59 protein-coding genes and 1 pseudogene are annotated in these 57,671 nt (G+C 44.8%); 20 read left to right on the forward strand and 40 right to left on the reverse strand.

Annotation, left to right across the window (positions count from 1 at the left end; genetic code table 11):
* Nucleotides 1–40: 40 nt before the first annotated feature.
* The 5 genes from CEG13_RS08980 to CEG13_RS09000 all read right to left on the reverse strand — a co-directional run bounded on the left by CEG13_RS08980 (nt 41) and on the right by CEG13_RS09000 (nt 3,285).
* Nucleotides 41–655: a M20/M25/M40 family metallo-hydrolase gene (locus CEG13_RS08980; RefSeq protein WP_239984606.1), complete on the reverse strand. Its 615-nt coding sequence runs from the start codon at nt 653–655 to the stop codon at nt 41–43.
* 117 nt (nt 656–772) lie between these two features.
* Nucleotides 773–1,153, reverse strand: coding sequence for an OsmC family protein (locus CEG13_RS08985; protein ID WP_100011548.1), 381 nt, complete (start codon nt 1,151–1,153; stop codon nt 773–775).
* Nucleotides 1,154–1,184: 31 nt separating this feature from the next.
* Nucleotides 1,185–1,604: an arsenate reductase (thioredoxin) gene (gene arsC / locus CEG13_RS08990; protein ID WP_100011549.1), complete on the reverse strand. Its 420-nt coding sequence runs from the start codon at nt 1,602–1,604 to the stop codon at nt 1,185–1,187.
* 15 nt (nt 1,605–1,619) lie between these two features.
* On the reverse strand, nt 1,620–2,915 hold the full coding sequence (locus CEG13_RS08995) for an arsenic transporter (protein WP_100011550.1): 1,296 nt from the start codon (nt 2,913–2,915) through the stop codon (nt 1,620–1,622).
* Nucleotides 2,916–2,940: 25 nt separating this feature from the next.
* Entirely contained in the window at nt 2,941–3,285 is a 345-nt protein-coding gene (locus CEG13_RS09000) for an ArsR/SmtB family transcription factor (RefSeq protein ID WP_100011551.1), read from the reverse strand.
* Between the two features lie 162 nt (nt 3,286–3,447).
* Here CEG13_RS09000 and CEG13_RS09005 point away from each other — a divergent pair, with 162 nt between their 5' ends.
* Nucleotides 3,448–3,654, forward strand: coding sequence for an H-type small acid-soluble spore protein (locus CEG13_RS09005; RefSeq protein ID WP_100011552.1), 207 nt, complete (start codon nt 3,448–3,450; stop codon nt 3,652–3,654).
* Between the two features lie 51 nt (nt 3,655–3,705).
* On the opposite strand, the gene CEG13_RS09010 is transcribed toward CEG13_RS09005, so the two are convergent.
* Nucleotides 3,706–4,419: a hypothetical protein gene (locus CEG13_RS09010; RefSeq protein ID WP_100011553.1), complete on the reverse strand. Its 714-nt coding sequence runs from the start codon at nt 4,417–4,419 to the stop codon at nt 3,706–3,708.
* 364 nt (nt 4,420–4,783) lie between these two features.
* Here CEG13_RS09010 and CEG13_RS09015 point away from each other — a divergent pair, with 364 nt between their 5' ends.
* Nucleotides 4,784–6,010, forward strand: coding sequence for a dicarboxylate/amino acid:cation symporter (locus tag CEG13_RS09015; protein ID WP_100011554.1), 1,227 nt, complete (start codon nt 4,784–4,786; stop codon nt 6,008–6,010).
* Between the two features lie 81 nt (nt 6,011–6,091).
* Here the strand turns inward: CEG13_RS09015 and CEG13_RS09020 are convergent, their stop codons facing one another.
* The 5 genes from CEG13_RS09020 to CEG13_RS09045 form a co-directional block, all read right to left on the reverse strand.
* A complete protein-coding gene (locus CEG13_RS09020) occupies nt 6,092–6,391 on the reverse strand; it encodes a hypothetical protein (RefSeq protein WP_100011555.1) in 300 nt (99 codons plus the stop codon).
* A gap of 46 nt (nt 6,392–6,437) precedes the next feature.
* Nucleotides 6,438–6,854, reverse strand: coding sequence for a transcriptional regulator Spx (gene spx / locus CEG13_RS09025; RefSeq protein WP_100011556.1), 417 nt, complete (start codon nt 6,852–6,854; stop codon nt 6,438–6,440).
* A 75-nt stretch (nt 6,855–6,929) separates the two neighbouring features.
* Entirely contained in the window at nt 6,930–7,541 is a 612-nt protein-coding gene (locus CEG13_RS09030) for a TetR/AcrR family transcriptional regulator (protein ID WP_100011557.1), read from the reverse strand.
* A 260-nt stretch (nt 7,542–7,801) separates the two neighbouring features.
* Nucleotides 7,802–8,395: a YpjP family protein gene (locus tag CEG13_RS09035; RefSeq protein ID WP_100011558.1), complete on the reverse strand. Its 594-nt coding sequence runs from the start codon at nt 8,393–8,395 to the stop codon at nt 7,802–7,804.
* Between the two features lie 425 nt (nt 8,396–8,820).
* Entirely contained in the window at nt 8,821–10,227 is a 1,407-nt protein-coding gene (locus CEG13_RS09045; RefSeq protein WP_420843797.1) for a SpoVR family protein, read from the reverse strand.
* Between the two features lie 202 nt (nt 10,228–10,429).
* Between CEG13_RS09045 and ymzB the strand changes: the two genes are divergently transcribed.
* Nucleotides 10,430–10,780: a protein YmzB gene (gene ymzB, locus CEG13_RS09050; protein WP_100011560.1), complete on the forward strand. Its 351-nt coding sequence runs from the start codon at nt 10,430–10,432 to the stop codon at nt 10,778–10,780.
* Here ymzB and yhbH read toward each other — a convergent pair.
* Nucleotides 10,777–11,934 carry a sporulation protein YhbH gene (gene yhbH / locus CEG13_RS09055; protein WP_100011561.1) on the reverse strand — a complete coding sequence of 386 codons (1,158 nt, stop codon included), beginning with the start codon at nt 11,932–11,934 and terminating at the stop codon, nt 10,777–10,779. The genes ymzB and yhbH overlap by 4 nt on opposite strands.
* 691 nt (nt 11,935–12,625) lie before the next feature.
* Nucleotides 12,626–13,321 (reverse strand): hypothetical protein, encoded by a 696-nt coding sequence (locus CEG13_RS09060; protein WP_100011562.1) that lies wholly within the window; start codon nt 13,319–13,321, stop codon nt 12,626–12,628.
* Nucleotides 13,322–13,598: 277 nt separating this feature from the next.
* On the opposite strand from CEG13_RS09060, the gene CEG13_RS09065 reads away from it, so the two are divergent.
* Nucleotides 13,599–13,820, forward strand: a complete 222-nt coding sequence (locus CEG13_RS09065; protein WP_100011563.1) for a hypothetical protein — start codon at nt 13,599–13,601, stop codon at nt 13,818–13,820.
* Nucleotides 13,821–13,903: 83 nt separating this feature from the next.
* On the opposite strand, the gene CEG13_RS09070 is transcribed toward CEG13_RS09065, so the two are convergent.
* Both CEG13_RS09070 and CEG13_RS09075 read right to left on the reverse strand, forming a co-directional pair.
* On the reverse strand, nt 13,904–15,799 hold the full coding sequence (locus CEG13_RS09070) for a PrkA family serine protein kinase (protein ID WP_100011564.1): 1,896 nt from the start codon (nt 15,797–15,799) through the stop codon (nt 13,904–13,906).
* Nucleotides 15,800–16,025: 226 nt separating this feature from the next.
* Nucleotides 16,026–17,270, reverse strand: a complete 1,245-nt coding sequence (locus CEG13_RS09075) for a hemolysin family protein (protein ID WP_100011565.1) — start codon at nt 17,268–17,270, stop codon at nt 16,026–16,028.
* 180 nt (nt 17,271–17,450) lie between these two features.
* On the opposite strand from CEG13_RS09075, the gene CEG13_RS09080 reads away from it, so the two are divergent.
* The 3 genes from CEG13_RS09080 to CEG13_RS09090 all read left to right on the forward strand — a co-directional run bounded on the left by CEG13_RS09080 (nt 17,451) and on the right by CEG13_RS09090 (nt 19,640).
* On the forward strand, nt 17,451–17,693 hold the full coding sequence (locus CEG13_RS09080; protein WP_100011566.1) for an RNA polymerase sigma factor: 243 nt from the start codon (nt 17,451–17,453) through the stop codon (nt 17,691–17,693).
* Nucleotides 17,694–17,824: 131 nt separating this feature from the next.
* Nucleotides 17,825–18,613 carry a formate dehydrogenase accessory sulfurtransferase FdhD gene (fdhD, locus tag CEG13_RS09085; RefSeq protein ID WP_100011567.1) on the forward strand — a complete coding sequence of 263 codons (789 nt, stop codon included), beginning with the start codon at nt 17,825–17,827 and terminating at the stop codon, nt 18,611–18,613.
* A 130-nt stretch (nt 18,614–18,743) separates the two neighbouring features.
* Complete coding sequence (locus CEG13_RS09090) at nt 18,744–19,640, forward strand: GNAT family N-acetyltransferase (RefSeq protein WP_100011568.1); 897 nt, start codon at nt 18,744–18,746, stop codon at nt 19,638–19,640.
* A gap of 28 nt (nt 19,641–19,668) precedes the next feature.
* Here CEG13_RS09090 and CEG13_RS09095 read toward each other — a convergent pair whose 3' ends face one another.
* On the reverse strand, nt 19,669–20,385 hold the full coding sequence (locus CEG13_RS09095; protein WP_158234666.1) for a GNAT family N-acetyltransferase: 717 nt from the start codon (nt 20,383–20,385) through the stop codon (nt 19,669–19,671).
* 89 nt (nt 20,386–20,474) lie between these two features.
* Here CEG13_RS09095 and CEG13_RS09100 point away from each other — a divergent pair, with 89 nt between their 5' ends.
* Nucleotides 20,475–20,894, forward strand: coding sequence for an NUDIX hydrolase (locus CEG13_RS09100; RefSeq protein WP_100011570.1), 420 nt, complete (start codon nt 20,475–20,477; stop codon nt 20,892–20,894).
* Between the two features lie 171 nt (nt 20,895–21,065).
* Here CEG13_RS09100 and CEG13_RS09105 read toward each other — a convergent pair whose 3' ends face one another.
* The 7 genes from CEG13_RS09105 to CEG13_RS09135 all read right to left on the reverse strand — a co-directional run bounded on the left by CEG13_RS09105 (nt 21,066) and on the right by CEG13_RS09135 (nt 29,196).
* The gene (locus CEG13_RS09105; protein WP_100011571.1) at nt 21,066–22,922 is read right to left on the reverse strand and encodes an exo-beta-N-acetylmuramidase NamZ family protein; all 1,857 of its coding nucleotides are present in this window, start codon (nt 22,920–22,922) and stop codon (nt 21,066–21,068) included.
* Between the two features lie 76 nt (nt 22,923–22,998).
* Complete coding sequence (locus CEG13_RS09110) at nt 22,999–23,373, reverse strand: PTS lactose/cellobiose transporter subunit IIA (protein WP_100011572.1); 375 nt, start codon at nt 23,371–23,373, stop codon at nt 22,999–23,001.
* Entirely contained in the window at nt 23,363–24,118 is a 756-nt protein-coding gene (locus CEG13_RS09115) for a ChbG/HpnK family deacetylase (protein WP_100011573.1), read from the reverse strand. Before CEG13_RS09115 ends, CEG13_RS09110 begins: the two co-directional genes overlap by 11 nt.
* On the reverse strand, nt 24,115–25,410 hold the full coding sequence (celB, locus tag CEG13_RS09120) for a PTS cellobiose transporter subunit IIC (RefSeq protein WP_100011574.1): 1,296 nt from the start codon (nt 25,408–25,410) through the stop codon (nt 24,115–24,117). Before celB ends, CEG13_RS09115 begins: the two co-directional genes overlap by 4 nt.
* Nucleotides 25,411–25,725 (reverse strand): PTS sugar transporter subunit IIB, encoded by a 315-nt coding sequence (locus tag CEG13_RS09125; RefSeq protein ID WP_100011575.1) that lies wholly within the window; start codon nt 25,723–25,725, stop codon nt 25,411–25,413.
* Nucleotides 25,726–27,063, reverse strand: coding sequence for a 6-phospho-beta-glucosidase (locus tag CEG13_RS09130; RefSeq protein WP_100011576.1), 1,338 nt, complete (start codon nt 27,061–27,063; stop codon nt 25,726–25,728).
* Nucleotides 27,064–27,267: 204 nt separating this feature from the next.
* A complete protein-coding gene (locus CEG13_RS09135; protein WP_100011577.1) occupies nt 27,268–29,196 on the reverse strand; it encodes a BglG family transcription antiterminator in 1,929 nt (642 codons plus the stop codon).
* A gap of 218 nt (nt 29,197–29,414) precedes the next feature.
* On the opposite strand from CEG13_RS09135, the gene CEG13_RS18900 reads away from it, so the two are divergent.
* Nucleotides 29,415–29,561, forward strand: a complete 147-nt coding sequence (locus CEG13_RS18900; protein WP_192869535.1) for a hypothetical protein — start codon at nt 29,415–29,417, stop codon at nt 29,559–29,561.
* A 126-nt stretch (nt 29,562–29,687) separates the two neighbouring features.
* Here the strand turns inward: CEG13_RS18900 and CEG13_RS09140 are convergent, their stop codons facing one another.
* The 7 genes from CEG13_RS09140 to CEG13_RS09170 all read right to left on the reverse strand — a co-directional run bounded on the left by CEG13_RS09140 (nt 29,688) and on the right by CEG13_RS09170 (nt 37,303).
* Nucleotides 29,688–30,731, reverse strand: a complete 1,044-nt coding sequence (locus tag CEG13_RS09140; protein ID WP_100011578.1) for an ABC transporter permease — start codon at nt 30,729–30,731, stop codon at nt 29,688–29,690.
* A 2-nt stretch (nt 30,732–30,733) separates the two neighbouring features.
* Nucleotides 30,734–32,239 carry a sugar ABC transporter ATP-binding protein gene (locus tag CEG13_RS09145; RefSeq protein ID WP_100011579.1) on the reverse strand — a complete coding sequence of 502 codons (1,506 nt, stop codon included), beginning with the start codon at nt 32,237–32,239 and terminating at the stop codon, nt 30,734–30,736.
* A gap of 79 nt (nt 32,240–32,318) precedes the next feature.
* Complete coding sequence (locus tag CEG13_RS09150) at nt 32,319–33,314, reverse strand: ABC transporter substrate-binding protein (RefSeq protein WP_239984607.1); 996 nt, start codon at nt 33,312–33,314, stop codon at nt 32,319–32,321.
* 110 nt (nt 33,315–33,424) lie between these two features.
* Entirely contained in the window at nt 33,425–34,414 is a 990-nt protein-coding gene (locus CEG13_RS09155; protein ID WP_100011581.1) for a Gfo/Idh/MocA family protein, read from the reverse strand.
* Between the two features lie 13 nt (nt 34,415–34,427).
* Nucleotides 34,428–35,234, reverse strand: a complete 807-nt coding sequence (locus tag CEG13_RS09160) for a sugar phosphate isomerase/epimerase family protein (RefSeq protein ID WP_100011582.1) — start codon at nt 35,232–35,234, stop codon at nt 34,428–34,430.
* A 33-nt stretch (nt 35,235–35,267) separates the two neighbouring features.
* A complete protein-coding gene (locus CEG13_RS09165) occupies nt 35,268–36,293 on the reverse strand; it encodes a Gfo/Idh/MocA family protein (protein ID WP_100011583.1) in 1,026 nt (341 codons plus the stop codon).
* 20 nt (nt 36,294–36,313) lie between these two features.
* The gene (locus tag CEG13_RS09170; RefSeq protein ID WP_100011584.1) at nt 36,314–37,303 is read right to left on the reverse strand and encodes a LacI family DNA-binding transcriptional regulator; all 990 of its coding nucleotides are present in this window, start codon (nt 37,301–37,303) and stop codon (nt 36,314–36,316) included.
* A gap of 345 nt (nt 37,304–37,648) precedes the next feature.
* Between CEG13_RS09170 and CEG13_RS09175 the strand changes: the two genes are divergently transcribed.
* Nucleotides 37,649–38,935 (forward strand): serine hydrolase, encoded by a 1,287-nt coding sequence (locus tag CEG13_RS09175; RefSeq protein ID WP_100011585.1) that lies wholly within the window; start codon nt 37,649–37,651, stop codon nt 38,933–38,935.
* Here the strand turns inward: CEG13_RS09175 and CEG13_RS09180 are convergent.
* Nucleotides 38,917–39,108 (reverse strand): hypothetical protein, encoded by a 192-nt coding sequence (locus CEG13_RS09180; RefSeq protein WP_100011586.1) that lies wholly within the window; start codon nt 39,106–39,108, stop codon nt 38,917–38,919. The genes CEG13_RS09175 and CEG13_RS09180 overlap by 19 nt on opposite strands.
* On the reverse strand, nt 39,105–39,707 hold the full coding sequence (locus tag CEG13_RS09185; protein WP_239984608.1) for a TetR/AcrR family transcriptional regulator: 603 nt from the start codon (nt 39,705–39,707) through the stop codon (nt 39,105–39,107). Before CEG13_RS09185 ends, CEG13_RS09180 begins: the two co-directional genes overlap by 4 nt.
* Nucleotides 39,708–39,899: 192 nt before the next feature.
* On the opposite strand from CEG13_RS09185, the gene CEG13_RS09190 reads away from it, so the two are divergent.
* From CEG13_RS09190 to CEG13_RS09200, 3 genes and pseudogenes are all read left to right on the forward strand, one after another.
* Nucleotides 39,900–40,661, forward strand: coding sequence for an SDR family oxidoreductase (locus CEG13_RS09190; RefSeq protein ID WP_100011587.1), 762 nt, complete (start codon nt 39,900–39,902; stop codon nt 40,659–40,661).
* A gap of 32 nt (nt 40,662–40,693) precedes the next feature.
* Nucleotides 40,694–40,915: pseudogene (locus CEG13_RS09195) on the forward strand (formaldehyde dehydrogenase, glutathione-independent); the annotation flags it as partial.
* A gap of 122 nt (nt 40,916–41,037) precedes the next feature.
* On the forward strand, nt 41,038–41,952 hold the full coding sequence (locus CEG13_RS09200) for a Gfo/Idh/MocA family protein (protein ID WP_239984609.1): 915 nt from the start codon (nt 41,038–41,040) through the stop codon (nt 41,950–41,952).
* Between the two features lie 47 nt (nt 41,953–41,999).
* Here the strand turns inward: CEG13_RS09200 and CEG13_RS09205 are convergent, their stop codons facing one another.
* The 3 genes from CEG13_RS09205 to CEG13_RS09215 form a co-directional block, all read right to left on the reverse strand.
* Nucleotides 42,000–43,034 carry a S66 family peptidase gene (locus CEG13_RS09205; RefSeq protein WP_100011589.1) on the reverse strand — a complete coding sequence of 345 codons (1,035 nt, stop codon included), beginning with the start codon at nt 43,032–43,034 and terminating at the stop codon, nt 42,000–42,002.
* A gap of 84 nt (nt 43,035–43,118) precedes the next feature.
* Nucleotides 43,119–43,562, reverse strand: coding sequence for a hypothetical protein (locus CEG13_RS09210; protein ID WP_100011590.1), 444 nt, complete (start codon nt 43,560–43,562; stop codon nt 43,119–43,121).
* Nucleotides 43,563–43,653: 91 nt separating this feature from the next.
* The gene (locus CEG13_RS09215; RefSeq protein WP_239984610.1) at nt 43,654–44,874 is read right to left on the reverse strand and encodes an Rpn family recombination-promoting nuclease/putative transposase; all 1,221 of its coding nucleotides are present in this window, start codon (nt 44,872–44,874) and stop codon (nt 43,654–43,656) included.
* A gap of 209 nt (nt 44,875–45,083) precedes the next feature.
* Here CEG13_RS09215 and CEG13_RS09220 point away from each other — a divergent pair, with 209 nt between their 5' ends.
* The 5 genes from CEG13_RS09220 (at nt 45,084) to CEG13_RS09240 (ending at nt 50,278) form a co-directional block, all read left to right on the forward strand.
* On the forward strand, nt 45,084–46,214 hold the full coding sequence (locus tag CEG13_RS09220; RefSeq protein ID WP_100011591.1) for a sensor histidine kinase: 1,131 nt from the start codon (nt 45,084–45,086) through the stop codon (nt 46,212–46,214).
* A 1-nt stretch (nt 46,215) separates the two neighbouring features.
* Nucleotides 46,216–46,848: a response regulator gene (locus CEG13_RS09225; protein WP_100011592.1), complete on the forward strand. Its 633-nt coding sequence runs from the start codon at nt 46,216–46,218 to the stop codon at nt 46,846–46,848.
* 113 nt (nt 46,849–46,961) lie between these two features.
* Complete coding sequence (locus tag CEG13_RS09230) at nt 46,962–47,894, forward strand: ABC transporter ATP-binding protein (protein ID WP_100011593.1); 933 nt, start codon at nt 46,962–46,964, stop codon at nt 47,892–47,894.
* A 12-nt stretch (nt 47,895–47,906) separates the two neighbouring features.
* The gene (locus tag CEG13_RS09235; RefSeq protein WP_100011594.1) at nt 47,907–49,181 is read left to right on the forward strand and encodes an ABC transporter permease; all 1,275 of its coding nucleotides are present in this window, start codon (nt 47,907–47,909) and stop codon (nt 49,179–49,181) included.
* Nucleotides 49,178–50,278, forward strand: coding sequence for an ABC transporter permease (locus CEG13_RS09240; protein WP_100011595.1), 1,101 nt, complete (start codon nt 49,178–49,180; stop codon nt 50,276–50,278). Before CEG13_RS09235 ends, CEG13_RS09240 begins: the two co-directional genes overlap by 4 nt.
* 147 nt (nt 50,279–50,425) lie before the next feature.
* Here the strand turns inward: CEG13_RS09240 and CEG13_RS09245 are convergent, their stop codons facing one another.
* A complete protein-coding gene (locus tag CEG13_RS09245; protein ID WP_100011596.1) occupies nt 50,426–51,157 on the reverse strand; it encodes a glucose 1-dehydrogenase in 732 nt (243 codons plus the stop codon).
* A 26-nt stretch (nt 51,158–51,183) separates the two neighbouring features.
* Complete coding sequence (locus tag CEG13_RS09250) at nt 51,184–51,954, reverse strand: SDR family NAD(P)-dependent oxidoreductase (RefSeq protein WP_100011597.1); 771 nt, start codon at nt 51,952–51,954, stop codon at nt 51,184–51,186.
* 222 nt (nt 51,955–52,176) lie between these two features.
* On the opposite strand from CEG13_RS09250, the gene CEG13_RS09255 reads away from it, so the two are divergent.
* On the forward strand, nt 52,177–52,779 hold the full coding sequence (locus CEG13_RS09255; RefSeq protein ID WP_100011598.1) for a TetR/AcrR family transcriptional regulator: 603 nt from the start codon (nt 52,177–52,179) through the stop codon (nt 52,777–52,779).
* A gap of 89 nt (nt 52,780–52,868) precedes the next feature.
* Nucleotides 52,869–53,849: an asparaginase gene (locus tag CEG13_RS09260; RefSeq protein ID WP_100011599.1), complete on the forward strand. Its 981-nt coding sequence runs from the start codon at nt 52,869–52,871 to the stop codon at nt 53,847–53,849.
* A 67-nt stretch (nt 53,850–53,916) separates the two neighbouring features.
* Here CEG13_RS09260 and CEG13_RS09265 read toward each other — a convergent pair whose 3' ends face one another.
* The 3 genes from CEG13_RS09265 to CEG13_RS09275 form a co-directional block, all read right to left on the reverse strand.
* Nucleotides 53,917–55,200 carry an ArgE/DapE family deacylase gene (locus tag CEG13_RS09265; RefSeq protein ID WP_100011600.1) on the reverse strand — a complete coding sequence of 428 codons (1,284 nt, stop codon included), beginning with the start codon at nt 55,198–55,200 and terminating at the stop codon, nt 53,917–53,919.
* Nucleotides 55,201–55,248: 48 nt separating this feature from the next.
* Entirely contained in the window at nt 55,249–55,947 is a 699-nt protein-coding gene (locus tag CEG13_RS09270) for a FadR/GntR family transcriptional regulator (protein WP_100011601.1), read from the reverse strand.
* A 123-nt stretch (nt 55,948–56,070) separates the two neighbouring features.
* Nucleotides 56,071–57,630, reverse strand: coding sequence for a Na+/H+ antiporter NhaC family protein (locus CEG13_RS09275; RefSeq protein WP_100011602.1), 1,560 nt, complete (start codon nt 57,628–57,630; stop codon nt 56,071–56,073).
* Between the last annotated feature and the right edge of the window lie 41 nt (nt 57,631–57,671).

The following is a 57,671-nucleotide window of genomic DNA, read 5'->3' on the forward strand; positions in this document are numbered from 1 at the left end:
TCAATTTTAGTGTAACATGTTTCATTGAACTTTTTTACCTTTAAATGTTGACAACTATTAGCTGGTATTCCGGCATCGATCCGTGGGCGGTTTGGCCATATGTAATGAGTTGCAGCCACAACGCGCCTTTATGGGCATTTTTGATGAGGTTGTCGGTCGGCTCTCCAACGATAAGGGCATCCAGCTTATCGGCATAGCCTTTTTCCGTCAGCTGGCGCGCTCCCACGGCCCCCGCTTCTTCGCCAACCGTTGCCAGCAAAGTGATCTCACCCTTTTGCGGCAGCCCTTCTTCTTTTAATGCCACCATCGCCAGCACACACGCAGCCAGCCCGCTTTTCATATCACTGGCGCCGCGTCCATAAATTTTGCCATCTGCCTCATCCGCTGCAAAGGGGTCATGCTCCCAGTCAATTTCACCCGGAGGCACGACATCCATATGTCCAGTAAGACCCAGGACTGGCCCCTCCTCTTTTCCCTTCAAATGGGCTATGAGATTCGTTCGGTTCTCGTCATATTCAACAAGCTCCGTCTCGATGCCGTGCTCGTCAAATAGGCCTTTAAGCTTGTTTGCGACCTCTGTTTCATTGCCAGGAGGATTAACACTATTAATTTGAATGATTTCTTTTAAAAATGATTTGGCTTGCTCTTTGTCCATGCTATCACCTCGTATTTACTATTCCCTTTTTTGTGATGGTTACTCTTATACGCCGTCCCCATCCACATAAAGAAACACCTGAGCTCCCGCGCCCAGGCATTTCTCCATTCATCCAGCCTACTTAATCTCAAAGGTTTCACTAATCTCAATACTATCTTTCACCGACTGTACCATCGAGCAATTTTTCTTTGTCAGCTCCATGGCCTTTTCCACTTTCTTTTCCGACAGGTCGTTTCCGTAAATTAAAAAATGCAGTTTAATGGCTTCGACGCGGTTGGCGATGTCGGGATTTCGTGTGACATCTGCTGAAATTTTAATGTCTTCCACATCCATGCGCATTTTTTCCAGGACTTTTCGCAGAACGCCTCCGCTGCAGACTGCTACCGAGGAAACGAGCAGGGAATAGGGACGAAAGCCGAATTCATCCTGGCTGGAAACATCCAGTGTGCCATATTCGAATTCTGCCTGAAAACCATGTTCCGTCATTGAATATTCCATGATAATCACCTTCTTCACCTTATATTTTAGCTTATTTGCCTGTCTCTGCAAAACGTTTGATTCGCTCGCCGATTTCATCCCGGACGCGCTGGAAAACCTGCCACTTCTCTTCTTCGGTTCCTTCCGCCCCCGCCGGGTCATCAAATCCCCAGTGCTCGCGTTTTACCTGCGGCGGTGTCATTGGGCAGCGGTCAGCCGCATCAGCGCATAGGGTCACGGCCATGTCTGCCTGGTTTAAAAATTCCGGATCGATCGTCTCCGATTGCTGTTCGGAAATATCAATGCCCGCCTCACGCATTGCTTTAACCGCATTCGGGTTCAGCCCATGTGCCTCAATGCCGGCACTTTTCACCTCCCAGTCCTCGCCGAGATAGTGTTTTGCCCATCCTTCTGCCATTTGGCTTCTGCAGGAATTCCCGGTGCACAGAAAATAAATCGTTTTTTTCGCCATGTTGATTTCTCCTTTTTATAGCAATAGTAAAGTCAGATACAGTCCGATCAAAGTAAACAGCAAAATCGGCACGGTGAGAATAATTCCCGTTTTAAAATACGTCCCCCAGGAGATCTTCACTCCCTTTTGCGATAAAACATGGAGCCATAACAAAGTCGCCAGGGAACCAATCGGGGTGATTTTCGGCCCCAGATCCGACCCGATGACATTAGCGTAAATCAATGCTTCGCGCATTACCCCGGATGTATTGGTCTCCGCAATAGCCAATGCGTCGATCATCACGGTCGGCATGTTATTCATGAGCGATGACAGCACAGCCGCGATGAAGCCCATCGATATGGTCGCAACAAACAACCCTTGTTCCGCAGCGGCTTGAATCACACCGGCAAGCAGGTCGGTCAACCCGGCATTCTGCAGCCCATAGACGACGACGTACATGCCAAGCGAGAAAAATACAATGTCCCACGGTGCGCCCTTGATGACCGCTCCCGTGTTGACCGCCTCGCTTTTACGTGCCATCAGCATGAAGAAAATCGCAATAATTCCCGCCACAATCGACACCGGCAAGTTGATGAACTCGCTGGCAAAATACCCGACCAGCAAGAGGCCAAGCACATACCAGGAAAGTCGGAACATTTTCGGATCCCGGATTGCCTCCCGGGGCTCCTGTAGTTTCCCCGGGTCATAGGTCTTCGGAATGCTTTTACGGAAATACAGGTATAATACCAGAATCGTCGCCGTTAAGGAGAAAAGATTCGGGATGAACATTCGTGAGGCGTATTCCACAAATCCGATCTCAAAGAAGTCGGCCGATACAATATTGACCAAGTTGCTGACTACAAACGGCAGGGATGTGGTGTCAGCGATAAACCCGCTCGCCATAATAAACGGAAAGACCATCTTTTCCGTGAAATTCAAATTGCGCACCATCGCCAGGACGATCGGTGTCAGGATCAGCGCAGCGCCGTCATTTGCGAAAAGGGCCGCGACCACTGCCCCGAGCAGACTGATATAGACAAACATCTTAACGCCATTTCCGCCGGCGATTCGGGCCATATGCAGCGAAGCCCATTCAAAGAACCCGATTTCATCCAAAATCAGCGAGATAAGGATAATGGCGACAAACGCCAGCGTGGCATTCCAGACAATGCTTGTTACTTCAATGACATCCCCGAATCCGACCACTCCAGCAATGAGGGCGACAATAGCGCCGCCACATGCGGACCAGCCAATTGACAATCCCTTTGGCTGCCAAATCACGAGAATGAGTGTTGCTAAGAAAATTATAATTGCTAAAACAGCCAAAACCATTCCTCCAATCAGGAAAGACACTCCGCTAACAGCAGGATATCCGCCTTCCCTGTGCTTCCAATTCCGTTAATTTGTATATCTGACTCGGCAGCTGGCCCAAAAGCTCGCGGACAAATGGATAATCATCATGGGATTTGTTGATCGAGTAGAAAATCCACTGCCCTTTCCGCTCTTCCCTCACCATTCCAATGTCCTTCAGTTTGCGCAGGTGCTGGCTGATCGAGGGCTGGCTCATCCCGAAAATATCCACAAACTCACAGACACAGCACACCTCTTCATCCAGGATTTTCAGCATTGTCAGCCTGGTCCTGTCGCCGAGCAATTTTAAAATAATCGCCGCCTGATCGATTTCCATTGCTGTCTTTTGCACCCAAGCACCTCCTTATGTTTCCGTTCATTAATATATAATTATTTGCTTATATAATCAAAGAAAAAGTTTGCGGCAAGCTAAAAAATGGATGGGGCTTCCTGGTATAGCGCTCTTCTCCTGAGAAAAAATAAAAACGATCCCTGAATGAAGGAGGGTGCTCAGGTGGATAAACAACGTGCCGAGGAAATTATTGATTCCTTTGTGTTGGTCAATGTCAATTACCACGGAATCCCGGTTTATATTCAGGAAATCAGTGCCAACGAAGAAACAGCCACCGTTTTTCCGCTGGATGACATGGATCATGTGCAGCAAGTCGACTTACCGGGACTTGAGGAAGTTGAGCTTACGAAATCAATACCCTTTTCATAATCAAAACCCAACTGACGCAAATTGTGCCAGTTGGGTTTTTTGCAGATGCGATTAGCCTTCTTTTTCTTCTTTCTGCCTTTGTATCATGTAAAACGCCACAGGCTGATCCGATTTTTTCAGCATCTTATCAACATAGGAAGACGTGAGGTGATAGCCATCCTCGATTTTTTCTGCCAGATAACCGGAACGCTCAAACAGGACTTCCCGAAAATGCTCCATTTGCCGGCTGATTTTCTCTAAAATCGCTTCCTGATTTTCCAGCCTGCTTACCACGTCATCCTGCTCCGCTTCCTGCTTGGAAAGTTGTGCTGTCAGCTGCTGACTCTGTTCTGTTTGCTGGTCGATTTTCTGAGCCGTGCGCCCGCTTTCTTCCTCCAGTGCTTTCAGCCAGTTGATAATCTTCAGGTTAGATTGCTCAAGTGTTTCCATTTGCTGCATTACCTGGTCGCGGGACAGCTGCCCGGACTCCATTTTCCTCAGCCGCTCCAAGGTCTCCTGTTCGATTTCCTGATGCCGGTGGTCCATCGCCCTTAGTTCACTGAGCCGCTCATTCATTGCTTTCCACCTGTCTGCCTGGGTGATTCCCTGCTTTGCCTGCCGTTCGCTTAATTCGTGGAACGAACGGAACAGCGCATCATTCAGCTGTTTTTGCTGCTTGATCATTTCCGCCATGTGGCTATGGACAAATACCTGCTGATTTGGCTCCTGCAGGTCGTCGTTAGTTTTAAACAGATTTTGGTTGTACGGATTCATATACAAACCCATGATACTGACACTCCTTACTATTTGCTGCTCTTTATAGCGTATGCATGGTGGGGCTTGCGGGACACTTACCTATTGTTGAAAGGGCGGGCTGTCTGGTTTGCGCGATTTGAGGGTGTGGTCGCGTGATTCGAGGGTGTCCTCGCGTGATTCGGCGAAGAGATCGCTACAGTCCCGTAATGAAGACACGAACGAAGCGGAAAACTTCTCATTCGCGCACTCATCAAGGGTATGAAACCAATCTCCCCCCGCCAATCCATTGAAGCAATGCTTTTGACACGTGCATAGGATTAGTGTATCTTGAGTCTTGATTAATTCCTAGTTATTTCATACGAATTATAATAAAACCTTGGAGGAGATTACGTTCATGAAAAAAATTTGGAGGGGCTATTTGGATGCCTCGCTGATTTTAAAAATTACTATTGCACTGATTCTCGGTGTAATCACGGGGCTGATTTTTGGGGAAGATGCGGCCGCACTTGCACCGCTTGGGGATCTGCTTATCCGTCTCTTAAACTTCCTGATTGTCCCGCTCATTTTATTCACGCTCATTGTCGGTATTAATCAGACGAGGCCGGGACAGCTGGGCCGCATGGGCGGAAAAATTATCTTGTATTATCTGGCCTCAACAGCCATGGCTATTATCGTTGGGCTGGCAATTTCCAGCATATTTAATCCGGGAAGCGGTGTACAGCTTAATACGGATCAACAGCTGGATCAGCCGGAGAACCCCGGAATGGTCAGTGTCCTCTTGAACATTGTGCCGGATAATATTGTGACTGCTATGAGTGAGCTCAACTTGATGGGGCTGATTTTTACTGCCCTTGTATTCGGCTTAGCTATATCCGTCTTGCGCTCCCGGACGGATTATCAAAAAACCGGCGACTTGCTGTATAATGTTTTCGATGGATTAAATGAAGCGACACTTACCATTATGAAAGGCTTTCTGCAGTACATTCCTATCGGGATTTTCGCCATAATCGCTGACACAGTCGGCAGCCAGGGAACGGATACCATCGTCTCGCTTGGTCATATGCTGATGGTGTTTTATATTGCGATACTCGCGCAACTCGGTTTTTATATTTTGGTGATGGTATTATTCAAAATTTCACCAAGGGAATTTTTTCGCTCTGCCAGGACCCCGATGCTGACAGCGTTTGTTACGCAAAGCAGTTCGGGCACACTGCCGCTGACTCTGGATGCTGCGAGAAACCTTGGACTCTCCAAAAGTCTGTATGGATTCAGCTTGCCACTCGGCGCAACCATCAACATGGACGGCGCAGCCATTCGGATTGCCGTCTCGGCGGCATTTGCTGCAAATATGATCGGCGACCCGCTCAGCTTTACCGCCATGTTGCAGGTCGTACTGGTTGGGACACTTGCCTCTGTCGGCACCGCCGGCATCCCGGGAGCTGGTATTGTCATGATTGCCACCGTGTTTGTCCAGGTCGGACTGCCGCTTGAGATCGCTGCTTTGCTTACTGCAGTTGATGCCCTGATCGGCATGGGCGCGACCTGCCTGAATATCACGGGTGATTTGACCGGTACCAGCATTGTGAATAAAACAGAGAAAGGGAAAAAACAGGCTGTTTAGATGAGCTACGGAGCCTACGCCATTCCTGCAATACACAAAGAAGGGTCCCCAGGTATGTACCTGAGGACCCTTTTTTGTGTATTATTGCCTGGTTCTCCACTGTTCGGTGAATTCTTTGAAGGCTGCTACAAATTGCTCTGGTGAGGATTTTACCGTATAGGGGAAAACACCTCTAGAGGTGTGCAGGTAAAGCAGTCCCCCTTGGCCGCCGATGAATCGGTACGACATATCAAACACGTCGCGGATCGGGAATTCATGGTGCTGGGTGACCACTTTTTCATCGTACAAATACATCGTGCGGTGATGCTCCACATCTACCTGTTCAATGCTTTTTACCTGCCGTTCAATCTTGGTATACGGCTGTTCCGCGATCAATTTCATTTGCTTGCCTCCCGCGTTCAGCCGGTTTAGGGTAACAGCTGTTGATTTAGCTGAGTCCGTCCGCCAGACGCAGTTTGCTGGTTTTCCACTGCAGCCACTGTCTCTCTCTTGTTTTTCGCGGCAGAAATTGGCGGATATCTTCCTCATGATAGCCAACCTGCAGCCTTTTGCTGTCCATCAGAATCGGGCTGCGCAACAAACCCGGATGTTCCTGAATCAACTGCAGCAGCTCCTGCAATGGCAGTGAGTCAATATCCAGATCAAGCTCCTTATAGACTTTGGATCTGGTGGAGATAATTTCCTCCGTTCCATCGACCGTCAGCCTTAGTACATCCTGCAGTTCCTCCACTGTTAGCGGTTCCTTCAATATGTTTCGTTCGACAAAAGCGATGTGATTCTTTCTAAGCCAATCTTTTGCTTTTCTTGTAGACGAGCATGGCGCTCCATAAACCTTTACTGTCATTTATCATACCCCATTCTTTCTTGATTTTAGTATGCTGACTAAATAACACGGTTTGTAACTACTCCTGGTCTCACCTCATTTATAAAGTCCGTTTTTTAATAAATTCATTTCCCTTACAAAGTTGTCCATCGCTTCTTCGTCCGGCAAATCCTTGGCAAACTTCTCGACGAGGTTGCGAAAGGCTACTGCGGTAACAATTTGCATGATATGAAATAAATCATGATCTTCTTTCAGATTTAACTTGTCCTGATCGATCAATGCAGCGATTTCGCGGAACTTATCTTTTTTCCGGTCAGCCGCAAACATCTCGGTAAAAACATCTTCTATCTCATGTGTGACATGCAGCAGTGCATTGCGGATCAGTTTCATGTTTTCCCCTTGAGACATTTCTTTAAGCATCTGCTCGTACATCTCGTTAAGTGCATCAAATATATCGCCATGATGTTTTTTTAACAGGGAAACAAACAGCTCCTGCCGCTTTTTCCCCTGTTCTTTCAACAGATAGAAAAAAGCATCCTCTTTATTTTCAAAATACTGGTAAAAGCTTCCACGCGGGACGCCGGCTTCCTTTACGATATTGGATATCGAAGCCTCAAACACCGGCACTCGGCAAAACTCTTTCTCTGCCGCTTCAATCAGGGTATCCCGTTTCTCTTGATGTAAGTTATAAAATGTAGTTTTCGGCATGCTGCTTCCTCCGACCCCCTTGTGACATGGTGTCATGTCTTAATTCCATTTTATATGACAGCGTGTCACAAGTCAATGGATTTATGACAACGTGTCATTATTGTCACATTTTTAGTTTATCCCGATTCTGTGGTGAATCGAGTGGAATTTATTGGAGATAGGTTTGGTGCAGCAGCAGATATTCAGAGGAAGGTGATATCACAATCACGGAGACAAGCCAGATACCCGGCAAATGTTTTCCGTGCATCTGGCGCTTGCCTCTAAGCCATCCATTTTGGCGGGATATTTTTGTCCCAGTAAATTTCCCCGATGACATAATGCTTCTCAAATCCGTCGTCCTGCAAATGATAATGGAAATTAAACCAGTACCCCTCCAGCGGCCGATTGTCCCGCCGCACATGGAATTTGGCAATTACCTGCTCCGAATGGAAATCATAAATGTTAAAGATCCGCTCCCCATGGCCCTGGGCAGGCTGCTCGGTAATCCCGTAATACGGCAGGCTGTCCTCACCAGCATCGGCGAAGATCGTCTCCATCGCCTCTTCCATCTTCGGCAAAATAATGTCCGTGAACTCGTCCTCCACTTGATTGATAATCCGCGGTCCCAGTTTCGTGATTGTCTGCTGCTTCGCCTGTTCGGTTAGCGTGTTGACAAAATAGGCTTCGTCCTGCTGGGGAGCAACATCCTCATCGACATCCGCCACTACCACCGTTTGGGCCACATCTTCTCTCGTGTCCGAAGAAGTTTCTTCCTTCTCTTGTGCATCCGTCGTCAAATAAGCAGGCGGGGTATACAGCCCCAATGTCATAATCGTGAACAAAACAACAAGTGATTTTCTCATCCATGGCTTCATCTCGATTACCCTCTCGTGTATGTACTCTACTTAAATTTTACCATGTTGAGTTGAGATGTCTATCCTAATTTTAAATTTTTTATAAAATTGTAATATAGTTGAGGTAAATTACTTGGATTTTTTATGGTTTTGCCGTATTTGGGGGGGTGAGGCGGTCAAGGTGAGGGTGGGGGCCGTTCTCGCGGATACTTTGGGCGCTCGCTCTGCTTGTTTCGTCCTTGAGACTGGTTCTCGCAGTCATTTGGATTGTTCTTCTTACTAATTTTGTCCTTGAGATGCTCTCTCTCTACGACATTTCGGGCGCTCTCCCAACCCGGTTTGTCGTTGAGAAGGGCTTTCTCGGAAATATGCTCACCCAGAACACGATCAACCACCTTTCACCCACCGCAAAAAGGACCGCCGGCACAGCGGCAGCCCCCTTCTTTCTACAACTTCCTCTGCCTCACCGCATCTCCATCACTCGTATACACGACCTGTTTATCATCAACCACAGTTTCCATATGCACCTTGCGTCCCCACAGCTGATAAATGTATGGCAGCACATGCTCCAGGTACTCCAGATCCAATTCCGTTCCTTCGTAGCTGTGCATCAGGTACAATTCGCCGTTTCGCAAATAGTCGCCATCCACCACGGTGATATAGGGGAAGCCGCCGTTTACGCGCATGGAGACGAGCTGATCGCGGATTTTTTCATATTCTTTATCGGAAACGCGATAGTACTCTCCCTGCTTTTCAAATAAATACATGTCTTCCCTGGCTACCAGTTCCTTGGTCAAATAATTGCGTATGAAGGAAATATCCGACTCGACCTCCCGCACCTCGAACATCTTCTCCCTGCCTGATCCCGGCTCCACACCAAGTGCCTTCATTTCTTTGGTAGGATTGTTGTAGCGCTCCTCAATATCCTCGAAAATTTTCAGGCCAAGATAGTATGGATTTATCTGCTGCTTGGAAGGCTGCACCACCCCGGCATTCAACGAAGCGAATTCAACAGTTTCCCCTGATGTCAGATCAAGCTCCCTCAGAATGCGCTGGTGCCAGTACGATGCCCAGCCTTCGTTCATAATTTTTGTCTCCAGCTGCGGCCAGAAATACTGCATTTCCTCCCGCATCATTGTCAAAATGTCCCGCTGCCAATCTTCCAGCTCTCGGCTGAATTCCTGGATAAATAAAAGCAGATCTTTCTCCGGCCTTGGTGGGAGTTTCTTGCGCTTTTTCTTGGGTTTTGCCTTTTTTTCTTCCTTTTTATCCAGGTCCCATAAATCGTCATATGGCGTGACAGGCCCGGCAAGCTCCTCCTCTTCCTCTTCGGTGTCATAGGACGGCAGTTTGGGCCTTACAAGTGACGGGTCAATATGCTCTTGTATCGCCAGCACCGCATCCAAGAACCGCTCCACTTCGTCTTTGCCGTGCTCGTGCTCATAGCCTTCAATCCGCTCAGCCGTTGCGGTCATGCTTTCCACCATATCTCGCCGTGTATTGGAAAAGCGAACATTGTTTTTGAAAAAATCACAATGGGCCAGCACGTGCGCAATAATCAGCTTATTTTGAATCAGGCTGTTCGTATCAAGCAGAAACGCATAGCATGGATTGGAGTTGATCACGAGCTCATAAATCTGGCTCAGCCCAAGATCATACTGCAGTTTCATCCGGTGAAACTGTTTGCCGAAACTCCAATGGGTAAACCGTGTCGGCATCCCGTAAGCGCCGAATGTATAAATAATATCTGCCGGACAAATTTCATAACGCATCGGATAAAAATCCAAGCCGAATCCCGAAGCAATTTCGGTAATTTCCTCAATTGCATGGGTTAACTCCTTTGTTTCCGTCAAAGCTATCCCCCCAAAATGGCGTTTTTCCATTCGAAAAATCACAGGCACCCGGGTGGCGCAAAAATTATCACCGTGGGTGCCGCTATGTGCTGTTCCCTTTCCAAAAGCTGATTCGTTCCTGCTTCCCCTCCCCAAAAACCAATTATTTCCGCATGTATTTTCCGCTCCATCCTGGAAATCTTAAAGGACAGGAGGGATCGTTATGGACGCACGTTTTTTATCAATTGAAGAATTTAATGAGCTGCTGCAAGCGTGGAACGGGCAGCCGATTAAAATCACCAAGCATGAACTGAATGACGTAGATGAGACGGTTGTCGATCTGAAAAGCCTGACCTATGCCACAAATCCCCCGCGCATTGATGATTACGAGGGACGGCACGCGCTCATGCTGAATGGAGACGGGGAGATCCGGACAGACAGCGACGCCACACCACCGCTGCCTTCCTCCACTTATGAAATTCCGCTGGAAGACTTGTCGCTCTACGAATTTGACGGTACGACCTTTCTCCTAAGCACCGAGCGGGCCGTTTACAAAATCGAACTCGCCCATTAGACCGTCGCCGCTTCTTTATGAAAAAAGGTCTTCATTGCTTGGTAGACGTCACTTCGCTCTTTCAAAATATAATGGCGGAATTTCGGATCATCGATATCTTTATACGCATTCATTAAGGTGGAAGGCCTGCTGTAGCTGTTTACCTCCCCATAGCCAAACATGCTGGAAAGGTCCATGATTTCGCTGACCAGCTCCAGGCATTTCGGATTATCCGAGGTGATATTTTCCCCATCGGAAAAATGCACGGGATAAATATTGTAGCGGGTGGGCGAGTACCTCTCACCGATTAGCTCCAACGCTTTGTAGTAGGCAGAGGAACAGATCGTTCCGCCGCTTTCCCCTTTGGAAAAGAACGCTTCTTCACTGACCACTTTTGCTTCCGTATGATGAGCAATAAAAGCAATTTCCACAGATTCGTACTTGGAACGCAAAAATTTGGTCATCCAGAAAAAGAAACTCCTGGCCATATACTTTTCGAAGTTTCCCATCGAAGCACTGGTATCCATCATTGCCAGGACGACCGCCTTGGACTCCGGCCGCTGCACTTCATTCCATGTTTTAAAACGCAAATCATCATTATGAATTGGATTAATCCCCGGATTTCCTTTGGTGGCGTTTCGCTTCAGCGCTGACAGGATCGTTCGCTTTTTGTCAATATTCCCCATCAGCCCTTTTCTGCGGACGTCGTTAAACTCAATCTTTTCTGTCGTGATTTCCGCCTGCTCCTTCTGCTTCAGATTCGGCAGTTCGAGCTCGCGGAACAGTACTTTTTCAATATCGGCCAGCGATACATCGGCTTCATAGTAATCCTCGCCCGGCTGATCGCCTGCCTTTTTTCCTTTGCCCTGCCCTTTTTTAGCATTCGGATCCCGGGCAACCACATCACCAACCTCACTGTCTCCGTCCCCCTGGCCGACATGCTTGGATTTGTTATAGTTGTAGCGAATTTTATATTCATCCAGCGATCGAATAGGTATCTTGATGACATCCCGGCCATTGGACATGATAATATTTTCCTCTGTAACAAGATCGGGCAAATTATTTTTGATGGCGTCTTTTACTTTATCCATATGACGCTTTTGATCCTGATAGCCTTTGCGATGGAGGGACCAGTTTTCCTTGGAGACAGCATAGCTTCCTTTTTCATCACGCATTGTATCCCCTCCCGAAGATAGTTGCCTGAGTCTTTAGCGAGGTCAGATTCCCGCTTTATTTAGGCTTCGTAATACAACAAAGGCTTTCGCCGAAATAATGTGACGATAAGCCAAGTTTTCTTTTATCCTATGCAGGGGGACGACGTTTCTTTACAGTACTGGGAAATTTGTGAGATGAAAAAACTGGGCGGATTCGACAGATGGGATGGGAGATTTGCTCTGGGAAGCTTTAACTCCTAAGCGGAAACTTCAACCCGTGAGCGTCATCAGAGTATTACTTGATTAAATAGATAAAGCCGCATTTTTTCGCCTGAAAATGCGGCTCATTTCAAAAAGTGGTTGCAATAGCGTTCGATACGTTACAGACCTTAGCATAGAGTATTTAACTAATTTCACTTTTTCTTCGTCAAAATTAAGCTCCTTCCATCATATCCCATCTATTACCAAGGCGAGTGGCTAGTTCTTACCCATTGGGATGAATTCCACCCTCTATAGAAGAGGACCTAAGCTCAGTCGCCCTATGCGTTCTTATCTTTGAAAAAACCGATAATACAGGAGTCCCTGTATTATCGGCATGTTAGCATGCTTCAGCAAAATTAGACAGCATTAATCGTGTATTATTGTCCATGTAATGACCCTTTATAGTGGATATAATTAGGAAGCATTATAAAGGATTTTCATGGAAAAACACTTAATTATAATATTGAATAAAGTGATCCGTACCTATATGTTGACTCCTAGAAGGGTCCGCATAAAGATAAGTTGCTTGCATCTCTGCAGCTGGAATAGTTGTCCCAATTAAATATTTATTATAATATTCTTCTCTATAATATACAGTTGGGGTATTACTATCAATAACCAACGCCGCTAAATTTACTAAAAGAGCTGCAGGCTTAGGAATGAAAATTGATAAAACTAAAGAGACTGCTCCTACTGTAGTCCCCACGTCTTTTTGACCGTAAGTTGTATCTAAATGAACCCATTCACCTAGTTCATCATTGATTGAATTATTAGATTCAACGGTTTGTGCATATCCAGATACATCTTCTGTTGTTACAGTTGTTTCACCATCTTTTATTTCCTTTGTTACTAATTCATTATCATTTGTAAGATTGACTTGTAATTCTGATTGTAGAATGTAGTTTCCATTGTTATTTAACTTGTAAATATAACTTTGCAAACTAGATTCATCTTTAAGGTGTTCAATAACCTTATACGTTTCCCCATCTTTTTCTTGAATGTATTCCCAAGAATCTTCGGTCTTCTCTGTGAATTCAATACCGTTTCCTTCAATATTACTGGCATTAGCAAAGCTAGTAACAGGTAATCCGCAGCTCATAACCAAAGCAAAACACAAGCTAAGAATTAGAATTCTTTTCGACTTCATTTGATACACTCCTCGAAAATTTATTAAGAGTTTTTTCATGAAGTAGATTTTTTGTACGTACTATATTGTGGGTAAAAACTCATAAAATTCAACCGGTTAATTATATAGTAACATAATTGAATATGTATTTCAAATTAAAATGTAAATTTAAATTTACATTTTCTCAATATAATTAAATTATTGTTATTAATCTATATAAATTTTTAAAATTACCCTGTGTTTACTTGAATTATTTTTTAAATTTATATAAAATTAGTTATACAGGGAGGTAAAATATATGAGTGTAAACTTACTATTAAACATAGTATTAAAGATAGGGATGGCGCTTTTCTTGTTACTTTCCTTAATAACACAAAACAATATGATGGTAGTCATCCTGGTTTTATTCGCAATCGCCATTGGGGCTCTTGACGTATATGAAAAACCTTCAATATTTAGAGCTTTATTTTATATTGCTTTAATCATTATCTTTTTAGTTATATGGTTCGTTATTCTTTAATCAATGATTTGAAGCTAATTTCCCGGACGGCCAAAAAAGCAACAAGACACCACACACCCTGTCTTGTTGCTTCCCTCTCCCATCTACCGGTTCAGCAAACTCCCCACATAGCGGAGCAGCTCATTTGCAGAAACAGAATTATAGCCATGTTCGTCAATCAGCCGGGCGATTACCTCGTTGATCTTTTTCAACTGAGACTCATCCGGCGTTTTTGATGTTGTCGTAATTTTGACGACATCTTTCAAGTCAGCGAACAGTTTTTTCTGAATCGCCTCACGCAGCCGCTCATGGGAATTATAATCAAAACGCTTGCCCTTCCTCGCGTACGCAGAGATACGAATCAGGATTTCTTCTCTGAATGATTTTTTCGCATTTTCCGAAATGCCGATTTGCTCCTCAATCGATCGCATCAGTTTTTCATCCGGATTCATTTCCTCACCCGTAAGCGGATCTTTCAATTTATTGCGGTTGCAATAGGCCTCGACATTGTCCAGGTAGTTATCCATCAGCGTTTTCGCCGACTCCTCATAGGAATAGACAAATGCCTTCTGGACCTCTTTCTTAGCAATTTCATCATATTCTCTTCTGGCCACCGAGATATAATTCATGTAATTTTCCTTGCTTTCCTCGGACACGCTGGCATGCTGGTCAAGTCCGTCCTTCAGCGAACGCAGCACATCAAGCGCGTTGATCGATGGCACCTCTTTACTGATAATCGTCGAGGAAATCCTGTTAATCACATACCTCGGATCAATCCCGTTCATCCCCTCTGCCGGAAATTCCTTGCTCAGCTCATCGACATCGCCCTGGTTGAAACCCTCTACATTTTCCCCATCATAGAGGCGCATTTTTTTCACGAGATCCATCCCATGCTTTTTCGATTCCTCCAGCCGCGTCAAAATCGAGAAAATCGCCGCCACTCGTAGGGCATGCGGAGCAATATGGACATGCGCCATATCACTTTCCTTAATCATTTTCTGGTAAATCCGCTCTTCCTGGCTCACCCTCAGGTTATACGGAATCGGCATGACAATCATCCGAGACTGCAGCGCCTCATTCTTTTTGTTGGAAATGAACGAACGGTATTCTGCCTCGTTTGTGTGCGCAACGATTAACTCATCGGCGCTTATCAACGCAAATCTCCCCGCTTTAAAATTCCCTTCCTGCGTCAAGGAAAGCAGATGCCAGAGAAACTTCTCATCACATTTCAGCATCTCCTGAAATTCCATCATGCCGCGGTTCGCCTTGTTCAGTTCCCCGTCAAACCGGTAGGCGCGAGGGTCCGATTCCGAACCGAATTCCGCGATCGTCGAAAAATCAATGCTTCCCGTCAAGTCAGCAATGTCCTGTGATTTCGGATCAGACGGACTGAATGTGCCAATGCCTGCACGTTTATCCTCGGACAGGAAAATCCGCTCCACTTCTACATCCTCAATCCGGCCGCCATATTCCTTTTCAAGCCGCATCGTGTTCAGCGGGGACAAATTGCCCTCAATCCGAATGCCATACTCCTCATAAAAATCCTCGCGCAAATGCTGTGGAATCAAATGGAACGGGTCCTCATGCATCGGACAGCCTTTGATCGCATAAACCGCACCCTCATCTGTCCGCGAATATGCCTCCAGCCCGCGCTTGAGCATCGTCACAATGGTTGATTTCCCGCCACTGACCGGGCCCATTAAAAGCAAAATCCGCTTGCGGACATCGAGCCGCTTGGCCGCCGGATGAAAGTATTCCTCCACCAGTTTTTCAATCGCATCCTCCAGCCCAAATATCGCCTCACCAAAAAAACGGTACATTTTCTTCCCGTTTTTTTCCGTCAGTCCGGAGCTTTTTATCATATTATAAACGCGTGAATGGGCAGTCTGAGCAACTTCAGGTCTTTCTTTGACAACTTCCAGATAATCCGCAAACGTCCCTTGCCACTTTAACTGTTCTTCCTCTTCCCGAAAATGTCTCACTTTATTTAGAATATCCATTATATTCCTCCCATAGGGCATGGTTTCTATCATCCTATGCAAGGGCGGAGATTAAGATACCGGTTTGTTTACTTCTGATTTTTGAGTGAATCGTTTGGCTGTTTTCTCCGAAGCCAGTGTGGATCGCTCGGTTGGAAGTATGCCACTCACTCGCTCACGATTTCCCCATCATTTCCTCCATTAAAAAAGCTGCTCCAGCAATAACTCTGCCAAAACAGCCTATGTTTTATTCGGTTTCTTCTTCTATGTTTTTCACAATGCGGACCTGCTTAATACTGCGGTTCTCTACCTCCATAACTTCAAAGGTAAGGTGGTCTTCCTCATGCGTATCTCCCTCTTCCGGAAAATCATGGAATGCCTTCAGCAAATAACCTGCCAGCACATTCTCATCCTCAGGGATACGTGTCTGGAAAATCGAATTCAGCCGATAGAGCGGGATTTTCCCGTCACAGATGATTTCCGTTTCTGTCAGTTTTTCAATCAGCATTTCATCTTCCAGATCCATCTCGTCTTCAATTTCCAGCCCGATCATGGCTTCAATAATATCTTCATGCGACAGGATACCTTCTGTACCGCCATATTCATCCAGCACGACCGCCATATGTTTTTTCTCTTTGGTCATTTTCCGGAATATCCACTCAATCGAGTGAAATTCATAAATGACCAGCGGCTCCATGTCGGCAAGTGATACCAGCGTCTTTTTATCCGGATCCTGCGCCCAGTTGAGGAGAAACTTGGAATGGAAGATACCAATAATATTATCGCTGTCTCCTCTATAAACCGGATATCTGGTATAGGGGTTTTGAAGCACGACATCCCGCACCTCTTCAAAAGTGGCCGTGTCCGGCAGTGCTATCATGTCCACTCGCGGTGTTTTCAGTACATCTTTAACATTTAAATTATAAAAATCGAGCACGCCTTTTATCCGGTGGGATTCCTCCTTTTCAAAGGTTCCTTCCGACCCGGCAATATCCACCATCGCACGGAATTCTTCTTTGGAGACGGATACATCTTCGTCCTGCCCTCTGGATAGTGCACTTACAATCCGGTCTGTCATCCAATTAAGTGCGATAGTAAGAGGCTTTAAGATAATCACAACTGCCCGGATAATGGGATAAACAATACTTGAGATACGGTCCGGATAGGCAGCCGCAACCGATTTTGGAATGACTTCGGAGCAAATAATAATCGTAATGGTCAGAATCGCTGATGCTGCGGCAACGCTGAATCCCTGCTGTATCGCAAGCGTCGTCACCAGTGTAGGCAGCAGGATATTGGCAATATTATTCCCAATCAAAATCGAGGTAATAAATTCACTCGGCTTGGATACCAGATTTAACAGCTTTTCCGCCCTGACATCTCCATTATTGGCCTTCGTCTGCAGCCGCATTCGATTGGTGGCCGTCAATGCAGTCTCACTTCCCGAAAAGAAAAAGGAAGTGAATAATAATAGTATGATCGCAATGATCACGAGGCAGTTCCTCCTTAAATATAACTGCTTTAATTTTGAGTGCAGTTGATGCAAGTATAGCCTATTTTTTGAAAAAATAAAAGAAAAAGGACGTTTGGTGCGGAAGAGGTTTACGACATTCAAAGTTTGATGCAGAGGCTTTAGTGGAAAAAGATTATTAGGTGGATAGGAGCCTTTCTTATGCATACAGACAAACAACTTTTAAAACGTATACAGAATCGGGAGAAGCAGGCTTTGGAAGAGCTTTATGATCGTTACAGTTTGCACTTATATAATCTTCTCAGGCTAATGATACATAATACGGATAGGATTATTGCAGTTATTCGGGCGCTGTTTGAAGAAATTTGGCGTAACCCGAGCCACTTCCAGGAGGATGAATTTGTTTCCAAAGCACTGTCCAATTATTGTCTGCAGCAGTGTTGATCGGATCTGACTAGTAATAAAGGATGCTAAACTTGAGCCTTATCCAACTACTAGTCCGATTTCTTGTCCATTAAAAACAAATCAGGTTATAATGAGCCAACTACTAATTAAGAAACAGGGGTATCGGAACAATGAGCGAAAATATAACCCACAAACAACCCGTTGTCAGATACATAAATGGCCAATTACAAGCAATGGAAGATGAAATTGCTGCCGAATTCCCAATTACTATCAAGGTAAATGGCGAGGAATTTGCCACCATGGTCTGCACGCCAGCCTACCTGGATGAGTTGGTTATTGGGTTTTTGGCTTCCGAAGGGGTAATCCGCGCCCCGGCCGACATCACAGACTTGAAAATGGATAAAAATCTTGGATTTGCCCATGTGACATTGAAAACCGAGTTGCCTGCCATCCACCAGGATCATTCCAAACGTTTTATCGGTTCCTGCTGCGGCAAAAGCAGACAATTTTACCTGCAGAGCGATGTCCGCACTGCCAAAACATCGATGGCAAAAACGACCATTCAGGCTGAAAACTGTATCCAGCTGATGAGGCACATGCAGGAAAACAGCCTTGTGTTTAAAAATACCGGCGGGGTGCATAACGCCGCTCTCTGCTCGTCCTCCGATATCCTCACCAGCCGATCCGACATCGGCCGGCACAACGCGCTGGACAAACTTTATGGCTACAGCCTGATGAATAAAATACCAGTCCGTGACAAAATCATCGTCTTCAGCGGACGAATTTCCTCTGAGGTTCTGATCAAAGCTTCCAAAATTGGCGTTGGTATTGTCCTGTCCAAGTCCGCACCAACCGACCTTGCCATACAGCTTGCTGATGATCTTAATATCACCGCTATTGGTTTTATTAGGGGTGAGTCGTTTAATGTTTATTCGCATCCGGAGCGGGTGGTGGGATAAGATCGTAGCGTGGAGAACTGTGTGTTTTTTAACATCCTGACAAACTTGCTAAAACTTTTTTCTTTTCACCCAATAACCCACCACTTATAATGTAAATTAGCATGTTTACTGATCGAAGGAGGCAACCCACATGACCAAACACATCCGAACCCTTCTCGAAAAAGACTTCCCCCATGTCGAGGCACTGGATACCGGGATTGATGATGATTACATAAAGCGGGTTTTTCCGCGTTTAATAACAGGCAGCAACCGTTTGTATGGCTTGTTTTTGGATAACCAGCTCGTCAGTGTGGCTGGCTATACAATTTACGCGACAAGTTATGCAATGCTGGGGCGGCTGCGGAGTGACCGGCGCTTTAAGGGAAGCGGATTTTCCACGGAACTGTTTGCGCATGTGCTGCACGAGGCCTTTCAAGTGGAGGGCATTCAGTGGGTCGGCGCCAACACGCAGGAGCACAACACCCCAGCACAGCGCGTACTGGAGAAAAATAATCTCGTTCCCCAGACGATGCTGCATGGCGCGAGAACAAAAGATGTATCGCAGCTAATGACGGATGCGGAGCCGTGGAATCCTGTGACAGACCTGAAGCGGAAGAAAGAATGGGTGGAAGAAATGTACGTGAAACCCGGTGGAATTTTCCCTTACCAATGCTTTTATCCTTTCCCTAGTTCTTGGGATCTTTTTTCTGATGAAAACTTGAACAGCTGGTCTTTTTATGAAAATGCGGAGAAGTCACGCGCGCTGATCATCAAGACGGACCAGAAGAGGTATCTCTTCCTGCATGCACTTTATCCTTGGAGCGACATCACTTCCCAGCCGGGGTTGTGGGAGACAGTCACGAAGGAATATCAGAAACTCACAGTCGGAGTCGACGAGGAATCATTTATTTGGATGGATCTGACCAAGGAAGAAGCTGCCTCCTTGCCAGAAAATCATCCGTTTGAACTACCTTCTCCGTGGATTTTGTATGGAATTGACAAACCGCAGTGGCAGGCGCTTGAGCAGCGTATGTACGCAAAGAGATAGACGAACGAAGGGCTGAACCAGTATGCGTTCAGCCCTTTTTCTCGATGCGATACATGCCTTTTTGATCTCGAAGCACACAGTCATTTTTCTGGAAAATTTTAATCATCCCTGTGTTATGGGTGTCGGTACTGCCGACGTAATAGGATGCTCCCATCTTCTTCAACAGCTTTAGTGTGATTTTATGCAGAGCCGATCCAACACCACGCCCTCGCGCTTCCGGTGCCACACCAAAGTAAAACAGCCGCCCCTCATCTTGTGTGCCCATTTCGATATGGGGAATGCCGATCCCCAGCATGACTTCATCCTTTTGAAAATAATAGCAATGCTCCCGCCAATTCGGCCCCAATTCCCTTTCCAGAGAATCCATTACCTCGTCAACCTTCTGCTGCTCGTTTTTATTTGCCGAGCCGGTGCGGCACAGGTCATACAATGCTGCATATTCGCTGCCGGTGATTCTCCCTCCCGAAAGCGCATGATATTCTATTCCCGGTTCGGGCTCAGGCAGAGCATCCAGGCCCCTTTCGTATTCCACGATGCTCGTCACTTTTTCGAAGCCATTAGAGAGCGGCCAATTTTCATGTGCTTCATCCATTAGCACGGACAGATAGCCAACTTGCTGCTCATGCCATTCGTCCAGGATGTGCCTGAATGCTCTTTGATATTCCGCCTGGGTGACATTTTTTTTATGGATTTGATCGACTAGCCAGTATTTAGGCTGATTTTTTATGATGTTGTATAACTGCATGTTTGCTCCCACCTTTGCTTCTATCATAATACAGTTAGAGGAATCTGTGGTATGACTATTTTGAAAATTCCTTGGCAGGAGGTGATTTCGTGGAAAAATGGTTTGGAGCGGCGGGTATTTGTGTTAACAAGAATGCACAGATACTCATGGTGCTGCAGGGAACACCTGAAGAATCAAAGAAATGGGCTGTCCCTTCCGGCGGAAAAGCGGAAGGCGAGACATTTCGAGCCTGTTGCTTAAGGGAAATTGAGGAAGAAACTGGCTACATTGCAGAAATAAGAGAAGACCTTAAAGTGAAACAGGCTCTCTCCAACGAGCATTCTATCTCCATTGAAGTCCACTACTTTATGGTGCAGCTCACAGGCGGGGAAATGAAGATTCAAGACCCGGATGAGCTGATTTATGAGATTGCCTGGAAATCAGCTGAGGAGATCAGGAACTTGGAATTGACTTATCCGGAAGACAGGGAGTTTTTGCTTGGGATTTTGAAAGCTACAAATACTTTCTAACTGATTAGAAGACTTGGCTTATTGCCAGTCTTGGCTGCTCAGCTGGAGGATATTTCATTATAGATAGCTACCTCCAAATCATTTAGATTCTGTGAAAATACCTCTGTCCTCTACCTCCAATTAATCATTCAGAAAGCCACCTGCCTTATCCAAGCAAGTGGCTTTTCCTACCTAATGCTCCAGATCAATCACTATCCTGTTAGCAAATTCCGGTGTTTGATAGCTAACTCCATCTACTTTAAGGTCAAACTCTCCAATAAACATATTATCTTCCACATAATAATTGATTTCCTCGACTACCGGACTGTTATTAATTTGCAACGTCCCGCCCTCTGCTGGCAATTCACCAGCTATCTGTCCATAAGGTATCTTCAGTATCAGTTTACCTTCTTGTTCTTCCATCTCATAATTATTAATTGTCTTATTAAGATCGAATACGATCCTAGAGTAAGTAGAATGAATTCCATAGCGGATATTTCCAACTTTGGTAGCCGAAACCTCCACTTCTCTGGAAGCCTGATAATCTCCATATGTGGCTATCACTCTGCCTTCCCCTTCCTTAGTGGCATGGAAAATACCGTCTTCTACATGGCCTACTTCTCCCGTCACTTCCCATTTCACTTCAGAAATATCAATATCAAGTGAGTCTCCATTTTTATCATGACCCTGGACTGTCAATTCTACTTCTTCTCCAGGAGATGCAGTGAGATCAAGCGGCAGGATACCTATTGATCCTTCTTCTTTGTATGGCTGGGCGCCAGCAGGATAAGGGTTATACAACAAGTACTCGTTGCGCACTTCCGTTACCCATGTTTGCAATTCGTCCTGCCACGATTCAATAATCTGGTCGACAGGCATGTCCTCCATAATCATGGCAGGCACTTCCGGGTCTCCGATAAGGTTGGCATAGCTTGAGGTCATCTCAAATTCTTCCGGATTCTGATCGCGCATAGCATCAACTAGGTTCAGGCCAAGTTCAACCAAGTCAATTTCTCTAGGATCGTCTATGTGCACCTGGACTCCGCCAATTCTTTCCCCTTCATACGTGCCAAACATCGGTTCATAATATGCAGATCTAAACGTTACGCCTGCAAGATCCCTGTTGTTCATTTCTTCCGCAAGTGCATCCCCATCTACCCAAGGGGCGCCAACAAGCTCAAAAGGTTTCGTTGTCCCAAGACCCGTGGATAAGTTTGTATCATCCAGAAGTTCCGTTCCCGTGTACAGATAAGCAGTTTCCATTGACGGGATATTTGGAGAAGTCATTACCCAAGGCAAGCCGGTATCCTCGTAATGCATTGTTCTCTTCCAGCCTTTCATCTTGGCAACTTTTAGATCCGCTCCCATGCTGTACTCATTGTTCCACATCACAGCCAATTCTCCGATCGTCATCCCATGACGCACTGGCAGCATAAACCTTCCCATGAAGCTTACCGCATCTTCCGAACGCAGTGGCCCTTCCACTTTTGTTCCTCCCTGCGGATTCGGACGATCCAGCACAATGAGTTCCTTGTCGTATTCGGCAGCTGCCTCCAATGCAAAGCCTAATGTATAAATGTAGGTATAAACATTGGACCCTATATCCTGGATATCAAATAAAAGTACATCGACATCTTCCATCATTTCCTCTGTCGGCTTCCATGTTGGTCCATATAAACTATAAACAGGGAGACCTGTTTTCTCATCGACATAGAAATCAACATACTCCCCTGCTTCCTGATCTCCGCGTATACCATGCTCCGGACCAAACAATGCAGTTAGCTCTACGTCTGGATGGTTATGCAACAGATCTACATCACTGGTCAGATTGCTGTCCACGCCCGTTGGGTTGGTAATCAGGCCGACCTTTTTTCCTTCCACCCAATCCAAATGCTCATTGAGAAAAACCTCGATGCCTGGTGTCACTTTTGTTTTCTTTCCTTTATTTCCGTTATTACCATTGTTCCCCGCGGCATTGGAGGTAGTGATAATAGAGGCCATGATCAGCACAAAAACGCCAGTTATAAAGATATATTTATTGATTTTCACTGAGACCAACTCCCCGTTTTGTTATGATGACTTCAAATACATGGTCCATTTGCTGGCTGAGCGTTTCATCATATATCTAATTTATTTTTTCTGCCTTTTGAATCTCCACCACCTTCTCCACCACTCCATCGAGTTTTCGCTCGATCTCATGCTGTTTCTCATACATCATAATCAACTCACCAATCAGGTTTTTCTCTGTCATTACAGTCATTAGATGATCCTGAGCATGCACAAGGATAACCGGGTAGCTGCCGATTTGTTCTCTTGCATCTTCCTGGATAAACGAGGTCTGAATTTGATGTGCCTGGAGCAACTCACTGTCCGCCAGCTTCATTTTTCCTTCTACTTGATCGAAGGATGCCTCTCTCGCATGCTCTAATGCCTCATACATATAATTTTTCGCATTTCCTGCATGCAGGATGAGTTTCATCGAATATTGCTCAACGTTCATTTGCTACCCCTCCGTAATGGACCAACTCCAAGGAGTTATCCCGTATGCTGTTCTTTACTTTGCTGTTTACAAGTATCTCTAATTCTTGCATTCTGGGAGAATTATAGCTGCTTATTTCGCCAAGCCAGGAATCCATAAATGCAGGGTGACACATCACTTCAGTTAATCCACTTGCAATATTGGCAAAAATCCCTGTTAAATGATCAGCGGAAACGTGTTCTTCCCCGTAAAAGCTATAGTGAAAATGATCACAGGTCACTGTGTCGCCGGGAAAATCAGTATCCGAAAACGAACGGACCGGCAGTTTAAAACACTCGGCAACTTCAAGTACAGCTTCTGTTGCTGCCGGTATATGCAGATGCATATGGTGATGACTGTCTATATGCGTCACCGTCCCATTCCATTCATAAAGCAGCTCCAGCTGGGCAAGAAGTTCTTCCTTGATATCCTGTTTTTCCGCAGAAACCATTAATTCCTTCCCCTTAAGAAAACACCCATTTAGACCTATCAGGCTCTTTGGATTGGAAGAGATAGGCCTGCCTGCATCCAGAACAAAATGCAAGCCAATACCCAGATCGGGGAAGCTCCGGGCTTCCCCTAAACTCGCTTTTGCGAATGGTGTATTCACCATAGCAGTAGTGCTCGTTAGAATGCCACGCTGGTGAGCGTAAAGAATCCCTGCTGTGACTCCTGGTGTAAGCCCGAAATCATCTGCATTAATAATCAATTGTTTGGACGTGCTCATGCCTGTAATTCATCCTTTGCTTCCTTGGTTGCCGCTGCTGCATTATCGGTTTTTTCTTCCGCTAAAAGTTTTTTATCATACAGACGGAAAAACGGATAATAAATACAGGTCGCCATAAAAATATTAAACATCATCAATACTCCGCCGCGCCAGTCCCCTGTGGTGAGTATACCGGAAAGCGGCGGTGGTGTTGTCCATGGCACAACGACATATGGCTTGCCGACCAGCCCAATCGACATAGAAAAATAGGTGACAATTCCGACTGCGAGTGGAGCAAGGATAAAGGGAAAGAACAATAGCGGATTCATCACAATTGGCGCCCCGAACACTACCGGCTCGCTGATATTGAAAAAGCTCGCCCAAATGGAACCCCTGCCCAAACTTTTCAGATGTTTAGACCTTGCCCGCCAGACAAAAAGAATAGTCAGACAGAGCGCCATACCTGATCCCCCGACTGCCCACCAGATCGCCATAAACGGCTGACCGATAATATATGGCAATTCTTCTCCCGCCTGCTGTGCCGCCACATTTTGCTCTGTCAAACTGTACCAGATAGGCGCCATAACACTAGCTACCACAGAAATCCCGTGAATACCAAAAGACCAAAGCAAGTGAATAAGCAGGATCGCAATCAGTGCACCCCACAAACTCGCACCCGCCGCTTCCAACGGTTGCCGCAGCACCTCACTTACAATTCCGTGCAGGGAGACATCGAATGAAGAGCGCAAGAACAGATCAACACCCCAGACAATGAAAATGATCACAGCGCCGGGAATTAATGCGGTGAACGCTCGCCACACTGAGGGAGGTACCCCATCCGGCATCCTTATCACAATATTCCGCACTTCGAAAAACCGATAGACTTCCACAGTGAAAATGGCAAGAATAATAGCGATAAACAACCCTTGACTGCCCATCAGATTCAAGGGAATGTTTCCCTCTTCCGTCAGCGGTGTTGCTACAAAAAAAGCAGCCAAACTGAGCACACCTGCAGACAGTTCATCCATTCCATAGCTTTTAGCCAAACTAAAGGCTATGGAAAACACCGCCACCAGCCCTAACAGGCCAAAGGTAGCATTAACCGGAATACTCAATGCTTCTGCATAAGGGGCCATAAACTCGGCCCATGGCTCATAAGGCGGGGAAGAAATGATTAAAAAGATACTTCCAATGATCAATAATGGCATCGTTGCAATGATTCCATCACGTATCGCTTTTAAATGACGCTGCTCCGCCATTTTTCCGGCAACCGGCATAAAGTAACGTTCCATAAAAGCATTTAATCCGTTCATCTAATCGTTCCCCCTCTTTTTTAACTCCAGCGCCTGGTCCAAGACCTTCTCACCGTCAATCGTGCCATATGCCTTCATGTCTATAATCTCGATTGGAACACCCGCAGCCTCTGCCTTTGGAAATATTTCATTTTTCTTGTACCTGATTTGCGGTCCAATCAGCAAGATGTCAGCCGTCTTGAGTTGTGTTTCCAGCGAATCAACGGCATACGCCTCCACTTCAACATCCAGCCCTCTGGCGCTTGCTGCCTGATTCATTTTTTTGACCAGTAAACTGGTGCTCATGCCAAGCGCACACAATAATGTAATCTTCACCTAATAAACCTCCTCTCTGGTAGTGCGGGAAAGGTCATCTTCGTTAAATGCAGGGAGATATGGCTTATTCACCTGCAGCATCTCATCCAGGATAATTGTTGCTTTTTCCGCTGAAGGAATAAGCGGATGCAGTGTCAGAGCTTGCAAGGCAATCCCTTTGTCTCCTGTAATTGCCGCCTCAACCGTCAATTCTTCATACGCCTTGACCACTTGCAGCAAGCCCCTGATTTGTGGCGGAACCTTCCCTGGCTGTAAGGGTGTGATTTGATGATTCTCGACCAGGCAGTTAACTTCCACACTTACATCATCCGGCAGGCAGGATATCGCCCCATTGTTCCGGACATTCACCGTATGCAAGTCTTTAGCATCCGTATGGATCGACTTGATTAATTCAATCGCCGCCTCGGAGTAGTGAGCTCCTCCTCGTTTTTCCAGTGCTTTTGGTTTTTCCTTGACTTCCGGGTTTTGATATATTTTAAATAACTCTTTTTCTACTTCTCTAACTTCATCCGCCCTGGTTCGCTGCTTCCTGTATTCTTCCAGCTGCTGCCCTAGAATTCTGTCAGTCTGGTAATAATATTTATGGTAGCCACATGGAAGCGCGCCTAGTGAACGCAGGAATTCATTATCCCAGCCGAAAGATGGGATATTTTCTGCCTCATAACCCGTGGCTTTGCCAGTTAGAATATCCTCCAACCTGGACTCTCCCTTGATAAATAAATCTGTTATCCAGATCAGGTGATTAATCCCGACAAAGTTAATACGTACGTCTTCTCCCTCTACACCATATGTGCGGGCAAATTTCTTATAAAAATTGATCGGATTATTGCAGAGCCCAACGACTTTGATGCTACTGTGTTTTAATACCGCTTCAGTAATGATGCCTGCCGGGTTGGTAAAATTTAAAAGCCAGGCATTGGGCGCCAATTCTTCCATATCTCTGCAAATATCGAGGATGACTGGAATCGTGCGAAATGCTTTCATAAAACCTCCAGCTCCAGTGGTTTCCTGCCCGACGACCCCATGTTTGATGGAGATATACTCATCATTCCGGCGCATCTTTAGCCCGCCTACTCGAATTTGCGTGATAACGTAATCTGCATCTTTAATCGCTTGACGCCGATTCATGGTTGCATGAATCGTAATAGGGCTTCCCGCTTTTTGCACCATCCGCTTTGCCAGACGCTCCATAATCGCTAGTTTCTCTTGCCCTTCCGGAATATCTACCAGCCATACTTCGGAAATGCTCAACAGCTTTTGATTAGCAATAATTCCTTCCAGCAGTTCTGGTGTATAGGAAGAACCACCTCCTACAACCGTCAATTTAATCGGCTGCATACTATCCCCCCTTTCTTGCATGTCTACAGATCATTCTATTATGTAAGCGCCTTCATTAACAGAAGAAGATTTTCCTTTGGCAAAGGAAAAAGAACAACAAAGCCGGGGAGCAGAAATTCATTTTCCGCCTGCTCAATGTATGTAAAACGCAATTAAAAAGAAGGCTCCCCCAAAAAAATTTCGGTGCGAGCCTTCTTTTTCCAATCATTGCTTAGAAGAAACACTCCCTAAAATAGTCCGGGTGATTGTGCTTCTGAATTCCTGATAGTTCGTACACTCCAGTAATGTGTGTATTAGTTGCTGATTATCCAGCAGCCTGGACAGCATATCAAACATGGGCTGCATTTCATCCTTATCATTCTTGCTGACATTTAACAGAACTACAAGCTGGACAGGCTTATCACCCCAGTGGATGGGTTTTTCCAGTGTAGCAATCGACCAGCAGGATGACTCCGCTGTCGGCTCGAGCGGGTGGGGAATCGCCGTCAAATTGCCAAAACTCGTTGGTGCATAGCTCTCACGTTCCAATACGGAGGCAATATAGTCTTCGGTCACTTTGCCATCCTCCATCAGACTTCTGCCGAGAAACTCAATTACTTGCCTTGGTGTATCAAAATGCTGCTGCAAAAAGGTATACCGCTTTTGCAGAAAATGATTCAGGATATCCGTACGTTTGGACAGTATGCCTTCTATGTTTTCCACATCTTTATCTCCCAAAATTGTGCGCACATAAACCACAGGAATTCCTATCTTTTCATGAATGGGGATCGTGCTAACGAGAAAATCAATATCGGTAAGAGAGTGCTGCTCCAGATTATAATATTCTGTTGTACCAACGATGTTTAAAGTATCACCAAACCTGCTTTTTAATTTTTGCAGTAAAAGCTGTGCACTTCCCATACCGGAAGCACAAACAATCAGACACCGCTTCACCTCAGCAGAGCCTTTCTTCATTCTTTCCAGAGCAGCCTCCAAATGAAGAGCAATGTAACCGATCTCATTTTCGTCCACTTCAATCTGCCACTTACTTGCAATAACTTCCATCGATGTCAGGGCAGCTTCAAAAGACAGAGGGTACTTTGCTTTAATTTCTTCCAACAATGGATTTCGCAGATTCATTTTGTGACGAAAACGATTAATCGCCGGCTTCAAATGCAGTGACAACGCCAGAAGCAGTTCTTTATCATGGGCCAGAGACAGATCATAAACCTGATCTATGTGCCGAACAATCTCTTGCACAGCTTCTCTTATCTCATGATCTATTAAATGATGTAACCCTTCCTGCTTCCCGCCAGGATTCATCAGCTTGGTTCCTTGAAGATGCATAGCCAGGTACCAGATTTCTTTCTCCGGAAAGCGGACGTCTACTACACTTTCAATCTCTTTAAGAATCTCAGCCGCTACCGAATATTCCTTATCTTCCTTCATTTCTTCAGGCTCCGTTTGGATGTCACCCAACGCATACCCATCCCTTAGCCGCTGACAGGCAATAATTATATGGGTGATCAAATTTTGCAGACTGATATCCGGGATTGGCATACGGTGTTTGCGAAGCTGCCGGAGAAGTATATCCTTTACGACAGCAGTTTCCTGGAGAGACTCCTTCCATTGCTCACTGTGTTCCAGAAAAGCCTGTTGCTGGTTAAAAATATGTTCGGATATACAGAAGCGAATCTGTGATTCTTCACCAAGCACCTTTATCCCGTAATGCGGGCGGTGATCCACGACCAGCTGATTACCCTCCAGAATTTCCCGTACCTTCTTCAAGTCACTCTGGAGCGTAAAACGACTGACAAACAGCTCATCGGCCAATGTATCTATTTTTATGTAATCAGACTGCAAAAGAAGCCGCTCCATCAAATATTGCACTCGTTCCTCCCGTTCGATTGGAATTACCCCAGGATGCAGAAAAATCTCCCTCCAGGCAGGATGCTGTTTGTCTGCGAGTTCAAACCCTCTCCCACGATGCGAGCGGATGTGCATATCTTTTCCCAACAAAAATTCCCTCATCTCCTTGATATCATTGCGCACCGTCCGGGAACTGACCTGCAATGCCTTGGCCAATTGAGAGCTCGTCATCGGCTCATCAGATAAAAGCATCTGCTCCACAATTTCCTGCCAGCGAGTATGCATGGGGGAACTCCTTTCATAAATTTTTCATTGCCTTTACTATAACACCTTGTTGTAAAAGTTGAAATAGTTTGCATAGAACTTGATGCTTGCTGAATGGGATGCTTGTCCTTTTGTTAAATTGGATTTTTGTTTGTCATACCTATGCGGATACAGAGTTTAAAAATTCGATCAGCGGGAAATAAACACACAAACCTAACTACGACTGGGAGGTAAAACCAATGGGTCGTCATGATGAATTTGAGCGGAAGGATAAACGATCGGATCCAAGCAAGGTAGCAGCAACGTTTATCAAATATGCCGCCTATATCATTATTCTCGTCATCATTATATGGTTTCTTATTAATTACATTTTGCCGATGTTTTAGGGAACGCTGAAACGCACGGACGGGAAAAGTATCTCACTACAGCTTTTTGACAAAAGGAAACAGCCAAGAACCCAGTAATCATGGGGTTCTTGGCTGTTCTTCAATCATTGAGCTGCCAAACAACCATTACGTAATCTTACCCTTACGCTGCAATAAAATAGCGACGATAACGATAAACCCTTTAAACGCGTCACTTAATAAAGGCGGGGCTCCGAACAGATTGAGGAGGTTATTCAAAACACCAATAATCAACATCCCATAGACAGTACCAAGAATAAAACCTCTGCCGCCCATCATACTTGTTCCCCCGACAACTGCTGCGGCAATGGCATCCATTTCCATTCCTCTGCCAGCACCGGAAACATCCATTGCTCCGACGCGCGATACCTGAATAATGGCAGCGATCGAAACCAATAGACCCATTAATGCGTATACATGCAATTTTACCCTGTCCACATTAATTCCTGAAAGTCTTGCTGCTCTCTCATTCGAGCCAACAGCAATAATTTGTCTGCCGAAGATGGTTCGCTTTGATACGTAGTACAGAATGGCGGCAATGATTAGCCAATATATAATTGGCATGATCATGAGGTCACCTATTTGGAAACCGGAAATCTGTAAAAATTCTGTTGGCACTTGAGGATTGTATCCTTGCATCGTCTGCTGTGTCACACTTCTGTATATCATCATGGCTCCCAGCGTTGCGATAAACGGGGGGACCATGCCTTTGGTAATCGTGATCCCAATTAATGCCCCGAGCAAGTATCCAAATAGCAGGACAAGTACAAGTGCCAAGGCTATTGCCGGAACGCCTGTAACGCCCATTAAACCTAACAAACCTCTTTCGCCAATATCAATCAGCATCATTGCAAAAGCACCAGTTGCTACCAGGGTTGCTCCAACTGCCAGGTCAATCCCGCCTGTCATGATAACGAAAGTCATCCCCAATGCGACGATCCCGATTCCAGCGTTGTTTCTTAAAATATTTATCCAGTTACTGGTCCAGGATTCAAACCAGCCGTCAAAAGAATCATAGTCAAATCCGAGGACTAATGTCTGCAGAATAACCATAACAATAAGTGCGACGAATATGCTGAACAAAGGATCGTTATGCCACTTGTTTTTATACCACTGGATAAAGCTTCTTTTTGCAGTTCCTTCATTTCCCATAATTACTTCTCACTCCTTTCTTCTGCCAGTTCGCCGCCTGTTGCCAGATTCATAATCGAATGATCGCTCATTTCCTTTCCGATGAGCTCTCCCTGAATAACTCCCTGATACATAACCAATGACCGGTCACACACACGGATAATTTCAGATGCCTCACTTGAAAGTACAATCACCGCAATATTTTCATCCGCAAGTTTTAGGATAATATCATAAATATCCTCCTTGGCACCTACATCTACTCCCTGTGTCGGGTTATCCAGTATCAGTATTTTCGGGTCGGTTGCCAGCCATTTTGCCAGCACCACTTTTTGCTGATTACCTCCTGAAAGGCTCAGAATACTATCTGTGGGATCTTGCATTTTGATTCGCAGTGTCTTCTTAAGATCTTCAAACTTTTTAAGGTGCCATTCATTGTTTATAATTCCAGCTTTTGAAAATTTGGGCCAGGTAGCAATCGAACTGTTCTCCAGAATATCCATATCCTGGATAATCGCGTTTTCTTTACGATTTCGGGGCAGATAGGCAATCCCTTTATTAATTGCCTTTATTGTACTGTTATTTTTTACTTCCTCTCCATCTATGTATATTTTGCCTGAAGAAATGTCATCCGCACCAAAAATCGATTGAAAAAGCTCACTCCGCCCGTCCCCAAGCAGACCTGTAACTCCGACAACTTCGCCCTGTTTTACGGAAAAGTTAATATTCCTGAAAAACGGGTGATGTGTTAATTCCTCCACACGCAGGACTTCTTTCCCCAAGTTTCGTTCCTTCGCCAGCGGCTCTGTACGCACGTCATGCCCAACCATAAATCGGGCAAGGTCATCCGTGGTCACGTCCGGGACACTTCCCTCTGAAACCAGGACACCGTCACGAAGCACAGCATAACGATCGCAAATACGCTTCACTTCCTGTAATTTATGAGAAATAAAAATAAGTCCCACATTGTGGCTTTTTAGTGTTTTCATCATCTCAAATACGCGCTCAATCTCTGAATCTGTTAAAGAAGTCGTCGGCTCATCCATAATAATGACCGAAGCATTCGTCATCATCGCCCGGCAAATTTCAATCGTTTGCTTATACGAAGAATCCAAATCACCAACCATTTTTCTCGGATCCAGTTGTATATTCATTTTCTTAAACATTTCTTCCGTTTCATGGAGCATTTTCTCCAGATCCAGCGAACCCCTTTTTGTTTTTGGTTCCCTGCCAAGAAACATATTTTCATAAACGGGTAAATCATTGATAAGGTTTAATTCCTGATGGATAAATGCGATTCCTGCTTCCTGGGATTGAACTGGATTGTGGAGCTGAGCGGTCTCCCCATCAATCATGATGGCCCCCTCATCGGCCTGATGAATACCACCCAGAATATTCATTAAGGTCGATTTCCCTGCCCCATTTTCGCCCAGCAGCGCATAGATTTCTCCGCCGTTTATGGTGAGGGATATACTTTTGAGCACCTCATTGTTTCCAAATGACTTTTTAATATTGGTCATTTCAATTTTCATACGATCAACTCTCCAGATTATTGTTGAAAAGAGGGGGCCATCAGCGAGCTAGGCCCCCCTTTTCTCCTCATATTAAATCCTAGTAAGGGGAATTCTCATCCAGAAATTCCTCATAATTTTCCCGGTCTACAACGGTCGTTGGAATGATGGTTTCCTCCGGTACTTCTTCTCCCTTTAAAACCTGCAGTGCAACATCTACAGCATCCGCAACCATTGCCGGGCTGTAAAGGGCAGACTGAATCCAGATATCCTCATTCTCCGGCATCATTTGGAAATACTCCTGCATGCCGCCTCCACCGGTTACAACCTTAATATCGGAGCGGCCTGCTTCTTCAATCGCCTGCAATACACCGACGGACGTTTCATCATCTAAGGAGAAAACCGCATCGATCTGATCATTTGCTGTCAGGATATCCGCAAAGTCACTTAACCCCGCCTGTCTGGTAAATTCAGTTGCGTAGGTCATCAAGTTCATATCCGGAGCGATTTCTGCCATTGTTTCTTCAAACCCTTTTGTTCTTAATTCCGATACGGAACCGGCGGAAGGGTTCTCCATAATAACAACGTTTCCTTCTGTACCGATCTTGTCAACGATATAGTTGGCACCCTGCACACCCATATCTTCATTATCACCTGCTACTCGATAGACACCCTCTGTATCAATGGCAATGTCAAAATTGACTACTTCTACTCCTTCATCCAGTGCCCGTTGAATCGGCACTTCCATTCCTTCCCACTGCGGGAATGCAACAATCGCTTCAGCTCCCCATGTCAAGAGGTCATCCAGCTGGGAAGTCATTTCTCCAGCATCTGCACTTGTTTGCACCTGATATTCAATTTCATCCGATAATTCCTCTGCACGATTCTCTGCATGGTACGCAACTGCAGCTACCCAGCCGTGCGTGACCTCTGGTGCTAAAATTCCGACCTTGTATTTATCTCCGCCTTCTGATCCGCTGTCGCCATTTCCGCCATCTGTTTCTCCGCCAGCTTCCTCTGAACCGCCGCACGCAGCCAGGAACAGAACCATTGCAAACATCAATAAAGCAAGTACTGATAAACGCTTTTTCATCATTAACCCTCCCAATTTTTTTGCTTAAGCTCCTGGAATTAACCAGGGTAACCCCTTTATTTGATGCAGGTCAGCACCACCCCCATTAATTAATAAAACGCTTTCAAATACCCTTACATATAGACCAGCTTCCCATTCTCCAAGGACGTCTTAATAGCATGAAGCAGTTTCAGTACATAGCGGACATCATCTAAAGGAACCAGCTCATTTTCTGTGTTGTTCTCTATACAGTTTACAAAGTAGGACAGTTCTTTATAAAAGGGATCCGCAGTCTCTGTATCTATGAGAATCTTTTCATAGGCCTTATACAAAATCAGCTGACCGCTTTCCTCGTTGGCTGCCTCGATGTTTTCCCCTGCCGCCTGAAAATATTCCAGCGTCTCTTCCTTTGACTGCACCCTCATGTTCATCGTAAACGGATAGCCATCCGGCATTTGATGGGAAGCTTCCACGAATGTCTTCGTCTTATTTTTAAAAACAAGCGTTGTCATTATATGACTCCATGCCCCATGCTCATTCCGGCTACCAACGGCATAGACGGATTCAACCTCACCTAATAGATAATAGACAAAATCAATATCATGGATATGCAGGTCAAACAGCGCTCCACCGCTTTTATCGGGCTCCTTGAACCAGCTGCTCCATGATGGAAATTGCCCTAATCGTCTGGCATGCACCAATTCGAATGGATGCGACTGACTGTACGATTTAATAGCGGCATATTCTGGCCAAAAACGGAGTGTATGGCCAACGAATAATTCCACCTCATTTTCCTTTACGGCATCCACGATTCGGTTTGCCGAAGCCTCTGTTAACGTTAACGGCTTTTCGCAAATAATATGCTTCCCGGCGTTTGCTGCCTTGATGATATACTCTTCATGCAAGTATGTAGGGACACATATATCAATGATGTCCAGGTCTGGGCTGTTTAGCATCTCATCATAATCAGAGAAAAAGGTGCCTTGAAACTGTTCGCGCACCGCATCATCCGTTACTTCACTTCTTGTGTAAATGGCATCAACACGGCAATGGTTCATTTTTTGATATGCATGGAAGTGCGCCTTACCAATAAACCCGAGGCCTGCCAGACCAATAGATTTCATATTCACCGCCTCCCTAGGTTAATAGTTTTGACAGGTACTCATAGGATCGTTTGACCGAATCGTTTACTTCTTCAAGATTGCTTGGGCCTGCTGGCGTGAATTCAATCTCCACACTGATAGGCTCCTGATAGCTTGCTTCTCGGAGTATCGTAAATATCCTGTTAAAATCTACATCTCCATCACCAATTGCAGGGAAATTCCATTCATTATCTGCCCCGAGCTTATCCTTTAAATGAATAAACTTTACCTCATCCACGGACGATTCCAAGTCATCATATGGCTGCCTGCCACCGTATAAAATCACGTTCCCTGTATCATAGGTGACTTTGACGCGCTCATTTAAAGCTTGCGCCAGCTTTTTAACTGCTGCACCTGTAGCAAAGTTGTTTCCATGTGTTTCGATGACTAACACCTTGTTCAAACGCTCGCATTTTTCGATGACAGGCGCTAATTTCTCAGAAAGCACAGCCACATCATCAATGACATCTGTATCGCCATGAGAAGCGCCAGTTGCAGTCACAATGTAGTTGCAGTTAAACTCAACGGTCAGGTCGATACTGGCCAATAAATTCGCAATGCCTTCTTCTGTCATCACATTGCTGTGGGCACTGATTCCAATACATTGCATGTCATGGGTAGCGAGCAGTGCCTTTACCTCATCCAGTTGCTTCCGTGACATGTCAGGCGACACATGAAGTGTGCGATCCCTTACTGCACCAATCTCAATCTGCTTAAATCCTGCCTCACTCGCGCCTTTCACTGCATCTTCCAATGAATAGCCGTAATACGTATTGGAATTAATCGCGAGCTGATGTATCATGCTATCTCCTCCTTATCTTTTGACTGTAATCCATTACATCTGAGCATTAGCTGACATACCTAGCATCTTCTCGATCACCTTCAAGGAACGAATGGCATTCTCTCCCGTCACAAGCGGTTCCGTATCATTAATAATCGAATCAATAAATGCATCAATAACACCAGTATGGGTCTGATTATCGTTCGTTTGAATTGGCTCCAATTCATACCGGATCATACCGCCATCTTTCTTTTCAACAATCAGTTGATCGTTCGGGTGATGATATATTTTGATAATCCCTTCTTGGCAATAGAGCGTTGTTGAATTATCCTCTTCCCCGTAATAGGTCCAGGAAAAGGATGCTGTTCCCAGGCGGCCCTTGCTTGTTTTCAACGCAGCAACAACATTGTCGCTGACTTCAATCGGTTTCCCCTGCTCATCGACCTTGTCAAGTGCTCCATGAAAACTGTGCACCTCCTCAATTTCATCATCGAGCAGATAATGGATCAGATCAATTTTATGGATGCCCAGATCACCTGCCACACCGGAGTGCGAGCGTTCTTTTTTAAAAAACCACGTAGCATTGGATCTTGTCGCTCCCCAGCTTTCCGGTCCTTCATGCCCGAATGTTGTTTTAAATGTAAGTACATTACCCAGTTCCCCGCTGTCGATCAATTCCTTTGCTTTCTGATGGGCTTTCATAAAACGCTGGTTATGGTCAATCATTAATTTTTTCCCTGATTGCCGCTGGGCCACCAGTATTTTTTCGGCATGTTCCACAGAGTTAGCGATTGGTTTTTCACATAAGACATGCTTGCCGCTTAAGAGGGCATCTGCCGAATGAATATGGTGCGTTTCATTGGATGAACAGTCACTGATTGCGTCAATCGACGGATCATTGAGTAATGCGTCAATGGAACCCACCACTTCCCCGCCAAACTCCTTCGCGAGCGCCTCCGCACGGTGCCTGTTCCGGTCATAAAATACAATCCTCCCCACGTGGGGATTTGCCAAATATTCCGGAGCATGCCGGAATCGTGTGATGGAACCACATCCAATGATCCCTACATTTATTTTCAAGTTTCATCCCTCCCTTGTCTTTAGCTTAAGGTTGATTCCCGAATGATCAGTTCATGGTCCATGATGACACTGTCGACCGCTTTGCCCTGAATACTGTCGATCAGCATGCTTGCTGCCTTATACCCCATGTCATACATTGGCTGTGATACAGTTGAGAGCGTCGGATTGGTCATATTGGAAAAGTTAATATTGTCAAAGCCAACCACCGCCATCTCGTCCGGGATTTTGATTCCTCTTACATTGACTTCTTTTAATGCCCCGATTGCCAGCGTATCGGAGACCGCAAAAACCGCAGTAGGCCGCTCATCACATTGGAGAAATTTCCTCACAGCCTGAACCCCGTCCTGGAAATCCAAACCCCCTGCGTTATATATCCATTCCTCGCGCATGGGCAGGCCGAATTCCCTCAAGGCTCTTTCGTATCCGTTTCTTCTCTGCTTTGCATAGACAAAGGACTCTTCATAAGAAATAAAAGCAATTTTTTCGTTCCCCAGCTTGATTAAATGCTTTACCGCCTTATATGCCGCCGCTTCATTATCAATCGTTACATACGGTATGGCATCATTTTCGTAATACTCACTGCAAAAAATAATCGAATGCTTTTCAGCTAAATCCAGCATCATTTCCATATCAACGGCAGGGTTCATGGAGATCACTCCATCAGCTAATTTGTTTCTGACCATATTCAAGAAAATGTTTTCCCGCTGTGGATCGGAATCCGATTCACAAAGCAGGATGTTGTAATTATTCGCAATGGAATGGTCTTCAATACCATTAATAATCTTGCTGAAAAAAGGATTCGAAAATGAATGAATCAATACAAGCAACAGTCGGCTTTCAGATTTCCGGAGATTTCTGCCCAGCATGCTCGGTTCATATTGCAGCTCCTTGATCGCCTTTTCCACTTTCATCTTCGTCCTTGATGAAACCACAGTCGTATTATTCAGCACCCTCGATACCGTTGCACTGGAAACACCTGCCTTGCGCGCTACTTCCTGTATATTCGCCATTGTCTTCCTACTTTCAAAAATTGTCTGATATGTAATCGTTTACATATCAGATTATAATTCTTTTCTAAATTTTTGTCAATATGTTTTTTGAAAGTTTTTTCTGTATTTCCAACGGTGCCTGTCACTTCCCGAATTTTGTCGAATCTGATCTGTTGCTCAGGAAATACCCTTCGCTTTCCGCGGGAATATGGTTTGAAGACCCCGCAGGAAGCCTCCTTCTTATTGCCTATAAAAGGTTATGAAAGCGCTTTAAATTGATTCTATCTAATCATGCCTCCCGCTGCTCCCTATGCTATAATCCAAACTAATATTCCAAAAACACTAACAAAAGGGGGAGAAACCTTCATGCTGAGAAAAACGCTCTTACTGCTTTTGCTTTTCACTCTGATCGCCACCACTGTCTCATCAGCCAGCACAGTAACCGCTAAAGCGAACAACAAGCTGCGCCACGGAAGCCCGCAGCAGGTCGGCCTGGATAAAGATAAGCTAAACGAAATCGATGCAATCGTTGAGGATGCGATAGACAATGGGATCACACCAGGTGCTGTCGTATTAGTCGCAAAAGACAATCGTATCGTGAAGGAAGACGCATATGGTTATGCCACCAAATACGATATGGGCGAATTGCTTCAGAATCCGAAGAAAATGACCAAGAAAACGATATTTGATTTGGCTTCTGTTACCAAAGTCATGGCAACCACGCAGGGGATCATGAAGCTAGTCAGTGAGGGGAAACTCTCCGTAGAGGACAGGGTAGCGGAGCACATTCCGGAATTCGGCAAAAATGGCAAGGATCATGTGACAGTTGCCGATCTGTTAACCCATACATCCGGGTTAACCCCATGGGCGCCCACGTATTTCCATGCAGATAACTCCAGCGAGGTGCTTGATTATATCAGTGACATGTCACTCGAATATGAAACCGGCACCGACCGGCGCTACAGTGATTTCAGTTTCATGATGCTTGGCTATCTAATAGAGGAAGTCAGCGGGCAGCGGCTGGATGTTTATTTGCAGGAAAATATTTATGGACCGCTCAAAATGAAAGACACCATGTTTAACGCAGCGGAAAAGACTAATAAACGGATTGCTTCTACATCGTTTGGAAATGCCTATGAATACAAAATGGTCGATGATCCGAATTTCGGCTACTATGTGGAAGAGGATGTCGAGGATTTTCCATACTGGAGGAATTATACCTTGAACGGGGAGGTGAATGACGGGAACAGCTATTATGCGAACAATGGAATTGCCGGGCATGCCGGCCTGTTTTCCAACGCCCGCGATCTGGCCGTGCTGGGGCAGACTATGTTGAATGGAGGCACATACGGAAAAGCTACGCTGTATGATGAGGAAACTGTAGAAACATTCACTTCCCAGCAGCGGTTCGGGCAAGGATATGGCTGGGAACTTAACCAGTCCTGGTATATGGGCAATGAGCATTCTGGCAAGGCTTATGGCCACACCGGATTTACCGGCACCCAGGTGATTTTTGACCCGGTCCATAATTTGCAAATCATTGTGCTTACCAATAAGCAAAACAATGGCCCATTGGAAAGCGGCGCTTATCCGAGTACAGGGCAGTTGTCACAGGATGTTGCGACGGCGGTTTATCAGGCGATAGGAGAATAGAACATAGTGAAGTGCGCTTGGATGGCGACATCCAGCGCACCTTTAATTTGGCAGGTAAGAAAAAATAAAACTTTCTTACCCTGCATAAGTGCAACTAAGGCTTTCGCCGTAAAGGCTTGGCGAAAAGCCAAGTTTTCTAATGACAGCATAGCAAGTACTGAAAGAAGCCTCATCTCCCGGTCGTCCTGTATTCTCCCTCTGCTGGTGTAAAATGCAAGATTTCCAGTAATTGCTCAGCCATATATTCCGGCGAAAACTTAAAGCTATTTTCCACCCATTCCACAATCATCCCCAAAATGGCATAAGACTGGTAACTGGCATGCAGGTCGGGGTCTATGTTTAGTTCTGATTTGACATATGTCAGTTCTTGGAGTGAAAGCTTTTTTAATTCATTTGAAATACGCTTGTAAAATCCCGGAAGTGCATTGGAGCGGATGATTAATGAGTAGAAATCCGCATGTTCTCTTACATGTTGAAAAATTTTTACCGCTGAAGAGGTCAAACTGCTGACCTTTAATGTCTCCATCTCTTTGTACGGCTCCCTATAGGATACAATTAAATCAGAAATCACGTCTTCTATGATTTCATGGAGCAGATCTTCTTTATATCGATAATGCTTGTAAAACGTTCCTCGGTTATAATCAGCAAGTTGCACAATACTAGTAATCGTAATGGCTTTAAAGTCCTTCTCTTGCATTAAAGACAAGAGCGCTTCCTGGAATGCCTTCTTTGTTCTTTTGATTCTTTTATCAATCTCTTTGTTATTAATCAACTAAATCATCCTATGTTAATTATTTTTTGGATAAGAGACAAACCAGACGCTGATTGTCTCTTATCCAGCATATGGACGGCTTTTGTTGGTTGCCCCTTCACATAACTATTATTATACTATAGATGTTGGATACTCAACATCTGTTGGATATCTTCCTAGTGAAAGCGCAAACAAATAGAGGAGGCAGTTTTTATGAAGCTAAGAGACAAAGTAGCGGTTGTAACCGGAGCGGCATCCGGGATGGGAAAAGCAATCGCGGAACTATATGCTAAAGAAGGTGCAAAAGTGATTATCGCTGACTTGAACATGGAAGGCGCCGAAGCTGCTGCAAAAGAAATCAGCCAGAATGGACAGGAAGCAAAAGCGGTTCAGGTCAATGTGGCCAAGCAGGAAGACATTGATAATATGATTGAAACAACTGTCAGTGAATATGGAACACTCGACATCCTCGTCAATAATGCCGGAATTATGGACGGATTTGAGCCAGTCGGAGAAATTTCCGATGAGTCATGGGATTTACTTTTCGATGTGAATACCAAGGGCGTGATGCGAGCGATGCGCAAAGCCATGCCGATTTTTCTGGAAAAAGGTAAAGGAGTCATCGTCAATACAGCTTCCACCGGCGGATTGAACGGAGCTCACGCTGGCGCTACATATGGCGCCACCAAACATGCGGTGGTTGGGCTCACGAAAAACACCGGGTATATGTATGCAGAGAAGGGAATTCGCTGCAATGCTATCGCTCCAGGCGGCGTAGAGACAAACATCGGCTCATCAATGAAGAATGTGAGTGAATTCGGAATGAGCCGCACGAAAGCCGCACAACAGGTCATGCCGCGAACAGGCAAGCCGGAGGAAATCGCCCAGCTTGCTTTATTCCTGGCGTCGGATGAATCAAGCTTTATCAATGGTACGGTTGTGACTGCAGATGGCGGTTGGACTGCTGCGTTTTAAATAGAATGATTATCAGGGCTGCCCTTGAGAGCTTGGGCTTTGCCAAGACGCACACGTTTGTGACGGGGCAGACACCAGTCATGAGATACCATCGTGATTTAATGAAGTCCATCCTAAGCGGTAAAGCGCAAATTGCCAAAGCGGTGAATGCCACACTTATTTCACTGGACGAGGCTACGGAAGGCTATAAGCAATTTGACGGAGGAGCCTCGAAAAAGTTTGTCATTGATCCGCATGGTTTGGTGAGAAGCTAGGGAGTACAGATTCAGAAAGGGACCCACGCTGCAATAGCGTGGGTTTTTTGTTTGGAAAAACCTTATACTATGGGATTTCATTCAAGCATGTTACCATTTAGAAAGAACGGATTATGGAGGGGATGACAGTGAGAATTGGGGTCATTGGTTTAGGCGACATTGCCGAGAAAGCTTACTTGCCTGTTCTTTCACAGAGGGAAGATATCGAACTCGTAATTTGCACACGAAACACGGACATGCTCAACCGACTGGCACATAAGTACCGTTTGAAAGAAAAGGTTCAGACCGCAGACGAATTAATTGAAAAAAAAGTGGATGCAGTTTTTATAAGTGCCGCAACAGATGCACATGCTGAACTGGCACAGAAATTGCTGAAGAACGACATTCCTATTTATATCGATAAGCCGATATCTTTGGACTTCCATGAATCACAGAGCATTGCCGAGCTTGCAAAAGAAACCGGGAACTTGGCAATGGTAGGGTTTAACAGAAGATTTGCCCCCAGAGTCAGCGAACTAAAAGACCACGGCAAACCAGACCTGCTGTTCATGCAAAAAAACCGATTTGCCGTGCAGGATCCGATTAGGCTCTCTGTTGCGGAGGATTTTATCCATGTCGTGGACACACTAAGATTTTTAATGGATACAGAAGCTACACTTGCCAATGTATCGTACAAAAGAGATGGAGACAAACTTAACCATCTCGTCATACAGCTGACGGGGGAATCATGCACCGCTATAGGGGTAATGAACCGAAATGGCGGCGTTAACGAAGAAATCATAGAATATTCCACCGGCCACGATAAATATGTTGTCGACGGTCTGGTTGAAACCACCCATTATCATGATAAAAACAAAAATGTCTCCACGTTCAACGCCTGGGACACAACCCTGTACAAACGCGGTTTCTATTCCATCGTGGATCATTTTTTAGACTGTGTGAAAAACAACCTGGAACCCGACCAATCAATTGCGGATTCCCTTGTGACTCATCAGCTGTGTGAAGAAATTGTTAAGAAGATTGATTCAGGAGTTTAAACGGAAGGAGCCATTCCTAAAGCGGAACTAGAGGGGTAGGGATCCCTCTATTCCACTCCACTTTCCAAGATCGCAAACGTCCGATCATCACAATTAACTTCAGCCATGGCGCCATACGGGAGAATCGTCTTTGGCTCCGTATGACCGAAATTCAGATTATACAAAATCGGCAAATCCTGCAGCTGATATTCTTTCATCACCGTTTGAATCGCTTCTTTGTATTCATCATAATACGTTTCATTCTGTGGTTTGCCAAAAATGATCCCATTTGTTTTGTGCAAAATCCCCTGTGCCGCGTAATTGCGCAGCCAGCGTGTAATCATTTCAGGCGCAGGCTTTTCCTCCGACGTTTCAAAGAATAAAATGCTGTCCTCCCAATATGATTCATCTGGCCAAATACTGGTTCCTTTGGCGAACTCCAGCACTCCCATGCAGCCGCCGATCAAACGCCCTTGAACAACACCCGCGCCTTGCAGCACTTCATACCCCTGATTCGGCTGCATCGTGCGCCGCGTGCGTTTATTCGCAATATCTCCCCACTCCAGATGCTCACTCGTCCATTCGGATGCAGGCTGAATATTTCCGATAGAATCATTGGAAAACAACGTCCGCTTAACCATTTCGATTGTGTAGGCATCCATCTCCACATTCTCGGCAAAATCAGTCATGATCGCCGGCCCGTAAAACGATGAAAGCCCGGCCTTATAACAGAACAAATGAGGAATCGTCACATCAGAATAGCCCATGAAAATTTTCGGGTGGTTGCGGATCACATCAAAATCGATATATGGAAGCAGCCGGATACTTTCACTGCCTCCGATGTTCGCGATAATCGCCTTTATGCTATCATCCCGAAATGCTTCCATCAGATCCACCGCACGCGCCTGTGGATTTTCATAGAGGTAGTCTACCCCTTTTAAACTATTAGGCATATCGACAACCTCCAGGCTAAAAACATCCCGAAGCCGCTGTACCCCTTGCTCATACCGCCATTTGAGCGCCGGCTCCCCAGCCGCGCCGGATGATGGACTAACTGTTGCTACTTTATCCCCTGGTTGAAGTTTATTTGGTTTACGAAGCATGTGCGCACCTTCCTTTTGGATGTATAAAATAAAGGCTTCCACTATAATCATACTGTGAAAGCCTGAGTTAACTAACTTTATAACTTATTTCTGCAAATCTTGCAAGATATCCATAACCTCGTCCGTTGTCAAATCAGTGACATCGGAAACAAATTCGAGTTCCATACCTGCTTCCAACAGCCGACGGGCAGTTTGCTTAATTTTCTGTGCGGATTGTTTTACCGCTTCTTCAGCTTGTCTTATATGTTGTTCGGTTCGTTTTACCGCTTGTTCAGCTTGCTTTATCTTTTGTTCGGCCTGTTCTATCCCATGTTCAGCTCGTTTTATACTCTGGTCAGCTTGCCTTATTCTTTCTTCTGCCCGCTGCATGATCTGTTCTGCTTTCCTTATCCTCTCTTGCAAAGTTAATTCATTTACTTGCTTAAATGCCGGCTCGTTCATAATACGTTTGATCCGGCCATCATAAGCCAGCAATTGTCGCTTTCCCGGGCTTGGCGGAAAGATCCCGCGCGGATATTCATCGTTCAAAGCAAACCCCTCCAACTCTATATGTAAAATAAAGACAAAGGCTTTCACCATAATGAACGCTATGAAAGCCTAGGCTAACTAACTTTATATCCTAGTTTTGCAAATCTCGTAGGATATCCGTAACCTCATGCTTGCTCAATCCAGTGGAATCTGCAACAAAATCGATTCCCATATCTTTTTCCAGCAATTGACGGGCAAGTGTTTTCATTCTTTGTTCATTTTCGCGTCTCAGTTGTTCATCTTCGCGCCTCAATTGTTCAGCTTTCTTTCTCTCCTGCGCTGCCATCTCTCTATCCTGAGCTGCTTCCTTTCTCTTCTGATCTGCTTCCTTTCTCTTCTGATCTGCTTCTTTTGTCTTCTGATCTGCTTCTTTTGTCTTCTGATCTGCTTCCTTTCTCTTCTGCGCGGCCTCTTGCAATATTAATTCATTTTCCCGCTTAAATGATTCTTCATCCATAATCTGTTTCAGCCGGGCCTCATAAGCAAGTCTTTGTTCCTGTTCCAGGCTCAGCTCTTTCCAGTTTTGCAGGGTTTCACGCAAAATATCATCATACACAGAAATCTCCTCCAATACCTTATAGATTTCATCATAGACTTTTCCGGTCCTGTGATCCACCATGGCCAGCAGCAAAAACCACTTGGCGAGTGGACTGGTCCATGGATCCAGTTTCCCCTCTTTCCAATGCTTAATCACCTTGGTCATCTCAAAATAATGGAATTCCATTTCGTCCGTGAGTTTAAATTGTTCTTCATCTTCAAAGAGGTGGTACGTGGTATGGAACCGTTCAGTTTGTGAAAACAGATCAAAGTTAACAATATTGATTGCAATAACCGGGCGCAAATCTTTATATCCCATCCCTTTCCCAAGTGGATTGGAATAAATTCTCGACCAATAGTAAAGGGAGCGTTTAATCATATTATATTTATTTGAGAACTGAATCTCTACATTAATCCATCCATCCGCTTCTGTTTGAACAAGCAAATCGAGTCTTGACAGTTTATCATCTTCATATTCCCGGTTAATGTCCTTATCCTTAAACGAAATATCCTGAATACGCTCTCTGCCTGTTTCTTGCAAAATCGCATTCAGAAAAGCAATCGTAATATGTTTATTCTTTTCACTGCCCAAAAGCTGCTTGAAGGCAAAATCTACTTTCAGGTCCATCAAATTTTCCAGCGGAGTATCCTTTAATATCTCATTTTCTCCCCTGGGACGTTTTCTTTTAATGTAATTATTCCGGTTTTCCATTACTTGAGTAGTGTCTGCGGCGTTTTCAGAGGTTATTTGGCTGAGCAGGTCGGCGTGTGTCATGGCAACACTTCCTTTTGGTTTATGAGGCCTGAACGAGGTGTATGTTCTAATAATAGTATATCAGGTTCTGCTAAATCAAACAAGTGTTCACCCAAGAAATTAACTTACACAATGAATCCAACCCGAGGTGCGCTGATTTATCACTCATAGTATAATTGTAATAAGGATAGGCGATTTAACTACTGATTTGCTGAAGGAGTTCATACTCTATGAAAAAAACTTATTTCATTTGGCTTCTTATCCATGGTGTGGTCTGGACATTAGCTATTATAGACTTGCCACCAGGTTTAAACGAAAGGGAACTGGCGGGGATTTGCCTATTTTTTATCATCTTGTTTATCCTGCCTCTTTTTACAGAGAAGCCGGTGATGCAAAGCATATTATTCTGTATCCAGGCAACGGCCACCGTCATCATCTTTTATCCTGCAGGCAATGAATGGAACCCATATGTACTTATCTTACATGCATTAATCATGGCCGAAGCTGTCTTTCACCTCTCCTTGTTGAAAAGTTTCATTGTGATTGGGGTTCAACTGGGAGGCGCTCTTTGGCTCTTGATGGGAGCCGCCTTAACCAATTTACAATCAGCCTGGCTGGCACTTTTTTATCTTTTATTAGTGACTGCACTGCTGTATTATCAAACCATACATAAACGGGCGACAGATTTACAAAGAAAAAATGATGTCTTATTAGCTGAATACAGAAAGATGAAAAGGCAGCTCGTGACGGAGGAAGAGCAGGTAAGGCAGGATGAGCGGATGCTGATTGGCCATGAGATACATGATTCAGTTGGTCATAAACTTACAGCACTAATTATGCAATTTGAGGCATTCCGCGTAACTGCAACGGAAAAGGAACAGGAAAAAATCAAAAATCTAAAAAGACTTGCTGAACAAAGCTTAGAGGAAACAAGAACCGCCGTAAGATCCTTTAAGCAAAGCGATGTGGGCGGATTGCAGGGTGTCATCCGATTAATTCGCAAATTGGAATTGGAAAGCTTTATGAAAGTTAATTTTTCTGTAAGGCATGGCGCGTTTGCTGCACCATTAACGGGTGAAGAATCCTTTGCGGTATATCGCGCCGTGCAAGAGGCCCTGACCAATATTATGAAGCATAGTTCTACAAGAGAGGCAGAGGTTCTGTTTGAAGCACCAGGCGGAAGTATTTTCCGCTTCGAAGTGATAAACAGAGCAACGCCTGATCCTTATTTTCAAGAGGGATATGGGTTAAAGGCGATGCGGGAACGATTGGAAAAAGTGGGAGGTTCTCTGGAGGTCCACCACGACGATAACCAATTTTTCGTAAGAGGCAGTTTACGATTACAAGAACGGAGCGGGTAGGATGATCAACGTGTTGCTGGCAGAAGATCAAGTGATGGTGCGCCAAGGCTTAAAAGCGATGATTGAATCAGATCAGGAGATTACAGTAACAGGAGAAGCTGATCATGGCAAGGAAGCGGTCCGTTTATGCGAAAAACAGCTTTTTGATGTGGCGATATTGGATATTCGCATGCCGGAAATGGACGGGATTGAAACTGCGAAAGTTTTACGCTCACGTTTCCCCCAGATAAAAATTCTCATGCTGACCACATTTGATGATAATCAATATGTGATGGACGCATTGAAACTCGGTGTTAGTGGTTATATGCTTAAAAACGGAGATGCGGAATCACTGATTCGTTCCATTAAAAGCGCACTTAGTGGCGGCCTTTCTCTGGAGGATCAGGTTGCGGCGAAAGTTATGCCTGCTTTACTTCACAACCAGGAGGAAGAATCGATTGATGCGACGCTAACGCCAAGGGAACGAGCCATTTTAAAATGTATTGGAGAAGGACTGAATAACAAGGAAACTGCGGAACGGTTAGGCCTGTCCGTGGGTACGGTCAAGAATCAAACCAGTCATATTTTAGATAAATTACAATTAAGGGACCGCACCCAATTAGCGATATATGCAATTCGTCATCGGATGGTTTAATAAAAGTGACAAAAGTAATAAGCATCCGTTCATAAAGTGACCAGAGTCAGTAGTGGCTTTGGTTTTTTTGTATTATGATGCAATTAATGAAGAGCAAAAAAGGAGGCAGCGTTATGCTTGAAACTATAAATGTAAGCAAGTCTTTTAAAGGGAAAAAGGCCGTTCAGGATGTCAGCTTGTATTTGGACAATGGCGAATCCGTCGGTTTAATAGGGCCAAATGGTGCAGGGAAATCGACGACCATTTCGATGATATCTACGCTGATTAAGCCGACCAGCGGTGAAATAAAATTAAATGGAGCAAATACGATCAATAAACCGGAAAAAATCAGGAAAATATTAGGTGTCGTACCACAGGAATTGGCACTTTACCAGGAACTTTCAGCCTATGAAAACCTTAAATTTTTTGGATCCATTTATAAAATGAAAGGAAATGATCTGGAAAAAAGAATTCAACGTGCCCTGGAGATTGTTGGATTAGCAGATCGCCAAAAGGATTTAGTAAAAACCTTTTCCGGCGGCATGAAGCGCAGGGTAAATATTGCAGCAGCCTTATTGCATCGTCCACAAATCCTGATTTTAGATGAGCCTACTGTCGGGATTGACCCGCAATCGAGAAATCATATCCTGGAGACCGTACGCGCATTAAATGAAAAAGACGGAACAACGATTCTTTACACCAGTCATTACATGGAGGAAGTGGAACAGCTCTGTGATCGTCTATATATTATGGATTACGGCGAAGTGATTGCAGCAGGTACAAAAGCAGAGCTTCTTAGCATTTTACAGGCGGAGGATACGGTTAAAGCGGAGCTAAGCAAAATGGACGAAGCCTTTATCCAGCAAGTAAAGACGATTGATGGGGTTCGCAAGGCAGAAGCCTCTCATTTGCAACTGAAAATCATTGCGAAAAAAGGCAGTAATTTGATTAGCGAGCTTGTTCATCTTGCCGATCAGCATCAGTTGCAAATTATTAATTTCCATACAGAGACGCCTAGTTTGGAAGATGTATTTCTTCATCTGACCGGACGGACATTACGGGATTAGGGAGGTGCAGTGATGCGGAGTTTTATTAAAAAGGATTTGCTTATTTTTTGGCGTGACCGGAAAGAGCTTATGACGGTACTTTTGCTGCCTATTGTTCTCGTTGTCGTGTTAAATTTTGCTTTTTCCGGGTTGCTTGGCAATGATGAGGAGTCGGGCATGGATTTACAATTAGCTGTTGTGAACCAGGATGATGAAACAGAAGCCATGGCAGATTTGCAGGAGAAATTGACCAGGGAAGCCTCGCTCGGAGAATCCGAAGCAGCGGCGTTGGTAGAACAGGCAAGTCATGCAGATCCTGTTCAAATGCTATTTGATTTTCTTGACAGTGAGGATGTAACGGAAATCGTCACGGTTCATCAGCTTGAGGAAGATGAAACAATAGAAAAGGCGCAAGCAGGCGAGATGGACGGTATTCTTGTTATCCCAAATGGATTTGCTGCTGACAGTCTTTATGCTGCTTTCACAGGAGAGTCACCAGCAACTTCTCTTGTCTTTAAGATGGAAAATGAAACAATGAACACTAGCGCTTTATTCCAAATCATTAATGGTTTTATGGAGCAGATGAATTTTCAATTCGCATTGCAGGCTGCAGGTAGTGAGCCTGATGCGGAAGTGATGCTGCCAGAAGGAGGGTTTGAGGAGGTAGAAGCAGTGGAAAGTCACAGCTTTTCGTTAACCCAATATTTCACGGTTGCGATGGGGGCATTGTTTTCCTTATTTATAGCAGCCACTGTTGCAACGAAGACAGGAGAGGAAATCAGGCAGCAAGTATTCAATCGAATTCTACTGACGAATAGTCATTCTGTTTTATTTTTAATTGGGAAAGTGGTGTCTACCTTTTTCCTGGCTTGGTTCCAGATGATGTTCGTATTTATGTTTTCTCAGGCTGTCTTGGATGCATTTCCCGACCGTTCCATAACCTTCTGGCTTGGCACGATAGGAATTGTTACCTTACTTTCCCTGTCGATTGCCGGTTTAGGAGCCGTTTTTACCGCTATTTCATTGAGAGTAACTAATATTGACGCAGCAAATGGGATTTTCTTTTTAGTTATTATACTATTTGGTGTAATCGGTGGAAATTTCGTCCCTGTTTATGTAATGCCTGACTGGCTGCAGCAAATTGGCGAGTGGACGCCAAACGGTCGGGCTTTAGTGATGCTGACAGAATGGATCCAATTTGAGGAGCTTTCGTCGATCATCATGCCAAGTATGTTACTGATCGGATTCTTTTTACTATGTATCGTGATTGGCTTAATCTTGTTTCCGAAAAGGGGGAAGGCATCGTGAAGGCAGTATTATGGGCACAATTTGCCAAAGACAAACGAAACCCGGTTGTGATTCTATTATATATTGCCGGATGTATTCTCGCTGCTCTTTTATTTGCAGGAGGGGTTCAATCACCGTCAGTTATTGCCATCTTCAGTGAGGAAGAGAATGCCTCGGAGATCGAGAAAAAGTGGGAAGCGCTTCTGAATACAGATGACTCGCTTCAGTTTGTCATCGTTGACCCGGAGGAGGCCCGTGAGAATGTAAGGAAAGGGAATGCTGAGGTGGCTGTAGAGTTAATGCAGATGGATTACAGATTAATCGCGGCAAGTGAAGAACTCCCCAGTGTCTCTTATGTTCAGCAGCATGTTGGTATAGTGTTTCAGCAAGAAGCGCAAATTAATGCGGTTGAAAGCTCTGGAGGAAGTAATGTTCGCCAAGAAATCGAGAACTATCTGGAGGATGCCCCTTTTCAGTTGGAGGCACGAGGGCTTGATAGTGAAGCTGTTCCTCAATATAACATGAGTACACAGTTATTGTATGCTTTTACATTCTTGATTTCCATGTTTCTTCTTGGTTTCAAGGTTAACAATGTAACGAATGACAAGGTGTCCGGTGTCTGGAACCGGATGATTCTGTCACCAGTAAGTAAAACGGGTATGTACAGCGGTTATATTTTTTACAGTTTCCTCATCACCATGTTTCAACTTGTGAGCGTGCTGATCGTGTTTAAGTATGTAATGAATTATGAGATAGGAGATAATCTGTGGCTGATTATATTGATTTCTGCATTTTTCACATTCAGCATGATTAGCATTGCCATGTTAATCACCGGTTTTGTAAAATCACCAGAACAATTTTATGCGATTTATCCATCCGTCATCCCGCTTGTTCCTCTTATCAGCGGGGCCTATATGATGCCAGGAACGATAACGAATTCTGCATTAGTGTTTATTGCGGATTTGTTTCCAATGGCACATGCCATGGAGGCGATTATGTCTGTCGTTTTTTATGATGCCGGGCTTCAAGATGTGATGATGTCACTGATGGTTATGTTGCTGATTGGTGTTGTGGCAATGGGGATTGGGATTAATCTTATGGAGCGGAGGAGGGGTTGAGGCACTGGATTTTTGTTTAAAACCAGAAAATAAGCGATGTCGACACCCCCCTTCTTTTGTTCTTAGGGAGACGCTGTTTCTTGAGAAAAATATAAAACCAGCCTGTTTGTTTACCCAGGCTGGTTTTTGTTTAAATAAGCAGAGAGATTACTGTGCCCCCATTCCTCCGTCAATGACAAATTCCGATCCCGTGGAGTAACTTGATTCATCAGAAGCCAAGTATAAGACCAGATTGGATACTTCCTCCGGTTCTCCGGCTTTCTTCAGTGGGAACATGTTAACCAATTCATCGTTAATTAGGTGTTCCGTCATTTTTGTTCGAATAAATCCCGGATGAACAGAATTGACGCGGATTCCAAACTCCCCAAGTTCAAGAGCTGCTGCTTTCGTCATCCCCCTAACAGCAAACTTCGAAGCTGTATAGGCAATTTTCATGTTAGCACCGATAATTCCCGCTAATGAGGAAATATTGACAATCGATCCGCTCCCGGCATTTTTCATAGAAGGAACGACAGCTCTCATCCCAAAAAACACGGAAACCTGATTGACATCGACTACTTTACGGTATGTTTCTTCTTCGACCTCTTCCAAAGGTGTTTCCGGAATATCAATGCCTGCGTTATTAACCAGAATATCCACCGAACCAAATGCTTCCTCTGTTCGCTTGACGACCTCTTTCCAATCATCTGCATTTGTCACATCATGCTTTACAAATAATGCGTTCTCCCCAAGTTCCTTACATAGAGCCTCTCCTTCATCAGCAAGAATATCTGTAAAGACTACTTTCGCACCTTCATCAATAAACCGTTGCACATGACCAGCACCCATTCCGCGGGCAGCTCCTGTGATAATTGTGACCTTTCCTTCTAACCTTCCCATTTTTTGGCCTCCTGTTTTGTTTAGATTTAGTTACTTATCCAGCCACCATCAACTGGCAATTCAACACCTGTCACAAACTTCGAATCATCGGAAGCGAGATACAGATAAGCATGGGCGATGTCCGTCGCTTCCCCTGCATATGGCTTAAGTGGGACTAGACTCTCGTAATTTGCACCCATTTCCTCCTGTGATTTGATTCCAGCTTTTTCTACCATTCCTGTATAAACAGCACCAGGATGGACGGAATTCACGCGAATATTATCTTTTCCAAACCATTGGGCTGCATGCTTTGTAAGTGACCGGACAGCCCCCTTCGATGCACTGTAGGCCGCTCCCCCTGCATCCGCTGTACCGCCGATAATAGCCGCAATGGAAGATGTATTGACAATAGAGCCTTGTCCATTTTCCTGCATATGAGGGATGACTGCCTTCATGCCGAGCCAAACTCCTGTAGTATTAATAGACATGACTTTTTCCCAGTCCTCCAATTCTGCCTCTAAAATGCCCTTAGGAATATGAATCCCGGCATTATTTACTAAAACATCTATTTTTCCGTATTTCGCTATGGTTTCCTTAACGACCGCCTGCCATGATTCCGGTTTCGATACATCCAATTCCAGAGCAATGGCCTCTCCGCCATCTGCATTGATCTCCTTCACTTTTTCTTCTAAGACATCAAACACGACATCTGTTGCGACAACCTTTGCACCTTCTTTTGCAAATAACTGGGCTCCCCCCAGTCCCATTCCGCTCGCTGCGCCTGTGATGATTGCTACTTTTCCTGTCAGTCTTCCCATGATTCATCATCCTTTTCTAATTTAGTCCCTTACAATTGTTTCTATTTCATTAGTTGTGGTAGCGTTTACAACGCGCATAAACACTGTACCGATCCTCTACTTATAGTATAATAGGCTTACAGATTACCTTCAATCAACAAATTTACACTATTCTGTCTACTATTGAACAATTCTTATCTTCTTTGTATGTGATCGAAATTTAATGAACACAGGGGGAAAAATATGTTGAATAATGTTAATTATGTGGACCGAAGAATTACCAAATCCAAGAATGCATTAAAAGAAGCGCTGCTGGTACTGTTGCTCGAGGAAAATATCGATCATATCACGATCACGGATATTGTAAACGAAGCCTACCTGAACCGCGGCACATTTTACAAAAACTATCAGTCTAAAGAAGAGATATTAGATGAGGTTCTGGAGGATGTGACTGCTGACTTAACCAAAGCATTTCGCGCTCCCTATCAAGATCAACAGAGGCTGGCAGTTAAAAGTCTTAAGGCTTCTACTGTTACCATCTTTGATCACGTAGCAAAGTATTCCACATTCTACACACTTATATTTAAGAAAAACCGATACCCTGAATTCCAGCACACGATAAGTGAAACGCTAAAAAGTTTACACCTGCAGGATTTCTCTAATATATCCTTTAACGCAAAGATCAACCGGGAATTTTTGGCGTGCTATCGCGCGTATGCCACGTTTGGGGTGTTGAAAGAATGGGTGCATGATGGGTTTAAATACAGTGCCGGATATATGGCAGATCAGTTGGTGGAGATTCTTTGTAGCAGCCAGGGTGGGGATATTTATCGGGTAGTTATTTAGTCTTACTATCAGCAGTCAATACTGATCGCTTCATATTAAATGAAAGCGTTGCGATTAAAAATGATTGTATAAATGAAGGAGATGACAAAATGGAAAAGAAAAAAAGAATCATCTTGCTAAGCACTGGTGGAACAATCGCTAGTAAAAGAAATCCGGAAACAGGACTATTGACGGCAGGAGTTATGTCAGGGGAAGAACTCTCGAAAATGTGTGAACTTCCATCATACATAGATGTTGAAGTTATTTCGGTTTTTCAAATTCCAAGTAACCACATGACATTTGATCACCTAATTACCTTAAAAGAAAAAATTGAAGAAGTATTCGAGAGTAATGATGTTGATGGAGTTGTAGTGACCCATGGTACAGATACATTAGAAGAGACATCTTATTTCTTGGATCTTGTTATCTCAGACGATCGCCCAGTTGTGGTAACTGGTTCTCAGCGAGGGCCGGAAGTCAGTGGAACCGACGCCTTCGTAAACTTGCGCCAATCTATTCTTCTAGCTGCATCCCCAGAATGCCGCGGTCTTGGTACTGTCGTTTTATTCAATGAACGGCTTTTTTCAGGTCGTTATATCAAAAAACAACACGCTTCTAACGTAGATGGATTTACATCTTTTGGATTTGGCTACTTAGGAATCATGGATCAGGATACAATATTTATCTATCAAAAACCTGTGAAAAGGGAAACGTATTTATTAAAAAGTTCACTTCCTATTGTAGAACTTGTGAAAACTTCGCTCGGATCTGATGGGAAATTCATCGATTGTGCCAGAGAATACGGGGCAAAAGGAATCATCGTTGAAGCACCAGGCCGTGGCCATGCACCACCGGCAATTTTAGATAGCGTGAAAAAAGCAGTAGAAAGTGGAGTTTATGTACTGCTAACAACTAGTGCAGAAGAAGGAGAAGTTAAAACAGTGTATGACTTCCCAGGCAGTGCCTGGTCACTACAAAACTTAGATGTACTTCTAGCAGGCGATTATGATAGTAAAAAAGCGAGGATTAAACTAGCAGTTATGCTTGCAGCTGAAGCAGAAAACATTACGGAAGAAAACTTTCATCACTAAGGCGGCCCGCCGTAGTGTTAAAAAAATTTATTGGTGGTGAGGCCGCCCCCACCACCAATGCTTCTTACTAATCAGCCACACCACAATAGTTTATGAGAAAACGAGTAATTGCCTTACAATGAGTGATAAGATCATCCAGAGAAACTGACTCATCGACTGCATGCGCCTGGTTGATATCACCAGGACCATAGACTACAGCCGGGATCCCTGAAGTGTAGTACCAGCCGGCATCTGTTATGCCGCCTCTTCCGCCGAGGATCGGCTCTCGTCCCGATGCCTCAATAGAGTCACGCAGGATACGAACCGGCTCGGAGTCAATATCAACATCACTGGGAGCAAACTCAATCGGAAACTCTGCAGGGCCCCACTCGATCTTTGGTGGATTTTTACGCAGCCAAGCGTCAACGGAAGCAGCGCGCTGAATATGTTCCTCTACCTCGCGTATAACATCCGCTTTCTTTTCGTTGGGGAGGTATGTCACTGTAATGTACGCGTCACAGCGATCTGGCAGAATGAAGGAATTAGAGCCACCCTCGATCCGGAACACATTGATATTGCATGCACCAGGGGGAATAAGGTCATGAGTCTTAAAGACAGCCCATTGCCGCTCCAGATCCGTGAGCGCTGGAATGATGCGCTGAGACATCTTTTCGATGCAATTTCCTCCGTTTTTTCCACCACCGGTATTGATGATACTTTTTCTTGCATGGAGATGGAGCGTCTCAGGGGATTCGATGGTGATTTTGGCGTTCATGACTCCGATAGTAGCAACAATGTTCTCTGCCTTTGAGGATTCACCAACAATAGAAAAATCGCCACCATAACCACGCTCAATTGTGCTGCGCGTACCAGGCTCAGCAGCTTCCTCGCCGATGACGCTGTGCACCTCAACGTTACCGTTAAGATGAATGCCTTGCTCCTTGAGCAGTTTCAGCGAGAACAGGTAGGATGCCATTGCAGACTTCATATCAGAAGAGCCGCGGCCATACATACTTCCATCCTCGATGACGGGATCATAGGGATCATTGCTCCAAGCTTCAAGCAGCTTATCTTCGCAGACGTCGATGTGGCTGTTGAGAGACACGGTTGGTCCATTTCCCTTACCTTTGAGCTTTCCGACCACATTCGGGCGCCCCGGGAGAGCATCCCATCTATCGATCTCACAATCCAGCTCCCGAAGCTGCTGTTCCACCCAGTCTTGCGCTTCTATCTCATTTGCACCAGGCGGATTGGGTGTACGGAAACGGATCAATGACGCAAGCAGATCGAATAACTCCTCTTTTCGGGAATCAATCGCGTCACTGAGCATGCTTTCTTTTTCCAAAGGAATCTTTTTGTTAGTCAATGTCATTTAGTATCCCTCCATAAATTTTTATCTTTGTGCGGATAGACCCAGGGCTTAATCCTCGTCTTTACCTTGCAAAAACCCGTACACACTTTGGATATGCTCTACCATCAGCTTTCCTGCTTTTTCAGCATCTCGCTGTCTGATGGCTTTGAGGATTTTTTGATGAAATTTTAGAGAGTCATTCATGACGCCGGGCATGGTGACCGTCTGTTCCTGCATCTGGGAAACAAGATTATCAATCGACTTAAACAAATTGTACATTACCTTGTTTTTGGAAGACTGGGCAATTTTTTCATGGAACCTTATGTTACTTGCGATATAGGCAGTGTTATTCCGATTATGGATCGCTGCTTTCATTTCAGTAATTGCTTCTTTCATTTCTGTCATATCCTCCTCCGTTGCACGCTCGGCAGCAAGGGTGGTCAATTCCCGTTCGATAAATCGCCGCGATTCGAAAATATCCTGCCAGTCTGAAGCAGAAAAGTAGAGCTGAAACATGAGGGAATCACTGAAGAAGGTATGGTGGTTGCCGGAGATAATCGTACCTCGCTGCAAACGCTGAATTAACCCTTGAGATTCCAACACCTTTAAAGCTTCCCTCAGTGAGGGCCTCCCGACATCAAACTTATTCATGAGCTCACGTTCAGGCGGAAGTTTATCGCCTTGTTTTAATTTCCCCTGCAAAATCAGTTCTTTAATTTGATTGACGATACTGTCTGTGACATTAAGTCGCTTCACGGGTTCAATCATGGAGCTCCCCCCTTTACCTATTTATATATATCTATGATACTACAATGAAGAGAAATATACCCCTCCAACAGGCAATTGACACCTATTGGAGAGGTTTATCAGTTTGCTACCTGTTTATGATGGTTATTTTGCTATCTTTCCTACATCAGGTTGAGACTCTGTTTTATCCGGCCTGCCTTTCATAATGAACGCACCAACACCCATTGCGACTAACGAAGCAATCAGTCCGGCGATCGTGCTTTCCGTAAAGCCGAGAACAATAAATCCGATGATCGCTGCAGCACTGGAAAGTATCGCGTATGGCAACTGGGTCATCATGTGATCAATTGGGTGAACCGAGCTGCCAATGGAGGCCAGAATCGTCGTATCCGACAATGGTGAGCTGTGCTCCCCAAACACGGTTCCAGCAAGCGACGCACCGATTACCGGAATAAGAAACGTAACATCAATCGTTGCCACAATTTCCGCTCCAATCGGTATCATCAGCCCCGCTGTTCCAAGAGTGCTGCCCATTGAGTACGACATAAACGCCGATACTACAAAGAAGATAACTGGGAGCCACGCAATAGCCATGTTCCCTTCAATCAGCGATGCAAGGTATTCTCCTACGCCTAATATGGAAATCACTTGGGCTGTTACCAGGGCCAGGAATAGGATGATTACACTTGGCAACGTTGTTTTCACACCTGAAAAAATGGATGTCGTTAATTGGCTCCCTGATGTTTTCTTCATGAGCAGTCGGGAAATTGCCACAAGGTTAGCAAACAGTCCACCATAAACCAATGCAAGAATAATATCGGTGTTTTGCAGCACGGTCATTGCGGTTACAGTTCCTTCCTCATTCGCCGTGACCCCAAACCAAATTGAAAACGCAACAGTTACTGCAACTAATGTCAGAACCGGTGCAATGAGATCACTCATCTTGCCATCTGACCTCGTTGGCAGCTTATTATCCTCTTCCCCTGGAACCTTTCCTCTAGAGTTATCGGCCAGCACACCATCTTCCTGTGCTCTTTTTTCGTCCCGGCGCATCTGCCCTACATTAATGCCGAAATAGGCAACAATAAACACAAGTATAATAGTTGTAATCGTGTAATAGTTAGTTGGAATTGTTAATATAAATGCCTCCAAAGCTCCGTATTCCGTAATTTCATTGGAAGTCAGCACCCCATCGATAATGGAGGTAATGAATGCCGCAAGTGCTGAGATCGGTATCAACAGAGCTATCGGTGCTGATGTGGAATGCACCAGATAGGAAAGCTTGGAATGAGAGACACGGTATTTATCGGTGAGTGATCGCATCACCGTCCCTCTGAATAAACAGCTGAACGCATCATCAAACCAGGTGAAAAATCCAAGCAGCATGGTTGCCATCTGAGACTGGGTTCTCGTTTTCGCCTTTTTGGCTCCCCATTCGGAAAAAGCATAAATACCACCGGAAAGATACAAAAGTGATGATAGAATACCAATCAGGACAACAAACAGCAGTACCTTACCATCCCCAAGAATAACTGCTACCATCAGATCAAAAGTTGTCACCGCACTTTCGATAACGTTCCATTGGTGATAAAGCAATGCTCCCAAAACAATCCCTACTCCAAGCGAAAGAAAGAGCCGCTTGGTGATCAGTATCATCGCAATTGTCAACACCGGTGGGATGAGTGAAAAAATACTTCCTTCCATGAATAAAACCCCCTATTGAATATATAAAAAGCTTCTTGATG

Source organism: Lentibacillus sediminis, from assembly GCF_002763455.1.
GTDB classification, from domain to species: domain Bacteria; phylum Bacillota; class Bacilli; order Bacillales; family Amphibacillaceae; genus Lentibacillus_D; species Lentibacillus_D sediminis_A.

Excerpts from the sequence above, each read along its gene's own strand:
- CEG13_RS08980 (WP_239984606.1), bottom strand. The coding sequence starts at position 655 with ATGGACAAAGAGCAAGCCAAATCATTTTTAAAAGAAATCATTCAAATT.
- CEG13_RS08985 (WP_100011548.1), bottom strand. The coding sequence starts at position 1,153 with ATGGAATATTCAATGACGGAACATGGTTTTCAGGCAGAATTCGAATAT.
- arsC (WP_100011549.1), bottom strand. The coding sequence starts at position 1,604 with ATGGCGAAAAAAACGATTTATTTTCTGTGCACCGGGAATTCCTGCAGA.
- CEG13_RS08995 (WP_100011550.1), bottom strand. The coding sequence starts at position 2,915 with ATGGTTTTGGCTGTTTTAGCAATTATAATTTTCTTAGCAACACTCATT.
- CEG13_RS09010 (WP_100011553.1), bottom strand. The coding sequence starts at position 4,419 with ATGGGTTTGTATATGAATCCGTACAACCAAAATCTGTTTAAAACTAAC.
- CEG13_RS09015 (WP_100011554.1), top strand. The coding sequence starts at position 4,784 with ATGAAAAAAATTTGGAGGGGCTATTTGGATGCCTCGCTGATTTTAAAA.
- CEG13_RS09020 (WP_100011555.1), bottom strand. The coding sequence starts at position 6,391 with ATGAAATTGATCGCGGAACAGCCGTATACCAAGATTGAACGGCAGGTA.
- spx (WP_100011556.1), bottom strand. The coding sequence starts at position 6,854 with ATGACAGTAAAGGTTTATGGAGCGCCATGCTCGTCTACAAGAAAAGCA.
- CEG13_RS09030 (WP_100011557.1), bottom strand. The coding sequence starts at position 7,541 with ATGCCGAAAACTACATTTTATAACTTACATCAAGAGAAACGGGATACC.
- CEG13_RS09035 (WP_100011558.1), bottom strand. The coding sequence starts at position 8,395 with ATGAAGCCATGGATGAGAAAATCACTTGTTGTTTTGTTCACGATTATG.
- ymzB (WP_100011560.1), top strand. The coding sequence starts at position 10,430 with ATGGACGCACGTTTTTTATCAATTGAAGAATTTAATGAGCTGCTGCAA.
- yhbH (WP_100011561.1), bottom strand. The coding sequence starts at position 11,934 with ATGCGTGATGAAAAAGGAAGCTATGCTGTCTCCAAGGAAAACTGGTCC.
- CEG13_RS09060 (WP_100011562.1), bottom strand. The coding sequence starts at position 13,321 with ATGAAGTCGAAAAGAATTCTAATTCTTAGCTTGTGTTTTGCTTTGGTT.
- CEG13_RS09065 (WP_100011563.1), top strand. The coding sequence starts at position 13,599 with ATGAGTGTAAACTTACTATTAAACATAGTATTAAAGATAGGGATGGCG.
- CEG13_RS09070 (WP_100011564.1), bottom strand. The coding sequence starts at position 15,799 with ATGGATATTCTAAATAAAGTGAGACATTTTCGGGAAGAGGAAGAACAG.
- CEG13_RS09080 (WP_100011566.1), top strand. The coding sequence starts at position 17,451 with ATGCATACAGACAAACAACTTTTAAAACGTATACAGAATCGGGAGAAG.
- fdhD (WP_100011567.1), top strand. The coding sequence starts at position 17,825 with ATGAGCGAAAATATAACCCACAAACAACCCGTTGTCAGATACATAAAT.
- CEG13_RS09090 (WP_100011568.1), top strand. The coding sequence starts at position 18,744 with ATGACCAAACACATCCGAACCCTTCTCGAAAAAGACTTCCCCCATGTC.
- CEG13_RS09095 (WP_158234666.1), bottom strand. The coding sequence starts at position 20,385 with ATGCAGTTATACAACATCATAAAAAATCAGCCTAAATACTGGCTAGTC.
- CEG13_RS09110 (WP_100011572.1), bottom strand. The coding sequence starts at position 23,373 with ATGAACGTTGAGCAATATTCGATGAAACTCATCCTGCATGCAGGAAAT.
- CEG13_RS09115 (WP_100011573.1), bottom strand. The coding sequence starts at position 24,118 with ATGAGCACGTCCAAACAATTGATTATTAATGCAGATGATTTCGGGCTT.
- celB (WP_100011574.1), bottom strand. The coding sequence starts at position 25,410 with ATGAACGGATTAAATGCTTTTATGGAACGTTACTTTATGCCGGTTGCC.
- CEG13_RS09130 (WP_100011576.1), bottom strand. The coding sequence starts at position 27,063 with ATGCAGCCGATTAAATTGACGGTTGTAGGAGGTGGTTCTTCCTATACA.
- CEG13_RS09135 (WP_100011577.1), bottom strand. The coding sequence starts at position 29,196 with ATGCATACTCGCTGGCAGGAAATTGTGGAGCAGATGCTTTTATCTGAT.
- CEG13_RS18900 (WP_192869535.1), top strand. The coding sequence starts at position 29,415 with ATGGGTCGTCATGATGAATTTGAGCGGAAGGATAAACGATCGGATCCA.
- CEG13_RS09140 (WP_100011578.1), bottom strand. The coding sequence starts at position 30,731 with ATGGGAAATGAAGGAACTGCAAAAAGAAGCTTTATCCAGTGGTATAAA.
- CEG13_RS09145 (WP_100011579.1), bottom strand. The coding sequence starts at position 32,239 with ATGAAAATTGAAATGACCAATATTAAAAAGTCATTTGGAAACAATGAG.
- CEG13_RS09150 (WP_239984607.1), bottom strand. The coding sequence starts at position 33,314 with ATGATGAAAAAGCGTTTATCAGTACTTGCTTTATTGATGTTTGCAATG.
- CEG13_RS09155 (WP_100011581.1), bottom strand. The coding sequence starts at position 34,414 with ATGAAATCTATTGGTCTGGCAGGCCTCGGGTTTATTGGTAAGGCGCAC.
- CEG13_RS09160 (WP_100011582.1), bottom strand. The coding sequence starts at position 35,234 with ATGATACATCAGCTCGCGATTAATTCCAATACGTATTACGGCTATTCA.
- CEG13_RS09170 (WP_100011584.1), bottom strand. The coding sequence starts at position 37,303 with ATGGCGAATATACAGGAAGTAGCGCGCAAGGCAGGTGTTTCCAGTGCA.
- CEG13_RS09175 (WP_100011585.1), top strand. The coding sequence starts at position 37,649 with ATGCTGAGAAAAACGCTCTTACTGCTTTTGCTTTTCACTCTGATCGCC.
- CEG13_RS09180 (WP_100011586.1), bottom strand. The coding sequence starts at position 39,108 with ATGAGGCTTCTTTCAGTACTTGCTATGCTGTCATTAGAAAACTTGGCT.
- CEG13_RS09190 (WP_100011587.1), top strand. The coding sequence starts at position 39,900 with ATGAAGCTAAGAGACAAAGTAGCGGTTGTAACCGGAGCGGCATCCGGG.
- CEG13_RS09200 (WP_239984609.1), top strand. The coding sequence starts at position 41,038 with ATGACAGTGAGAATTGGGGTCATTGGTTTAGGCGACATTGCCGAGAAA.
- CEG13_RS09205 (WP_100011589.1), bottom strand. The coding sequence starts at position 43,034 with ATGCTTCGTAAACCAAATAAACTTCAACCAGGGGATAAAGTAGCAACA.
- CEG13_RS09215 (WP_239984610.1), bottom strand. The coding sequence starts at position 44,874 with ATGACACACGCCGACCTGCTCAGCCAAATAACCTCTGAAAACGCCGCA.
- CEG13_RS09220 (WP_100011591.1), top strand. The coding sequence starts at position 45,084 with ATGAAAAAAACTTATTTCATTTGGCTTCTTATCCATGGTGTGGTCTGG.
- CEG13_RS09225 (WP_100011592.1), top strand. The coding sequence starts at position 46,216 with ATGATCAACGTGTTGCTGGCAGAAGATCAAGTGATGGTGCGCCAAGGC.
- CEG13_RS09230 (WP_100011593.1), top strand. The coding sequence starts at position 46,962 with ATGCTTGAAACTATAAATGTAAGCAAGTCTTTTAAAGGGAAAAAGGCC.
- CEG13_RS09235 (WP_100011594.1), top strand. The coding sequence starts at position 47,907 with ATGCGGAGTTTTATTAAAAAGGATTTGCTTATTTTTTGGCGTGACCGG.
- CEG13_RS09245 (WP_100011596.1), bottom strand. The coding sequence starts at position 51,157 with ATGGGAAGGTTAGAAGGAAAGGTCACAATTATCACAGGAGCTGCCCGC.
- CEG13_RS09250 (WP_100011597.1), bottom strand. The coding sequence starts at position 51,954 with ATGGGAAGACTGACAGGAAAAGTAGCAATCATCACAGGCGCAGCGAGC.
- CEG13_RS09255 (WP_100011598.1), top strand. The coding sequence starts at position 52,177 with ATGTTGAATAATGTTAATTATGTGGACCGAAGAATTACCAAATCCAAG.
- CEG13_RS09260 (WP_100011599.1), top strand. The coding sequence starts at position 52,869 with ATGGAAAAGAAAAAAAGAATCATCTTGCTAAGCACTGGTGGAACAATC.
- CEG13_RS09265 (WP_100011600.1), bottom strand. The coding sequence starts at position 55,200 with ATGACATTGACTAACAAAAAGATTCCTTTGGAAAAAGAAAGCATGCTC.
- CEG13_RS09270 (WP_100011601.1), bottom strand. The coding sequence starts at position 55,947 with ATGATTGAACCCGTGAAGCGACTTAATGTCACAGACAGTATCGTCAAT.
- CEG13_RS09275 (WP_100011602.1), bottom strand. The coding sequence starts at position 57,630 with ATGGAAGGAAGTATTTTTTCACTCATCCCACCGGTGTTGACAATTGCG.